Raw genomic sequence first — 57671 nt, forward strand, 5'->3', positions numbered from 1 at the left:
AGCCCGGCCCGTAGGGCAGCCCCCTGGCGATCAGGGTGCCGTCCCGATCCTTCGGCACCAGCCTGTCGAAGGCGCCAAGCGGCGAACAGGCGGTGGCAAGCGCGCCGAGCAAGGCACCGATTGCCGGACCCACGCTACGCCGTCCCATGCCATTCCCGCTTCGGATCATATGGTGCGTCCTCCCGTTTTGACCGCAGCATAGCCGACGTCACCGGGTGCGGCACGCCCCGCGTACCTTCCAAATGCTGCCTCTGCGCCGCATAGGGGGTAATGGCCGACCCCATTCTCTACAGCTTTCGTCGTTGCCCCTACGCAATGCGCACGCGACTGGCACTGGCCGTTAGTGACGTGCGCTACGAACTTCGCGAGGTTCGCCTCTCGGCCAAGCCCAATGCGATGCTCGCAATCTCACCCAAGGGTACCGTGCCGGTCCTGCGAACCGCCGACGGCGCGGTGATCGACCAAAGTCTCGCGATCATGCGATGGGCATTGTCGCTCCGCGACCCGGATGGCTGGCTGGCACGCGACGATCCGGCGCTGATCGCCCGCAATGACGGCGACTTCAAACATCATCTCGACCGCTATAAATATCCCGACCGGCACGGTTCGAACGCGGCTAAGCATCGCGATCACGGCCTTCTGTTCCTTCAAGACCTCGATGCGCGACTGGCCGCGACGGGCCAGCTTGTCGGGATACGCATGGGTATCACTGACGCGGCGATCATGCCGTTCGTCCGGCAGTTCGCCGCAGTCGATCGCGAATGGTTCGACACCCAACCGCTGCCCCATCTGCAGGCATGGCTCGCGGCGCACCTCGCCTCCGATCTGTTCCGGCGGATCATGTACCGGGTCGCGCCATGGTGTCCGGGCGAGCGTATCGTCATTGTGGAGGGCGGAATGCCAGTCAATCCGCCTGCGGACGACGGGCTGCGACCCGGCTCGCTGCATTCCTCTAACCCCTAATAAGGCTAGCCAGGCAGCGCGCGTAGCGGTTGGGAAAGCGCAGGACGCCGAGATGAATGAGCGACCGCAGTTTAGAAGCGGGCAGGGCGCTCGGAACGATCGCTACTGGGTCATTGAGAAATTCGCCGGGTTGTGAAGCAAAGCAAGGTTGCGCCGAAATCTGGCACGAAGTCGAAGTTGACACACTTCTCCTACAGATCGCAGGTGGTCTTTCGCGCGTTATTTTTAAACGCTAGCGTCGGGCCAAAAAGGGGAGTCGTGATGCAGCAATGGTGGATGGTGGGCGTGGCCTTGTTACCGGTCGAAGCTTTAGCGCAAAACGCACAGGGCGATGTCCAGGTCACCATCTATAACAGCGGCGTCTCGCTGGTGCAGGACGCCCGCACGCTTACGCTGCCGCACGGCCGCAGCCGGCAGGAGTTCTCCGACGTGTCGGCACAGATTCGGCCCGAAACGGTGACGCTGGGCGGCCCCGGCGTCAGCATCGTCGAGCAGAACTTCGACTACGACCTGCTGTCGCCCGACAAGCTGATGGAGAAGGCGGTCGGCCAACTCATCACCATCGTCCGCACCAACCCCGCGACCGGTGCCGAGACACGTGAGCAAGCCCGCGTGCTGGCGGCGAACGGCGGCATCGTGCTGCAGATCGGTAACCGGATCGAGGTACTGCGCGACGATGGGCTGCCCGTGCGCGTCGTGTTCGACAAGGTGCCCGACAACCTGCGCGCACGTCCCACCTTGTCCGTGACGGTGGAGGCGGCGCAGGCGGGTGCGGTGCCGACCCGGCTGTCGTACCTGACGCCGGGGCTGGGCTGGACGAGCGACTATGTCGCGCTGTTCGACGAGAAGGTTGGGTCAATCGACGTCCAAGGCTGGGTAACGCTGACCAACAACACCGGCACGACGTTCACCAACGCCGACACGTTGTTGGTGGCCGGGAACGTCGGTGGCGCAACCAATCGCTTCGCTACAATGGGCGACGATGCGGCAATCGAGCAGACGGGCAGCGAGACCGGCACGCGGCAGCGGCTTGGCGACTTCTACCTCTATCCGCTAGCCGAGCGGACGACGATCGCCAACGCGCAGCAGAAGCAGGTGAGCTTCTTCGACGTGAAGGCCGCGGCGGCGCGCAAGGCTTATGAGTTCAGCAACGGCTGGCTCGGCGGCAACGACGTGCCACGCAGCGCTGCGACCGCCATCAAGTTCTCGACTTCGCGCGCCGGCGGGTTGGGTGACCAGCTGCCCGCCGGAACCGTCCGGGTCTATATGCGTGATGCTCGCGGCGACCCGCAGTTCATCGGTGAGAACCGCATCCCGCACACGCCCATGGGCTCGTCGATGTCGATCCGCACCGGAGAGGCGTTCGACGTCAAGGTCAAGGTGGTCGTAGCCGAGCGAACCAGGCTGTCGAACCGCCGCTGGCGCACCCGGATGTCGTACATCGTCACCAACGCGCGCGACGTGCCGGTCACGCTAGACCTGGCGCAGGACGGTCTGTGGGGCGACGTGAAGATCACCAACCAAAGCCTGACAGGCGAACGCGTCTCTGCCGACCGGGTCGAGTGGAAGGTGCCCGTGGCCGTGAACGGGACGAGCGAACTGACGGCGACCTTCGACACGCGGTACTGAGCGCGGTGCGCTGGCTCTCCCTCCTCGTAGCGCTGCTGTTGCCGTCGCTCGCCTCGGCGCAGCGGCAGGTCGTCATCTCGCGCGAGGTTTCCGATGTCACAGTGTCGGTCTACCGCGACCCGTACCGGTCGGGCGCAATGCTTGCGGAGTGGCCGGGCGGCTACGCGCTGATTACCGAAACGCGGACGATCAGCGTGCCGGCCGGCGACAGCCAAATCCGTTTCGAGGAGGTCGCCGAGGGGATGCTTCCTGAAACGGCGATCGTAGCCGGGTTGCCAAGCGGGGTGCGTGAGAAGAACCGTGATGCGCGGCTGATCTCGCCGTCGGGGCTGGTCGATGTGTATCTGAAGCGCCGCGTCCTAGTGCGGCGGACCGATCCGGCCACCGGGAAGGTGCGCGAGCAGACCGCGATCGTTCGCGCGGGTCCGGACGGCGGCGTGCTCCTCCAGACTGGCGACGGGGTCGAGGCGCTGCGCTGTTCCGGTCTGCCGGAGCGCATCCTTTACGATGGCGTGCCGGATACGCTGACTGCGCGTCCAACTCTGTCGATACTTACCCGCGCCAGCCGGCCGACCACGGCGACCATCCAGCTGACTTACATGGCGCAGGGATTCGACTGGTCGGCGAATTATGTGGGGCGGATGGCGCCCGGGAGCGACCGGGTGGCGCTGTTCGCCTGGCTGACGATCGCCAACGGCGGGCAACAAAGCTTCCGCGATGCGCGGCTGCAGGTGATCGCGGGCAAACCCAACAAGCGCGAGAATAAGCCGCCACCGCCACCGCCGAGCGCGACGCTCGACCTTCAATGCTGGCCTGCCGATGTCACCAGCACGCATCCAGCGCAGGAGTTTACACCCCTGCCGCTCCCCAGCGGTCGCGACTTGGCGGCGTTCAACGCGGTCGGCAGCAATGCGCCGGGCAGCTTCGAGACGCGCAAACAGCGGCGCGCGCGCGAGAAAGCCGAGCGCGAAGCGGCGTCTTACGCCGATGGCGCCGACATTGTAGTGACCGGCAGCTCGACCCGCAGTTTCTCACGCCGCCGCGAACGGGTGCAGATCTGGGCGGCAGCTCCACCGCCGCCTCCACCACCGCCGCCGCCCGCGCCCGTCATGGAGGCCGCGATGCCGGTGACGATCGCCGGCGGTGCTAAAGCGAAGGTGGAAGCGCTGGGCGATCTCAAACTGTATCGAGTGCCGACGCGGGTAACGGTCGCGGCACGGGCCCAGAAGCAGGTGGCGATGCTGGTGCAGCCCGCGGCCACTTTCGAGCGCGTCTATGTGCTCGACCTTGCCGGCGGTGGGTCGCCCACGAACGATGTGCAGCCGACGCCGTTCGAGTTGCGCGCTCGCAACGTCGCCGCAGATGGCCTCGGCATACCGCTGCCCGCCGGAACGGTCGCGCTGTTCGGGCGCGGCGCGCAGCGTGACCTGTTCGCGGGCGAGGCGCCGCTCGACGATCGTGCAGTGGGTGATGAGGTTGCGCTGCGCTTCGGCGACAGCCCCGACGTCACTTGGACCAGAACGCGGGTGCTCGAAGTAAAAGGAAAGCAGCAGTGGCGCGTCGACATCAGCAACGCGCGGAAAACGTTGGTATCGACCGAGGCAGTGCTTCCGTTTGAAATCGAGGACAAACCTGCGGGTCTCAGCCGAGCAGAGCGGGGATGGCTCCTCCCGCTGCAAATCCCAGCGAACGAAACACGCACCTTTACCTACTCCACCAAGCGATGATCGACTATCGCTTCGAGGGGCGCTGCTGCCTCCTTTCGTTAGCCGAACAAACGTCCACTTCCGGTAAGCCGCCAAGCCGCACCAACGGCCGCAAATGGTCGTTATCGCCTCGAACCGGTAAAACCGGTGATGCAACGGAATACCAGCCTAACCCATGCCGTCTATATAAGAGGGTTACCGAAACCGTGTTGGCGCGGGCTTGGAGCCAAGGTGCCTTGTTCAATGCGATCAGTTTGCAGAAGGGATGCTCGCGGTGCTCGCGGTGCTCGCGAAGCGCTGTCCTGAACATCGTCAAACGAGTAATGCACGTCGATGGACTTCGTGGGGTCAACAACGACCGCCGGGACGAACGGCAAGGTTGCGCCGCAGGCGCGGGCGGAACGGACGAAGCGGTCGCGGACCGACTCGCCGATCTGCTTGGCCGTCGGCGCCGCGCTGGCTCCTGCGCTGACGAGAAGAGCTATGAGACCAGCAAGTATACGTCCACCAACCGCGTAATTGCTTTGCATGAGTTTCCTCCCCTCACGGTCGACCGCGAAATCGTGCACGCTCGTCGGCAGAAGGGAAAGGCGGACGTTCCGCTACCTAGCAGCCAAGTCATAGGCGGCAGCGCGAGTGATGAATGATTGACCGCTTCAGGGAGCTTCGCAGTCGCCGTTGAGCGGCCGTAACTGGGTCTTTGAACAATTTTACCCCCGAAAGCATGAAGCTGAAAACGCTGAGACGAGATGCGGTTGAAGCACGTTTGCTGGCACGACGTCGCCCTCTAAACCGCCCAGCACTTTGCTGATGCGGGCAACGTCCCTCCATATCTTTTATCGCTTCTTGTGGGGGGGGTGACGCTGGAGCCTGTGGACGAGGAGCTGCTAAACTTAGTCTCTCGGCATGCGGAAGAGCAGGTCGCTTGATCGCCTTGAAGTGTGCGTGGAGCGAGGATGAGCTCATGCCTGCCTCGGCAGCGACATCGTCGATGCGGATCGGCGCATCGAAACGCCGACGGATCGCGGCGATCGCATGGCTTATCTGATTGAGATGGCTGTCAGCGGTTGCCATGTGACGAAGCATCGAACCGTGCGGTCCGGTGAGTAGACGATAGAGGATCTCGCGCTCGATCAGCGGTGCCAGCGCGCGGATCGTGTCGGGTCGGTCGAGCAGTCCGACCAGCCGGCATGCCGCGTCGATCAGGTCGGGATCGCCCGGGTAGACTCCGCGCACCGGCAAATCTGTACGGGCCACCCCGCCGCCCTCGTTCGTCATGAGATCGGCCAGCATCGCGGCATCGAGATCGATCTTGCAGCAGAGATAGGGTGGTTCGGGGCTCGCCTCGAGCACATGACCGACCAGCGGCAAGTCGACCGAGACCAAAAGGTAATGGGCTGCGTCATAGACGACGCTGTGCTCGCCGATCGATACCCGTTTCGATCCCTGGGCTATCATGCAAAGGGACGCCTCGTAGACGGCGGGCGTGGTGGTGCTCGGAGCGTCGGCTCGGATCAGCGACACATGCGGCAACGCCGTGCTGCAAATGCCTGTCCGCACGACGTGTCGATTGATGAGGACGGAGAGTGCGGCGATTGCCATCGGCACCGGATGCACGGCGATACATCGCCGTTGCGGCGTCGACCGTCGCTGCCGACAGGCAGGGGCCGGTGTGGTTCGGTCGACAGAGCAACGTTGCCCGCGAAGGACGGCAACCGATCGGATCGTTGAGCCAAGGATCATCTGCAAGGCCACCTGCCTCGCGGCCATCTGCCGAACGGCAGGCCTCGTAGCTGTTGCGTGCCAGCGGCTGGAAGTCATCGGGTTCGGGGACCGGGGCATTGCCGCGACCGGACCGGTAATTGGCGAGATACTGCCACACAAAGACAGTGTTGAGGCGGGTCCGGTTGGCGCCGGGAGCGCCCGCCACGATGCCGTCGAAACCTTGCGGAAAACGCTGCGCTTCCATCATGGCCTGATGACCACCGGTCGGGCAACCGGAGAAAAAGCGATGGGGAGGCGGGCGGCCATGATACAGGGCGACCAATGCCTGCCTGGCTTGTGCGGTCAGGTGTACCGCACGCCAGCCTCAGTCGACGATCGCTTCCCGGCGACCGCGCGCAAAGTCGGGATCGTCCCCTGTATGGCCGGTATCGGTTGAGATGGCGGCGCTTCCCAGTGCGAGCGCCGAATCCATAACCCTTTGCGGCATTACCGAGAAATAGCCCCTATTGCCCAACATTTGGAACCGCCCGGTCCACCGTTCCGGTGCGGGAAGCAGCAGTTCGAAACCGATCTGTGATCCGGGAACCGGGCGCAGCGTGCCGGTAACCCGGCAATAGGCAGATGCCCTGACCTGGCGGCCACCGGCCTCGCCTGAATGCGTCCATCTACCGACGAAAGCGTGGAGCAGTGGTCTTTCGCCGCGCGGGCGGGATGGGCCAGCAGCAGGGCTGCGAGGAAAGTTCTAGCGCAGGACATCGCTCGCTTGCGCCTGTGCCACCAGCTTGTCGGCGTCGTCCGCCAGCAACCAGCCTGCCTTCACCTGCTCCGTAGCGACCGTACGCACCCGTGCGACGAAGCCGGCATGGTCGCGGTAGCGTTCCTGCAACGACGGGCGGGGATCCCCGGCGGCGCGTCGTTCGGCTTCGGTCCGGGCAAAGGGGATGAAACCGCCGATAAAGCCGCAGCCACCGCCCTTGCCGAAGCCCGCAGCCGACTCGTTCCAGCCTGTATAGGTACCGATCGGGACGAGCAACTGGACAGAGGGGACTCCCGCCGTTTCGTTGCCGTCGGCATTCACGCGCGGGACCAGGGACGGGATGGTCCGCCGGATCACGGGGGGCTGGCGGGTGAGGACGCCCGACAGGTCGCGATAGTTGAAGTCCGGTCCGAAATCCTGGTCGAGGAACGGGTTGAGCTTACCCTCGGGACTGGGTGCCCCAGGGATGCGCGGCCAACCGATCGCGGCTGCGGTAGGCGCCACGAGGTCGCCGTCGGCGAGGGTCGGGTAACGGCTTGGCGGCGGCGTCCGGCCGGTCGAGACCCAATCGGCCAACGCCTTCAGCACTGCCCGTCGTGTCTCTGTCGACGGGTTGGGGTTGAACGCCATCGTACAGGCCGGTGCACCGGGGAAGGCCGTATCGCCCTTCAGCGAAAATCCTCCGGAATAGGATCCGCCATGGGTGACGCCGGGGAAATAGTAGCGTCGCACTTCGGCCGGCAGCGGCAGGTCGGTACGTGCGTCGGTGCCGACAAGGTTCGGCGACATGCGCAGTCCCCAGAATTCCGCCGAGCCAAACGTTTCGACGATTTTCGGGCAGGTATCGCTCGCACGGCAGCGATCGAGCAGGCTCGCAGTGCCGCGGCCGCGCACCCGATCGTCGTAGCGGCTCCACCATAGCGGCCCTTCGCTTCCCGGTTCGTACAGGCCGGCAGCGCCGCCGGGTACGCCGAAGCGGATGTTGAGCGGAACCTGGCGGGCGGCGATGTTCGGATTGGCGCCGTCGAACACCCGCCGGCCGTCTTCCCCCTGATTGAAACCGAGCGAAATGAAGCTTCGGACGAAATTGCCGGATTGCGACGTGCCGGTGATGATTGGCCAGCGGATTTTGCCCGCGACCGGGTTGGCCGTGCCCGCATCGTCGACCGCGGAATGACGAAAAAAGCTGTTCAGGTCGCGCACCGCAGCGAACCCGATGCCGAGTACCTTGGGGTCCTTGCCTTCGTAGGTCAGCGTATAGGCCTGAGCGGGATCGAAACCGCCGCGGATACAGAGTTGGCCCGGATCGGGCGTGCCCGGGAAGGGGATCGAGCGACAGTCGGCAAAGGCCCAGTCGGTCGGCGCGATATCCACCGGGGTCGCGGTATCGCTCGTCTGACGGAACAGCCGCGCCCGATGGGTATCGAGCGAGACGGGAGCGGGGCGGGGGGTCGGGCGGCCGATGCCGCCGGTGATGGCGATGCTGGCCGCACCCGCCGGCATGTTGGTGAAGCGTTGGAGCACCGGCGCGGTTAGCGGTTGCCCGTTTGCGCCGCGCGCGGTCGGTGCTGTCAGGCGTTGCGCGTCGGTTGCGGTGATGTCGCCTTGCCACCCGCTGATGACGCGAACATGGCCGTCCGCATCTGCTGCGACCGATCCGTTGCCGCGATTGGGTACGTCATACATCAGAAAGCCGCTTGCGCGCGCTGCATCTGCCGGTAGCGCGATGGAGAAGGTGGCGGCATAGGCGACGCGACCCCGAGCGTTACGAGGTGCTGCGGCAATATCCGTGATGATGCGATTGCGCGGATCACGCGGGTCCAATTCCCCCTCATACCGCCCTTGCAGAATCCGGTAGGCAGGCGCCCCCGGCCGGGCCGGCGCTACGTCCTCGGTCCGCTCGACGATCAGTCGGACGACGCGAGCGTCGGCGGTGCCGGCGGCAAGGGCGAGCATAGTGGCCGCAAGAAGAGCCGCTTTCGTCATGATCGGTCTCCGTTAACGTCTTCGAGCGGCAGATCGAGCAACTGCGCACCGAGCGCCTTTCCGTGCGCATCGAGCGCGAGCGAGCGCGTGACGCCGCCGTTCAGCGCGCCCTCCAGCACGAAGTTGAGAGCGCCGAGCCCCGGCAGTTCGTAGCGCGTCGCCCGCCTGACGGTCAGTTGCGCGAGATGTGCCAACACCCGCTCGACCGTCACTGCGCGCGCCAGCAGCGGATAGTCGGCCGGATCGAACGCGATGACCGACACCTGCGAGATGTCCCCTTTGTCGCCGGTGCGCAGATGCGCGATGTCGCCGAGCCGCATTTAGCCCTCCACCATCACGAGATGCGGGCGGACCCGCTCGCGGGGGATCAGCGTGGAGGCGACGGCAACGACCGGGCGCACCGACCGCGTCGCACCGCCCCCGCCAAAGGGACCGTTGGTGTAGAGCGCCTCGACCTCCGCACCGATACAGGCTGCGTCCTTTTCGCACGCTGCTCGACCGCATACCCGCACGCGCACCTCGCGCGGGGGCGGGCCAAGACCGGTACGATCGACCGCATCGACCCCGATCAGGTCGCAGCGCAGTTCGTCGATATTGGCCCCGATCAGCGCCAGTCGTTCGCGCACTACCGCGATGGCCAGTCGCGCGCGATCGACCGCGCCGGGGCCGGCATAGGAAATCTGTCCCTCACCGATAAAACCGTCGTCATAGCCGATCGAGACTTTCAATGCGTCGGGGCGTGCGGTGCCACCGCCGCCGCTCGCCGCGATCCGGTCCGTACCGACTTCTGCGAGCCGAACCGACCGGAAGTCCGCAACGACATCGGCCTGGTGATAGGCGCCGGGGTCAAGAATCTCGTACAATAGCTGTTCCTTGCACGACGCGAGCGACAGGCGGCCGCCCGAGCCTTGCACTTTGCTGAAGATCGCACTGGCATCCGCCGATACCTCGGCAAGTGGAAAGCCGAGGCGGGCGAGGTCGGGGACCTGTTTGTGACCGGCATCGGCGAAATAGCCGCCCGTCAACTGCCCGGCGCATTCCAGCAGATGGCCGATCATGGTCGCGCGCCCCATGAGTTCCGGGTCGTCCAGCGACCAGCCAAAGGCGTTTATCAGCGGGCCGACGAACAGCGCGGGGTCGCCGACCCGACCTGTGATGACGATGTCGGCGCCGCCTGCAAGCCCTTCGGCAATCGATCCCGCCCCTAGATAGGCGTTTGCCGAAATAATGGGTGGCAGGTCGGCGCTGGTGCCTTCGCGGTCGATCAGCGGAAACGCTTCGCTGCGGATCGTATCGAGCACGTCGTCGCCAAGGACGGCGGCGATCCGCATGGGTCCGAGGCCGATCGATCTGGCGAGGGCGGCCACCGCGTGGGCGGCGCCCAGCGGGTTGGCTGCGCCGGCATTGGTGACGATCCGGACGCCGCGCGCGCGGGCGGCGGGCAGCACCCGGCGCATCCGTTCGAGGAGCATCGGGTCGAAGCCCCCATCCGGATCGCTGCGACGGGCGTTCTGCGCCAGCGCAATGGTACGCTCGGCAAGGCATTCGAAGACGAGGAAGTCGAGATTCCCCTGTTCCACGAGTTCGATCGCAGGTTCGATGCGGTCGCCTGCAAAGCCGGCGCCCGCACCGATCCTCACGACGTTCGGGCAATTCATAGCGGCAATACCCCGAAGAGGAGTGCGGCGGCGAGCATGACAAGGCTCGCACCGAACAACCATGGAATGGAGAAGCGCTGATGCGCGCCGAGTTCGATCCCGCTGAGGCCGGCGACGAGGAACGTCGCCGGCGTCAGCGGACTGATCGGAAAGCCGGTGGTCATCTGCCCCAGCAACGCTGCGCGACCGATCGCCACCCCCGGCGTACCGAAGCTCTCGGCTACGCCGGCAATCACCGGCAACACGCCAAAATAGAAGGAGTCGGGATCGAACAACAGGCTGAGCGGCATGGCGAGCACGCCGACCACGACGGGCAGGCGACCGCCCAGCTCGCGGGGGACATGGGTTGCGGCGGTCTCGGCCATCGCGCCGATCATCCCGGACCCGTTCATGATTCCCGTGAAGGCGCCGGCCGCAAACAGGATGCCCGCCATCAGCAGTGCCGCACGGGCGTGGGCGTCGATGCGCGCGCGCTGTTCGGCGGCGTCAGGATAGTTGATGACGAGCGCGGCGGCGGTACCGATCATGAACACCACGACCGGTTCGGTCAGCCCAGCGATCATCACTCCGACGACGATCAGCGTCAGCACGACGTTGACGGGGAACAGGCGGGGCCGGCGCAGCCGCGCGACGTCGGCATCGGTTTCGTGTCCTGCTTCGGGCACCGAACGAAGCGCGCCCGATGCCGCCGCGGCTGCGGGCAGCGGGGTACCCGCCGCCAACCGCCGTTCCTCGCGAAGGCCCAGCCACCATGAGGCCGCAAAGACAAAGGCGAGTCCGACCGCCTGGACGGCGATCATCGGTGTGAAAAGCGTTGCCACCGGCACCTTCAGCGCGGCAGCGGCGCGCAGCGTCGGCCCGGTCCATGGCAGGAAATTGACCCCCGCCGCCATCGACGCGGTACAGGCCAGCACCCGCCGGTCCATGCCCAGGCGGTCGTACAGCGGCCGTAGCGCGGGGATCGTCACCAGGAAACACACCGCCCCCGATCCATCGAGATGGATGAGCAGCGCCAGCAATGCGGTGCCAACGGTGATACGGGAGGGACGCTCGCCGACGAGGCGAAGCACGACCGAGACCAGCGGAGCGAGCAGTCCAGCGTCGGTCATGATCCCGAAGAACAGGATCGCGAAAACGAACATCCCCGCGACCGGTGCGATCTTGGCCAATCCGGCAACGACATACCCCGGCACCGCTCCGCCCAGGCCGGCCGCCAGCGCCGCGATCGCCGGCACCAGGATCAGCGCGGCGAGCGGTGAGGTGCGGTTCGAAAGAATGAGGGCGAGCAGCGATACGACCGCCAGCGCTCCGATGACTGCAAGCATGATCCTCCCCGTACCGATCGTCTGTCGGCCACGGTCATCATGCGATGCCGAATATCATTCATCAATGAGAATGAATGAATAGACCTATCCACGAATCTGATTGAACTTGGCGAAGTCGATCGATGCAAAATGCGGATAGGTCGATTGGAACTTTCTATTTCTTCTCTGGCCATCTTCGCGTCAAGACAGGCGCAAATCGGCAGGAGCCGTATCGGAGAGGAAGCGACGAACGAGAAACATGGCGCTCGGCCATGGGTTCCTCTGCGCCGTTCCCACGCTGCGGCCCTGAACTCAGGGAGGGGACGATATGATGACCTATTCGCAGAAGCGCGCTCGGTTGCTGGTCGTGGCACTGCTGTCCTGTGCACCATGCGCATTACTGTCGACAGGCGCCGCCGCACAGACGACGGTCCCGACCGCACCCGCCAGCCCGGCACCCGCAGGCAACCAGTCTTCGTCGTCGCTGCCGCAAACGCCGGTTACGACCGACGATGCGGTTGCGACGGGGGAGGCGACGCCGACCGATGGTTCCCCCGACATCGTCATAACGGGATCGTACCTGAACGTCCGGCAGGAGGATCGCGCTTCCCCGGTGCTCGCGATCAATGCGGAAGACTTCAATCGCACCGGCGTCCAGTCGCTGGCGGAGATCACCCGGTTCATTCCGCAGAACGTCGGCAGCGCCGGCGGCATCCAAGATCTTGCCAAGGGCGGGGGCGCCGACTCCCGCGACACCCGGTCCGCCAATCTGCGCGGGCTCGGCGCGGGGGCGACGCTGGTTCTGCTGAACGGACGCCGCGTGGTTCCGGCCGACGGGTTCGTGAACCTCAACAGCCTGACCCCAGAGATTGCGATCGAACGGATCGAAACCGTGCTCGACGGCGCCTCGTCGACCTATGGGGCGGACGCGGTGGCGGGCGTCTTCAACGTCATCACCAATACCCGCTTCAACGGACTGAAGCTTTCGGCCCAGGCGACGCACATCGCGGACTCGCCATCGGCGAACGTTCAGGCGATGATCGGTTTCGGCAACGACCGCTTCCACAGCGTCACCTCAGCGGCCTATCGCTACCAGGACCGGCTCCAGAACTCCGAACGCGCGATCACGAACTTCTTCAATCCGTCGTCGGGCGCGGGCGCCAATCCCGGCAGTTACATCCTGTACTCGCGGCCACGCACCGCGACCGGTGGCGACGTCATCATCAACGGCAACAATTATTCGGCGCTGTACGACCAGTACCGCAACGCCGCCGGAACGGTGAGCGTCGTCGACCCCAATTGCGGTTCGGCCGAAACGCAGAGCCGGTACGTCCCGGCCGCCAACAGCCCGGGTTTCGGACTTGGCGCCTGCCAGTTCAGCTTCCAGGCGCAGAACCCGATCCGTCCCGAAGCCAAAAGCTACCTCATTCACAACGACACCACCTATGAGATCGCGGACGGGCACACGCTATTCGCCGAATTCGGCTTCTATCATCAGGATTCGCGCCGCTTCAGCGTACCTTCCTATGCGCAGAACCGCATCGGTGCGCGCCCGCCGATCGTGCCGGCGTCGAACCCGTATAACCCGTTCGGCGTCGATGTCGCCTTTGTCGGTCGTGCGATCGGGTCGGCCGGCTTTCCCGATTACCAATACCGCCTGATCCAGGACAAGGTCGACCAGCGGCAGTTCGTGCTGGGCGGCCGTGGCCGGATCGGGGGCGGCTGGCGGTATACGGCGAACGCCACCTATTCGCGTGCCGATGTTCAATCGACGGACCGCGATACCGATCTGACGTTGTTTCAGGCGGCGCTCAACGGCTTCGGCGGACCCAACTGTAACTATCGCTACAGCGGTCCTGGCGCCGGTGCGGTCGCGGGGCAGGGCAACTGCCTCTATTACAGCCCGTTTGCCAAGGACACCGCCGGCCTCGACCCGTCGCTGATCTTCAATCTGCAGAGCAACGTCGTCTCCAGCGCGAAGATCGAATATGCCATTGGCGAAGCCGTGGTGAACGGTCCGTTATTCTCCATCAACGGCCGATCGCTCGACGTCGCGGTGGGTGCCCAGTATCGCAAGGAGAAGCTGTCCAACACCTACTCGGATCTGCTGACCAGCGGTTTTGCTGGCTTCCTCGGCCCCAATCGCAACACGGCGTTCGAGCGGGAGGTGAAGAGCATCTTCGCCGAAGCCAATTACGAGGTGATCGACGGCCTGAACGTCAACGCCGCCGGGCGTTACGAGGATTACGGCAACTTCGACACCATCGCGCCGAAGATCGCCGTGAATTGGCGCATCATCCCCCAGGTCGCGGTGCGTGTGTCGGCGAGCAAGGCATTCCAAGCGCCCTCGATCCAGAACTCGGCGGCCGTGCTCATCAACACCAACGTCGTGAACATCATCGATCCCAACGATCGCACTACCGTGTTCCGGTCGGTCCAGACCTTCGGCAATCCCGACCTGCAACCGCAAAAGGCGGATGTGCTCAACATCGGTACAACGTTGCTCCCGATCGAAGGCCTGCGGTTGTCGGTCGATTACTGGAAATACAAGTACAAGAACCAGATTCAGCTGCAGAACGGACAGGCGGTCATCAACGCCGATCCGAACGGTCCCAACGTCATCCGCGACGCGACCGGATCGGCGCAGACCATCATCGTTCAATCCTATAACGCGCCGAGTGGCACCGGCACTTCGGGCATTGACGTGGCGGGCAGCTACACCTTCGACCTGGGTTCGGTGCAGCTCTCGCTCCGCGACAATCTCAGCTACCTCGCGACGTACGACGTCGACACGGGTACCGTGGTCTATGACGGCGTCGGCTATCGCAACAATTTTCAGACATCGCCCCTGACCGCGGCCGCTGCTCCGCGTTGGCGGAATCTGGCAACGATCGACGGATCGGTCGACGCCTTCTTCGCATCGGGAACGTGGCGGTATGTGTCGGGGGTCAGGGACGACTATCTAGCAGTCGTCGGCACGAACGTGACCGACCGCATCGGTGCTTGGTCGGCATTCGATTTTCAGGCCGGTTTCCAGTTCGGACCGGACCGCCGCTTCGACGTTATCGTCGGCATGATCAATGCCTTTGACAAGACGCCGCCTGCGGCAAAGTACACCGGCTATCTGTCGACGCTGGGCGACCCGTTTGGGCGGCAAACCTATGTTCGATTGGGAGCGAAGTTCTAAACCGGCGAAGAAGCCTCGTCCCCGGCTCGACCGGCGCGTACCTCGGCCAGATAGTGGCGGCGAAAGGCGTCGGCGGCCGGGGAAAGTGTCCGGCCAAGCGGATGGGCAAGGCCGATCGTCCGCTCCACGGTCGGATGCGATAGCGGTCGCGCCGCAATCCGACCTTGGTGCAGGATGCCAAGCGTCGATCGCGGCAGCGCCGTGATCCCAAGCCCCGCCTCAATCAATGCGCCTACGGTCGCGAGTTGCGTACAGTCATATAGTCCACGCACCGTCAGTCCGGCCTTGCTGAACGCCGCGTCGGTCAGTTCCCGTACGCTGCTGCGCGGCGCCATCGCGATAAAGGGGTGCTCAGCCAGGATCGACCAGCGGGCTGTCGCCCCCGTGTCGAGTGCGCTGCCCGCCTTTACCACCAGCACCATCGCGTCCTGCATGAGCGGATCGAAATGGAACGTGCCCTCTTCGGGTGGAGTGGTGATGGCCAGATCGATTTGCCGCTCCTGCATCTGCTGATAGAGCGTACCCGACAGCTGATCGCGTAACACCACGTCGACCATCGGGTGACTGATCCGGAACGACGCGATCGCGGCCGGAAGATCGCCTGCCGCTACGGATGGCAGCGCTCCGACCACGACGCGTCCGCGCGCACCGCTCAGGCTGTGCGACAGCTCGGAGAATGCATGATCGAAATCGGCGGTCAGACGCTCTACGATCGGTAGCAGGGCTTCGCCTGCCACAGTGAGGCGGACGTTGCGCGAGTCACGGTCGAACAGCCGAGCGTTAAGCTGATCTTCCAGTATTCGGATCGTCCGGCTGAGTGCGGGTTGGGAGACGTTGGCAACGCGTCCCGCTTCGCTGAAGCTTCGATGGTGGGCAACCAGCGTGAACAATCGCAAGCTGATCATGCTGGGTAGACGCGACATTGATACTTGATGCTGCTTGCAACTACCGAGGTCAACACCATCCACTACGGGAATCGGGTATAATCGAACGTCTGATGCCTAGGAATATGTCCGCGTCCAAACCCTCGCGGAAACCTGCAAATGCTAGTTTCTTTCCGACTATGAAGGCATAGAATTCATCATAGGCGTAGAAATTAAACTATGACGGTACCAATTTTCAATTGATGCTCTAAAGCTAAGCCTTTAGACTTCATCATATTCGAAGCGCAGAGTGATGCGTGAACGAATATCCGCTCTCAGGGAAATCTCAAACCATAAATAGCGAATAGCATTGGGTCATTATTATATTGATACGACCGCCTTTGCGCCTTGCCACTTTCCTGCGAGGCCTGGTACCTCCTCAAGTTGCCGCAAATCATCGAAACGACCTCGCTCTTCGCGATATCGGACGATTTCGAAACCATGTCCTTTCAGTTGCGGCACCTCGTCCAGTTCCGCAGCTGTGGCGCTGTTCAGGGCGATCATGGAAATCTCCTCGTGAATTATATGAATGGATGTCTAATTACCGCTTCGCCGCGAGGTAACGATCCGCCGTGCGCAGCGACAATGCCATGATGGTCAGGGCCGGGTTTGCGGCAAGGGCGCTCGGGAAAACCGAATTGTCGCAGATCAGCAGGTTGGGAATGTCGAAGCTGCGCCCTTCGGCGTCGACCACGGCATCGTTTCCGTCGGTGCCCATGCGACAGGTGCCAATGGTATGCGCCGACCGGTCGACCGCAAAAATGTCCTGCGCTTCTGCCGCTTCCCAGATTGCGGTCATCGTCCGGCGCGCGTGCCGGTCGATCGCCCGTTCGTTCGACTGATAGCTGAAATCGATCCGCGCCTTGCGTTGACCGAACGCGTCGGTCTCGTCCGATAAGGTCAGGCGGTTGTCAGGGTGCGGCAGACAGTCGCCGTTGATTCCAATCCCCGCCATCCGGTTATAGTTGCGCAGTAAAGATTGTAGGCGCTCGCCCCACAGCCCCGCACCTCGCGCGAGGCCGCTCGCGAGATTGACCGGTAACACACCCAAGCTCTGAATCAGATAGCCGCCGACAAAATCGGCGTCGTCTGGCCGCAGCAGGTCTTCGGTAATGAGGGACGAAGGGTAACCGCGGTTCATCCGCATTTCGGCGTCGAAACTCCCCCAGACCTGCGTCGCGACGTGCGCCATGAAGTTGCGACCGACCTGACCGCTCGAATTGGCGATGCCGAGGTTCAGCAGCAGCCGCGGTGTTTCGACACCGCCGGCGCACAGAAATACCGCGCGGCAACGCTGACGATGGTCTGTTCCACGCTGGCGATAGACGACACCACCGATCCGCCCATCGCCGTCGAACTCGAATGACAGCACTCGCGCTTCGGCGCGTATTTCGGCACCGTGCGCGACCGCGTGGGGCAGGTAACTGGTGTCCATGCTGGTCTTGGCGGCGTTGCGGCACCCTTGGTGGCAGGTGCCGCAGTTGACGCACGCCTGCCGCTGGCCCCAGTGGGGCTGATCGCGATCGCGCGACACCAGCGCCGCGGGCGCGTCGGTGGCGGTGATGCCGAATGCGGCACAGCCGCGCGCCATCGCGTCCGCAGGAGCGTTGCGCGGTACCGGTGGATAGGTGTAGCGACGGGCATCGTCCCAGGGATAATGAGCCGGGCCAGACACGCCGGTAAAATTCTCGACCTGTTCGATATAGCTGGTCAGTTCGGCATGATCGATCGGCCAGTCCGCGCCTTCGCCCGTCAGTGACCGAAGCTGGAGGTCGCGCGGATCGGGGCGGGGACAGAAGGCACCCCAGTGCAGCGTCGATCCCCCGACGCCCATTCCCGAATTGTTCGATCCGAACGCGGTAGGGTCCGCGCCGCCGCTCAACCGTTCCTCCATCCAATAAATGTCGGCGGCCAGTTCATCGGCGACATGCTCGTGCGGTCGAAAGGCGCGGCCTGCCTCCAGCGCGACTACCGACAAACCGGCCTTCGCAAGTTGCGACAGCAGGGGAGCACCACCGGCACCGGTGCCGATGATCACGGCATCCACGATCTCGCTGGTGGCGAAGGGAGCGCGGCTCATGCGGTCGTCTCCGGGATGTGTTGCCATTGTTCGGTGTCGTCGGCAGCGGTGCGGGTATAGCCCTGCTTGCGCGGACCATCGCCGCCGACCGCAAATCCGTCATAGCCGATCGCGGCCATCGCCGCCGGGGTGGCAATCCACTGGCGCACGATCTCCGCCCTAACGTCAGCGAACCACAGCGCCATCTGCGTGGGCGATAGGTAATTGGGATCGTCTGCAGTGCCCGCCTCGCCTGCGTCTATCCGATGCAACCAGTGGCGCTGCGCGTCACTGGGCAAACCTGCGAAACCGTCGGCGATCCGATCAAGCGTCGCCAGGCCCCGTTCCCATGCCTCTGGATCGGGCGGCAGGTCGGCGAAACGCCAGCCATCGCCCGGCCCATGTACCGCCACGCCAACCCGCCGGGCCAGTTCGCGAGCGATGTCGCAGTCGGGCAACACCTGCGCGATCAGTATGGCGACCAACTCTAGTTCGGCATCCGACCAGCCCGATGCCTCCCGCCTGACCGGCCGGGTCCGCGCGAGCATCGCCGCGCGCGTCCGGTGGCTGACTCGATCCGACCCGAGCAGCCGCACGAACCCCGCCGGGAGTGATGCCGCCGAAACGGCTGCGCTATGACCCGCGATCGCCTTTGCCAGCGCTTCTGGCTGTTCATAAGGTATCAGATGCGCCGCGTCGTCGATCGTCATGACCGTGCCATTCGGGTAGTGCGGCAGGTTCAACGTACGCTGAGCCGCCTCGCCCAAGTCGCCGTCCTCGGCTCCGGCGAGGATCAGCGCGGGAACTCCGACCTCGCCGACGCGCGCCGCCCAATCCTCCCGACTGCCGCGCTCGAGCCAGCCCAGCCACGCCTCGCGGCAAGACCGCTCGACATCAGCGATCGCCTGCTCACGCAATCGATGGGGAAGGGGGGCAGCGCAATTGGTATCCACAAAGATTTCGGCGTCGTCGTGCGCGACCTGACCGTCCGCAACCCAGTCCATCATCTGTGCCCGGCGGTCATCCTCGATCGGTTCGGGGGCGGGCGGCGAGGCCGCGACCAGCACCACGCCGAGGATACCGGCAAGTCCTTCCTCGCCCGCTGTCGCACGGGCCGCTACCAGCGTGACGATTTTGCCACCCATGCTGTGCCCTACCAAGACACACGCCGTCAGCCGCTGCGCGCGGATCGTGTTGGCAAGGTTGTCGGCCATCGCCGCGACATCGGCATAGCCATCACAGGCCCGTTCGCCGAACCCGGGAAGGTCGAGTGCAAGGCTGGGGTGGTCCGGCAAATGCCGACGCACCAGATCCCATTCCCGGCCGCTTGCGCCAAGAGCGTGCAGGAATACCAAGGTCGGTCGTGTCATGCAGCCTCATTCAGCGGAGTTCCCTGCTGGACGACGCAGACGTGTTCGCGTTCCCGAGCGTCCGCAGTGGACAGAAATTAATTCTGATCAATAATTTTCGAGAATTTTGTTCCCGTGGGTTGGGTCGATCAATTGTGACCCTGCTAGGCTAGCGGCAGCATCCATAAACACGCGCCACCGGTCACGAACAAGCGGGTTTCGTCGCTGTCGAACGTACAGTTGCTGCACATCCCAGGCGTCGGCACGGTAGCGAGATGGGTACCAACGGCGTCGAAGAGTTCGATCCCCTTGCCCGAACTGCTCCACAGCCAACCCCGCCGGTCGACGGTGAAACCATCGGGTATCCCATCGTCCACGGTCGCAAACCGCCGCTGGTTTGACAGCGCGGTCCCATCCCAGTCGAACGCATGAATCGCGACTTCGCCTTCGCCATGCTCGGGGGTCTGCGAGGCGTAGAAGATGCGACCATCGGGCGAAAAGGCGAGGCCGTTTGGTTGCGTCATGTCGGTCATGCGCCGCACCACACCATCCTCGCCAATCCGGCAGATGGCGGTGCGCCGGCTCTCCGAACGGGTGGGCACGCCTTGCTTCGGATTTTCAAGGCCGAAGGTCGGATCGCTGAACCAGATCGCGCCATCGGGACCAACGATGACGTCGTTGGGTGCGTTCAGTCGGCTACCCTCCGCCATCCATGCGATGGGGGTCGCCACGCCCATACCCTCGGACCGGCTGATCGCACGGCGGCCGTGTTCGCAGTGGACCAGTCCGCCATCCGGCAGCACCGCATTGCCGTTGATGAATGGTGTCGCATCGAGAAGTACGTCGACTGCGCCGTCCTCGCGCCGACCCAGCACGCGGCGGCCGACAATGTCGCTCCATACCAGCGTCCGCTCGCGGGGCCACCATGCAGGCCCTTCGCTCCAGTTCGCCTGATCGTACAGCGTCACGAGACGTGCGCCGTCGAGCACCGCCCGCGCATCGGCGTGGTGGATCATGGGCGGCGGCACGTCGGTCGGCGCGGGCGGACCGGGCGGGCGGAGCCGTGCCGGCAGCAACAACGGGGCAATCGGCGTCGCCAACGCGATGCTCATTTCCCGAACGGGTCACGCGTCTGGGTAGCGGGCGACGCGGCGAACTGGATCATGACCTGGAAGCAGGGCTCGTCGCCGATCTGGCCGGATCGATGGCCCTTGCCGTCGGTCGTGTCCTGATCCTGCCCGAAATGAATGTCGCCCGGCCCCATTTCCACCCGGTTGCCGTCCATCGTCTCGATGAACCAGCGTCCGTGCAACGGGATCACCCATTGCGGTTTGGGGCTTTCGTGCCAATCCCCGACCCAACCGACCGGCAGCACCGCGAAATTGATCGCGCTCACCTCGCCCGGGAACGGCCGCATCCATTGCGGGGCCGCCCCGCCACCGACGCTCTTCTGTTCAAATCCGGTCATGTGCGACAGATCGATCCGGCTGCTGCCGTCGGCCTGGGTCCACATATGGAGGAAGGGCAGTATCGGCGGCCGATTGGAATCGGTTCCGTCGTTGGCGAGCGCCACTCCGGTCGGCAGGTCCATCATCCTCGTCTTCTCCAACAGCACGACGCGGTGCGATCGCCGGCAGGATTTTAACGGTGGGTGCGTTAGGAGGTTGCGTGATGCTGGGGAGCACGCCGTGCGCCAAACCTGCGGCGTGGTGCCTTTGCGCGCCAACACCTGTACGCTGTATCTTACCAGCGTCCATCTCCAAGATGGATGCGGATCAGGCGGACACCGTTCGCGACCATGCGAGCGCGTTGCTGAGCCACCAACCAGGCTTCATCACCTGGACGCCTTTCAAAGGTGTGGAAGATCCGAACGAGCGGGTCGATCTGGTTGCCTGGACCGACCATCATAGCGCCCGTCTCGCCGCAAAGGTGGTTGGGAACGCCGCTGAATTTGCTGACTTTCGCGGCTCGGTGGCGACGGTCACGAGCATGGGTCACTACATCGACCCATCGCTCGATCCGCAGCCGGTCGTGGCGGGGAGCGGCATCGGGCTTGGTCGCTTCAGACTGAAGTCGGGTGTCAAGGAAAGCTCGATGCGAGCCGCCTATGCGGCGATGATCGTCCGTCATCTGAAGCACCAGCCAGGGTGGCGGCGACAGCATCTCGTGAAGCTGCAGGATGGCACGTTCATTGATCTGGCCTTTGCCAGAGATCAGGATCATGCCGAAGCGATCTGCGCTGTTTGGATCGGCAACGTGGATTGTGAGCACTCCTTGTCTATGATCGAGCCAGTAAGCATGGAGTTCGGCACGATCATTTGAGTTGGTCGTTCGCGTCCGAGATTTCCCGAAATTCTATCCCTTTGGGAATGCCCGCATCGTCTGGCTCGCCGTTGACAATTGGGAATGGCGAACGGGGGTGTTACCGGAACGCCAGCGAAGGTATAGAAACGACGTGACCTATCGCCGCGCCATCGATCGTCGAATTAGCCGCCCAGCCTGATCTGTCAGGCTGGGTCAATCTCGGCGAATCGAATGTTCAGGTGATAGATGACACATGATCTTGTGCGCGAGCGGCGAGCTATGCTCGCAGGTATGAAACCGACGCTGAAAGACGGCAGATATTTCTTCTGCACGACCAACAACAAGACAGTTCTGACTGCACTCTCCGGTCGAAGCCTTGCTCTATTCCGCGAAGACGAGGGTGTCGCCTTGGTACTTGCCGAAGATGACGCGACGCTGCACGGCTTTGACCTGTCTGTACCGATGTCGCGGATCGTTTTGGAGGTTTTCTCGGCGCTCGACGGCGTAGGTCTGACTGCCGGCGTTGCCACCGCCCTCGCGGACGAAGGCATCCCGTGCAACATGATCGCTGCCTATCATCACGACAACGTGTTCGTTCCGGAACCGATGGCAGGACGGGCTGTCGAGGTTCTTAAAGATGTGCAGCGACGCGCCAGTTCGCCCCACCACTGATGCGACAGGTCCATCCGCACCTTGCGAGTGCGGATGGACTAACGCCGGCACGATTCCCGAAACTCGATCAATTCCTAGAACGCCCGCGCCGTCTCGCTAGGCGTTCTTAAACGGGAAAGGAGCGTCAGATTGCGTGAGCCGCACGACGTCGGAGCCAGTGAAGGACGCCTGTCGCGAGGAGAAGCGTGGGAACGAAGCCCAGCAACACCGCCAGAATGCGCGTCGCCAAGCCTCCAACGGTCCCGTCGTGCAGCGTGCGGACCCAGCTCACCACGGCCGTTCCGGTGCCGGCATGACGAACGTCATGCACCGCCAACACGCGGCCGGAGAACTGGTCGATGAAGACGTAGCTGCCCGGGAAGCGCCGATGGGGATCGCTGGGCACCTGAAGCCGGACGCGAACCGGCGCATCATCGGCACCGGGGATATCCACGAAGACGATTCTACCGTCCGGCAATGCCCGGTATGCGGCTGCGAACGCCCGAACAATACTGACCCGACCGCCCCCCTCGTCAGATGATTTCGGGGCCGGGATAGTCGCCGGCTGCAAGAACGCCTGCGTGACGGCAGGCAGCGCCAGCAGTACGCCGGTCGCGACCAGCACGAACAGCAGCACCATGCTCCAGAGGCCGGACAGCTTGTGTAGGTCGCGCAGCCGGCGGATCGGTACGGCGTCGCGTTTGAAGGCGATCGCCTTTCGCCAGCTTCCGCGCGGCCACCACGCCGCGATGCCGCTGACCAGCAACAGCAGCATAGCCACGCCCGACCAGCCTACCACCTGACCCCCAAGGTCGCCGGCGAGCAGCGCCATGTGGAGCTGGTAGAGCCAGCTCATCAGATAGCCGCCCCAAGGTTCGGCACGGACGATCCGGCTGCCGTCTGGTGAGAACCAGACCATCATTCGATCGGCGTGATGACCGTGCCCGGACGATGGGTAAAAGCGCGCTGGAATGGTGCCGCCCCGGCCCGTTACCTCGATAGTCCATTTGCCGGCGGAATCGTGCCAGCGGGCGCGTCCTGCCGCTAACGCCCGGTCCCAGACGGGGGACGCGAGGTCCGGCGAACGTTCGCTCCGCCCAGGCTCGACAACGGGATGAAGCGCGGCGTCGATGCCGGTATAGAACACCAGTGCCGACCCGGTGAGGCCCAGCACCGCGAACAGAAGCCCCAGGCTCAACCCCAGCCAGAGATGGACGCGACGCACGAGGATGCGCGCGCGCGATGCTGCCGATCGGTGGTGCCCGGACATCAGAGCCGCGTCGCCAGTGCCACCTCGAACGATCGTGGCGCGCCGACATAGACGTTGGTGGTCGGGTAGCCGGAATATTCGCCATAGAAGGCGTCCGTCAGATTCCGGCCGCGCAGCGTCAGTGTCGCTTGCGGCGCGACCGGGAACGACAGGCTGGCATCCAGCACGGTATGGCCGGCAACCTGGATCGTATTGGCCGTGTCGGTGTAGAAGGCGCTGGCGTGACGGAGGAAGCCGCCCAACGTCACCTTGTTGGCGATGGTGTAGAGCGCCGAGGCGTTGACCGTGGTCGAAGGGACATTGATCGGGCGGTTGCCGCTCCGGTTGATCCGCACGCCCCCCACCAGCTCGGACAGTTCGTCATATTGCGCGTCGGTGTAGGATACGCCGCCCGACAGGCGCAGCGCCTTCGCTGGCGAGACGACGGCTGACAACTCGACGCCCTGCGACGACTGCTGCCCGCCCTGCACCGTCAGCGTCGGGTTGTTAGGATCACGGGTCAGGATGTCGCGCTGCTCGATGCGATAGGCCGCGCCGGTGACGCTTGCCCGACCGCCCCATCCGCTCGCCTTGAACCCGGCCTCGTAGGCCCGCCCCTTGGTCAGCCGGAAGCGGCTGTTGGCGATCGAGGCCAGCAGGATCGAGGATACCGGCGATACCGCCGTCGTATATTGCGCATAGAGGGTCAGGCCATCGCCTACGTCCCAGGTCGTGCCCGCCCGCCATGACACGGGATCGAAGGTCGGGCTGTTGCGATCGACCGCGCCGCTGACATTCTGGATCGTCGCGCGGTCCAGCTCCATGTGGTCCCAGCGCACCCCGCCGACCAGCAGCCACTTCGGCGTCAGGTTCACCGCATCCTCCGCGAAGACGGAGGTCTGTTTCAGCTTGGAATCGAAGGTGACGTTGCCGGCGGTGAAGATTGCCGTTCCCGTAGGCAGCGGCACGATGGCCGGATTGCGCACGTCCACCGCCGGGAGGGCCGAAGTTGGGGCCGTCTGACGCAAGCTGACGAAATCGGTGTCGTTGTGTTCGACGCCGAGTCTGAAGCGGTTGCGGAGGTCCGCGATCCGGCTGTCATTGCCGATCACCCCACGCGCACTCCAGAACTGGTGATCGTGCCGGATATCCTGATAGGTCTGGCGAAAGCTGCCGTTCGGGAATGCCGCGGTGGGCGCGACGAAGGTCTGACTGTCCGCCAGCAGGAACGCGCGATCGGCGGTGTAGCCTGTCAGGTCGAGCGCGAAGGTCCACCCGCTGCCGATCGACCAGTCGAGCCGCGAGCGCACCGTCGTCTCGTCGGCACCGGAATAGGCCCCCTGGGGATTGTAGTTGCGCCGGCGCAGCGCGCGATCGGCGACCAGGCCATTCGCACTCGTCACAGCGTCGGTCGGGCGCAGCGCATATTGACCGGGGATCAGGGGCAGACCCTGATAGGTGGCATCGTAGCGATCCTCGAAATGATCGACCGCGACGAGCAGCGAGAGGCGATCACTCGGCTTCCATAGTGTACCGACTGTCAGCCCGGCCGAGAAGGTGTCGTTGTTATCGACGTCGTAAAGACTGTCCGATCGCTGGTAGCTGGCGTCCGCCCGTACCGCGATCGTGGACGATACCGGGAGGTTGACCCCGCCGGCCGCGAACACCGTGTCGAAGCTCCCGACCGACAGCAGCGTGTCGAGGTGGCGTTCGCCCAGCACCGGCTTGCGCGTCACCTTGTTGATGACACCGGCCAGTGCGCCCTCGCCGTAGAGAACCGATGCCGGTCCCTTCAACACCTCGACCCGATCATAGTGCCAGTTATTGCTATCGCGCTGGACGACGGTCGATGCCGATACCCGCACGCCGTCCTGAAGGATCGACACCGTGTTGCCGGCGAAGCCCCGCAGGCTGACGACGGCCGGATTGCCCGGCACGTTGCCTGCGATCGCGCCCACCACATCGTTGAACGTCTCACGCGCGGTGCGGAGGCCGCGAACCTGGAGATCGTCCTGCGTCAGTATCTCGACGCTCGCCGGCGTCTCGCGGATCGATAGGCCAAGCCGGCTGCCAGCCTGCGCCTGATTGTCCAGCTTCAGCGGATCGCGCTGGCCGGTGACGACGATCGTCGCATCGGTGCGGTCGTCTGTGGAATCCCGGGTTTGTGCCGTGGCCGGGATAGCGAGCAGCAGGCACGGCGCAGCGGCACCCGCCAGAAGGTGTGTTCGAAGCATGGAAATACCTTTGACCGGCTCGACGCTGTGAGGCGCGGGCCGCAGTTCATGGTCGCGCCGAACGAGACGGCGCGGAATGACAGGTCAGAGGTAGGCCGGTGGTCCTCGCAGCGGGGGGCGGAGATAGGCTGGACGTGAGGGCGCCGGCGGGATGGTCGCGATCAGACCAAGAGCCAGGATAAAGACGATCAGCGCAGCAAGCTGGACGGGACTGATCGACCCCAGCATCGCCGCCGACAGGCTCGAGAAGGCGCAGGGCATTTCTGCCTTGCCATGATCCTTCGACTTGCCGTGGTCGGGCATGTTGCCCTGCATCCGCGGCATTTCCATCGTCATCGTGCGCGGCGCGGTGCCGGAGCAGATGGTAATGGTGACGCGGCCATGATCGCTGCCGATCATGTAGCCGGTGGGGACCAGCAGCTTCAGCAGCAGCGTCGCTGCGCAGATCAGCACGGCGAGGTGGCGTTGCGCGAGAAGATGCCGAATGGCCTGCACAGGAGCCGACTACCGATCTTAGCAGGAAGTGTCACTTGGACATTCCGCCCCGCTTCGGCTTTCTCAAAACGCATTGATAACAGGGTTTTGTGAAGCCGCCGCTTTCTCCTTTCTCGATCCTTTTCGCGACAGCTAACGACCGTCCGGCCCACGCTGATGCTGGCTGCACGGCTCCCCACTCCGAACATCAATGAATGTCTGAAGTTCAGAAGCGACGAAGACGGCGCGAATGACCGGATTTGGGTCTTACCGGCGAAGGGCGGCTTGTCTACTCGTGCCCGATTGCGGACATCCCGACGACCCGGGGGTGACCGAGGCCTATGGGCAGGTTAGGTGAGAAGGCTAATGGCGACCGGAAGTCGATCAGCCTCAAGGAGAGTATGCATGCTTTTCCACACCATGCTCGGATCGAACGACATTGAGCGTTCCAAGCGCTTCTACGATACGGTGCTCGGCACCTTGGGTGCAGGGGAAGGGACGAGGAACGTAGCCGATAGCGGCCATGTACGTCTGATCTACAATACCGGCGGCGGAACTAACTTCATTGTCAGCCAGCCGATCAACGACGAACCAGCGAGCGTCGCGAACGGGAGCACCGTTGCCTTTTCGTGCAACTCGCCCGAACAAGTGAAGCAGCTTCATGATACCGCGGTCGCCAACGGTGGCACCTCGATCGAAGCCCCGCCCGGCCCGCGCAATACGGCATCGCTGGGGACAGTCGAACTTGCCTATTTTCGCGATCCTGACGGCAACAAACTATGCGGAATTCATTTTCCCGCCTGATCTGTCCGACATGGGTCCGCTTCTAACCCTAGCGGATCCAGATTATGCGATCGCGCGAATGTTCGCTTCTCTGCCGACAGCGGCCACTCAAGCCAGAAACCGGTGTCGATCAGCAGGCCTGATGGCGATGAATGAACGGCCGGTTTCGGATCGCGTGCAAAGGTGCTCGAACGACCGATATTGGGTTGCCGCTGCAGTACGGAAGGGCGGCGGTTCTCGACCAAAGCCGATCGTTCGGAAAGCAATATCCTAATGGCTGCTCAAGCCGAACGCGGTCAATCGCAGGTTCGCGACGAGTTGATCAGCATCGCCGGTTTACGGGCTGGTTGTCGTATGCTTCTCCGCCTCGACACACGCCGATCGCGCCAACAGTTCTCCGTGAAGCGGCTTGAAGATGTTTCTTTAATGTTCCCGACGGTGGCAAGGCTGCGATTGTGGTGCTAGCGTGCCGCGGAAGGGCAAATCGTGGAAATCAATGACTGATTCTGCAGCGCGTGAGCAGCGGCGTTTGGCGGCGCTCGCAAAATTTGAGGTGTTGGACAGTCCGCGAGAGTCGGCGTTCGACGAGCTGGCCGAGCTGGTCGCTGCGATTTGCGAGGCGCCGATCGGGGTCGTGAATCTGATCGGGGAGTGCCGCCAGTTCTTTAAGGCAGAGGTGGGTCTCGGGGTTCGCGAAACGCCGCTGAATACGTCGTTCTGCGCGCACGCGCTTTTGGAGCAGGATTTCCTCCTTGTTCCCGACGCGACGGCCGATCCGCGGTTTGCATGCAACCCCCTGGTCACTGGCGAGCCTCATATCCGCTTTTATGCCGGTGCACTGCTGAAGACGGACGAGGGCCTTCCAATCGGGACGCTGTGCGTGCTCGACTACCAGCCGAGGCAATTGTCGGACGTACAGATACGCTCGATCCGCGTCCTGGCTCGACAGGTCATGGCGCAGCTCGAACAACGTCTTGCGGCACGGCAGGTCGCCGCATCGGAGGCGCGACAGCGCGCCATCATGGACAGCGCTCAGGATTTTGCGATCGTCACGACCGATCTCGATGGCCATATCGTCGAGTGGACTTCCGGCGCGATGAACGTGCTTGGCTGGTCAAGGGATGAAGTGATTGGAAAGAGCGCTTCGATCCTATTCACCGACGTAGATATCAACGCCGACAGGCTGGGGTCGGATCTGGCGCAAGCTCACGAAGAAGGTCGAGCGTGTGTTGAGCATTGGATGGTTCGCAAAGACGGGCGACCCATATTGGCCGTCGATGTGACGTCCCCATTGATGGACCAGCACGGCCAACATGTCGGCTATGTGAAGGTGCTGCGTGATCGCACCGAAGCACATGCTGCCGGTGAAGCCCTGCGGGAGGTGGAAGCCCGCGCCACCGACAGGTTGCAGGCCAATGAGGAGAAATGGCGCACCCTGTTCAAGACGCTCGAAGAGGGTTTCATCCTCGCCAAAGTCGTGCGCGATGCCGACGGCAGGATCTCTGACTGGCGGTATGAGGAAGTAAACGACGCCTGGTATGACCTGGTGGGTATCGAGCGGGGCACGGCGATCGGAAAGACGATTCGCGACCTCTTCCCGGGAATTGGAGACGCATGGGTCAACGAGTTCGCCGAAGTTGTCGATACCGGCGAGGCCAAGCGCTTTACCCGTCAGGTCGGAGGGCTGGATCGTTGGTATGACGGGGTCTGCCAATCCGTCGGGGAGGATCGGTTCACTGTCATTTTCCTTGAAGTGACGGATCGCATCCGCGCCGAGAAAAAGCGTGAGGCGCTTACCGACATTGGGCATTTTCTGTCGGAGGCATCCGATATGGAACATGCGATCGATCAGGCGACGGAGATAGTGGCCAAGACGCTCGGCGTGGTTCGGGCTGGGTATGGTACGCTCGATGCTGACGGGGAAATGATCACCGTGCCGGAGCACTGGACGGTGGATGGCTGTCCCCGGCTTGTCGGGCAGTACCGCGTCGACGATTATGGCGACTACGCTATCGACCTCCGGGCTGGTCGCCCCGTCGTCATTCCCGATGTGCGGCATGATCCACGAACATCGCCTCGAGCGGAAATTTTCGAAAGCCTCGCCGTTCGAACGATGATCAATCTTCCGGTGGTGGAGAATGGTCGAACGGTCGCGATCTTCTTCGTGAACGATAACGTTCCGCGCCAATGGACGACGCAGCAGGTGGCATTCGTCGCAGAGGCGGCAAGTCGTATCCGGGTTGCGATCGAACGTCGCCGCGCAGAACAGGACCTGCGCGAGAGCGAAAGCTTTATGCGCAGCGTTCTTGCTGCCTCGACCGATTGTATCAAGGTGCTCGACCTCAACGGCGATCTCACCTTCATGAGCGATGGCGGCATGAAGGTGATGGAGATCAGCGACTTCAACGCCGTCAAAGGCTGCTTCTGGCCGAGTTTCCTGAAGGACGACGGCGTTGGTCTGGGCAAAGAGGCGCTTGCAGCGGCGAGAGCCGGTCGATCGGCCCATTTCGAGATCGCAGCCGACACATTCCTGGGCACCCCGAAATTCTGGTCGGTGTCGGTTTCGCCCATCTTCGGCGAGAACGGCGAGGTGGTGCGCATCCTGTCCGTATCGCGTGACCACACGACTTTGCAGGAGGCGCGTGAGCAGCAGCTACTTCTCAATGGCGAATTGAGCCATCGACTAAAAAACGTCTTGGCCATCGTCCAATCGATTGCCAACCAGACGCTGCGTGATGCAGTGACACTGGAGGATGCCTCTGCTGCCTTCTCATCACGTCTGGCATCCCTGGGCCGGGCGACGGATGTGCTGACCGCGACATCGTGGGAAGCGTCGGACCTCGATACGGTCCTGGAAGCCGGCTTGGCGGCCGTTGCCGATAAGCAGGACCGGATCGCGATCAATGGTCCGGCGGTGCGTCTCAATCCGCAGTCGGCACTCGCCCTCACGCTCGCGGTCCACGAGCTGGTCACCAACGCGCTGAAATACGGTGCCCTGAGCAACCATACCGGCACTGTGACGTTGACGTGGGAGGTGAGTGGATCTGACGCGAACCCAATGTTCACCTTGTTATGGCAGGAGCGCGACGGTCCGATCGTTTCGCTCCCCACACGCAGGGGCTTTGGAACACGGCTAATCGAACGTTCGCTGCGATCGTACTTCAGGGGCGAGACGGTGTTGAGCTACCCGCCTGAAGGAGTCGAGTTTCGGATCAAAGCGCCGCTAGTCGGTGCAGGCGAATTGGTAACCGCGTAATGGGTCAGGCAATTCCGCCACGGGCAATCCTCATCGTTGAAGATGAGGTGTTTATACGTCACGATCTGATGGATTTTTTCAGCGACCGTGGTTTTATCGCGTTTGAAGCTGAGGACGGCGACGAAGCGATCAAGATCCTAGCCGGTCATCCCGAGATTAGAATTGTCCTAACAGACATCCAGATGAAGGGGTCGATGGATGGTCTGCGACTTGCACGCTACGTTCGTGATAGGTACCCACCAGTGCTGATCGCGATTGTTTCCGGTAACGTCCGGCCTTCACAAGCTGACCTGCCGGAACGCTCTTTCTTCGTCGCCAAACCTTTTGACCCTCGATACGTGCTGTCTGAGATCGATCGGCTAACTTCCTGATTTATTGCAGGCGATGGGGTTTTCGGAACACGACCTCGTGTCCGACACCACTTGCTCCAGATAACCACGAATGGCGGCTCTGGGCTAAACCCGCCGATCGATGGAGCCGCTGCAGATGGCGGGTTTGTCCCAATCGCAACCCGTTTCATGTGCCTGCGCAGGCTGGCCGCGGGGTCAGCCTACCCGCATGAACGAGCGGCCGGTTTGGAGTTCAGTCTCTACGCGGCTGGACGTCCATTTGCAGGTCTGCTCAGTCACGGCGCAACCGACGCAGAAACCGGCCAGACCCAGCGCCGCACGTTCAAACGGTTCGGACCGTGCCGCCGTCGATGATAAACTCGGCGCCATGGATCGCCGCCGCGCGGTCCGATGCCAGATAGGCGATCAGGTCGGCGACCTCGTGGGGCTCAGCAGCCCGCCCGATCGGTATGCCGCCGAGGCCATCGAGCACCTGCTGCCGCGCGTCCTCGATCGTGCCGCCTGTCGCGCTGCGGATGCGCTCCAGAAAGTCACCTGCGGCCTCGGTCATGATCCAGCCGGGGGAGACGGCGTTGACCCGCACGCCTTTGGGCCCGAGCTCCTTCGACAGGGACTTGCTGTAGGTCCTGAGCGCCGCCTTGGCAGCGGCATAGGCGGTCGTCGATTCAGGCAGCGGCAGGATGGCTTGAATCGAGGTGACATGGACGATCGTGCCGCTTCCCCGGTCGATCATCTGCGGAATGAGGATCCGATCGAGCCGGACGGCGGCCAGCAGATTGAGGTTCAGCTCGGCCAGCCAGTGCGCGTCGGTAAGTGCTGCAAAGCCGCCGCCGGGCGATACCGATCCGCCAATGACATGCGCGACGATGTCGATGCCGCCCATCCGGTCGAGTGCCGCCTCGGCAAGCGCCGCAGCGCCCTCTGCGGTTGTAAGGTCCGCCTTGACGAAAATCGCATCGGCCAGCGCACTGCCATCCGATCGAGCAGCGGTGATGACCTGCGCTCCTCCCGCCTGGAAGCGCTCGACGGTCGCGCGGCCCAGACCCTTGGTGCCGCCGCTAATTAGGACGCGCTTCCCGGCGAACTCGGTCGCATCGATCGCGGCGGTCACGGCATGATCTCCAGCGCCGTGATCGCCTCATTTCGAAGCGTGAAGCGGTAGGTGAAGCGGAGGGGGCTGCCCGGAAAATCTCCATGTGCGGGCCCCTCGACGATCACCTTGCCGCCTTCGCAGCGGACTGCTTCCGGCGTGAAGATCGCCCGCACCGGAACGACCTCCTCCTCGAACAGCGTGCGCAGCTCGGCAGTCCCCTCGAACCGCTTGCCGATGCCAAGGTCGTGAACGACCACGTCGGCGGCGAAGGGCCGCAACATGCCGTCCACGTCCAGACGGGCGTTTGAGGCGACATAGTCGGCGATGGGGTTTGGAAGGTCGATTGTCACTGCTTGGCTCCTTGACGGGACACGACCAATCTGGCGATACGATTGCCAATGATAATCGAGGCAAATCGACATCTGACATTCCGGATATCAGGATAATGGCGGGAGATGGCCTGAGCGAATTCGACGCGGTCCTCGCCATCGCTCGCAATGGATCGTTCCGCGTGGCGGCGCTGGAACTTGGCCTTTCCACGACGGCGCTGAGCAACCTGATCGCCAAGCTCGAGCGTCGGGTCGGTGTCCGGCTGTTCAATCGCACGACGCGCAGCGTCTCGCTCACCGACGCGGGGCAAATCTTCGTTGATCAGATCAGGCCAGCGGTCAGGGCGCTGCACGATGCCATGAGCGTCGCGCGATCGCAGGTGGAAACGCCATCGGGGACACTGCGCATCAACGCGTTCGCAAGCGGCGCGCGAGAGATCCTGTGCCCGCTACTGATCCGGTTTCTGAAGCGCTATCCGCAGGTGCACATCGATCTGGTTACCGAGGGGCGGATCGTCGACATCGTCGAGGCGGGCTTCGATCTAGGTTTGAGGAGCGCCGACCTCGTGCCGAGCGATATGATTGCCATTCCGGTCGGACCTCCGCGCAGCTTCGCGGTCGTGGCGTCACCTGGTTATCTGGAGGCAAACGGCAAGCCGCGCGTGCCCCCCGATCTGCTGCGGCACGAATGCCTGCGCATCCGCCTGCCGAACGGCGCACTGCATCGTTGGCAATTCCAGAAAGACGGTGAGCCGCTTCAGATCGACGTCGACGGCCCGATGACCCTAGACGAGGCGAGCCTCGCACGGATCGCGGTGCTTGATGGCGTGGCGATCGGCTATTTCATGGAGGCCGACGTCCACGACGACATCAAGGCGGGACGGCTTGTCCGGGTGCTTGGAGAGTGGACACCGCCTCTGGCCCGGTTGAGCCTCTATTACCCAAGCCGACGCAACTCGTCCGCCGCCTTTAGGGCTCTGATCGAAATGGCTCGGGAGATCGGTTGAGCGATTACCGCGGAACGGTGATTGGCGCCGATGAATGATCCCTGCGGATTTTCTTCGGCCATGGGCGGTCGCTATCCGCGTCAAATGCCGACCGGTTGTTCTCGATTTCCGCAATGTGTCCGCCGGCCCAGTACTTAGTTCGCGGATCGGGCCGGCCAGCGACCTACCAAGCGCTGTGAGGTCGTACTCCACCTGTGGCGGCACGGGCGGGTGGACGGTGCGGGTCACCTTGCCATCACGCTCAAGCGCACGTAGCGTTCGGGCGAGCATCTGCTGGCTGATGCCGCCGATGGTTCGCCTGATGTCGTTGAACCGTCGCGGCTACTCCGTGAGCGTCATCACGATCATGACGGTCCATTTGTCGCCGATCAGGCCGAGGACCCCGCTGAACCGCTTGCATTCGGCATGAATCGGCTCGGGGGGGGGGCGCTCCATGTGACTATGTCTTCCAAAAATGCCTTCTTGGCGGGACGCCGGAGGTCACATGGCTGGTCCAGGTCACATTTCCAGACCGGAGCTGAGCCATGAACATCCTGCACATCGATGCCAGTGCGAGCGACAGCAATGCCTCGCATACACGCCGCCTCTCCAGCGAACTCGTTGCCTGGCTCGGAACGGCTAACCCGGATGCGACGATCGTGTACCGGGATCTTTTCGCAAACCCGCTTCCTCATGTCGACACGACGATCCGCGATGCCTGGACCGGCGAGGACTCCAGCGACACCAAGCTGGCCGAGACGATGCGCCGGTTCAAGGCTCTAGTTGACGAGCTAAAGGCAGCGGATGTCGTCGTGGTCGGTTCGCCCATGTTCACCGTGCCCTCGACATTGAAGGCGCGAGTCGATCATGTCTCGATTGCAGGGCAGATCTTCGGCTACACGGCGGAGGGACCACGTGATTTGCTGAGCGGTCGAGTCTATCTCATACTCTCATCGGGCGGGATCTACTCGCGAGGACCGTTCGCAGCGTACGATCATCTGTCGACCTACCTTACGGCGATCTTCAATTTCTTCGGCATTCAGGACGTCGAGGTGATCCAGGCGGAAGGCATCGCTTACGGACCCGAGCAGCATCATGCCGCAATGACGAGTGCCGCGAAAAAATTCAGACGGTCGCCGCTCGATTAGGTCGAAAGTGAAGTCACCCACGGAGACCGGCCCGTGGCTGGCCACCTAATTGAAACTTCCGAAGAGATTTGAACAGATGGCGGATATTAAAACAGAGCAATTGAAGCGGAATGACCGGACCTGGGTGGCATCAGACATTCTGTTGGGAACGATTCCAATTTGTCGATCCTACGATCTCGGCGAGATGCTGTCCCGACAGCCAGGCAGCTTCGATCCGCGGTCCGAGAAGCCAGTCGCCGCAGGCGCCTAGCCGGATATCAGCGCTCCAGATCGCGCAGTGGTTCAATGCGTCGACCTTCGCATACCGCCAGCGATGGACGCTGGTCGCGACGACAGCAGGCGACCGGGCGCCGATATGGTCCGCGAACGCCGCGAGAAGCGCGCGCTGCACCGTGCCCGGATCGTTTTCGAGATGCGTGCGCGACCAGTCGGCACTGGCCTGAAGGACCCAGGCCTCCGGTCCAGTCCGGGCTGGCTTGGCCGAGTTGCGGACGGCGGATCCGATGATGCCGAGATCAGTGAGCCGATCGCGATCGATCGGTACGGTGCCGGCATAGGCTGCCATGACGGTCCAGCACGGGTCGGACACCGCGGAACGGGCTGCATCGGCCAGCGCTACATCGTGGGCGGCGACCAAGGGCGCGACCTGTTCGGCGGGCACCGCGACGATCGCCGCGTCGAACCGCTCGTGACCGATCCGCCATTCGCCGTCATAGGTCAAAGTGTCGATGGCCGTGTTCCAGCGGACGTCGCTGCCGTTCGCCATCGCGCGGATCGGTGCGTTCATCGCCGGCGTCCCGACCCACGCATCCAAGCCGGCGGGCGACCAGCGCGCGACGTGGCCGTCTTGCGCCCAGCGTTCGACCTGCGCGACGAACGCGGGATGGCGTGCCGTCAGATATTGCGCGCCATGATCGAAAGCGGCTTCCCCCAGCGGGCTGTCGATGCGGCGGGTCGACATGCGGCCACCCGGCCCGCGCCCCTTGTCGAACACGATGACATCGTGACCCTGATGACGAAGCGCCTGCCCACAGGACAGGCCGGCCATTCCCGCCCCGATGATTCCGATCCGCATAACTATCCCCGTGCCGGCGTTCAGCAAACGAACTTGCTGTAGACCGGACAGCTTCAAACGCTGAGTTTCTCGATTGGAGCCGACCACACGTAGATTCCGTCTTGGGCGAGCGGCTCCAGAATGACGGTTCAGCTTCGAACGTCTCCGCCGCCGAAGACGACTTGGTTGCGCATGGCGGGGGCGAACAGGCTGTAGAGAAACGGCAGGTTGCTACCGCTCACTGCGTCGAGCGCAGTACGGTGATCGGTTGACAGGGTAAGGCTGAGGGTGGCGACATTGTCGGTTACCTGCTCCGCGCGGCTCACGCCCATCAACGTCGATGTGACGCCAGGCTGTCCGACCACCCACGATAGCGCGACCCGCGCCGGCGTCTCGTCAACCTCCGCGGCGACGCGTTTTAGTTCGTCGAGGATCTGCCAGTTGCGCTCGGTAAACAGCGTGTCGCCGAACGGATTGTCGCCATCGAGCCGCTTGTCGCTGGCGGACCGCGCCGTATCGTCCTCCCCGGCTTGGTTGGGGATGCCGCCCGCGCGCTTCGGACCTGCCTCAACGGTCGCGCGGTCGTATTTGCCGGTGAGCAGGCCATAGGCGAGGGGGCTCCAGGGCACGAGACCCATACCCGCCGATCGCGCGAGCGGCAGGTGCTCGGCCTCGACTCCGCGTTCGACCAGCGAATAGAAATATTGCAGGCCGATCGGCGCCGGATTGCCTTGGACCCGTGCCAGCGTCGCTAATTCGGCGACATACCAGGCCGGGGTGTTGGATATGCCCCAGTAGCGGATCTTGCCCGCTGCGACGAGCGCGGTCATCGTCCGCAACAGTTCCTCGGGCGGCGTGATGCCGTCCCAGACATGTACCCAGTACAGGTCGATGAAGTCCGTCCGGAGTCGGCGGAGCGATCCTTCGACGGACGCCAAAATGTGGCGCGCGCCATTACCGCCTGCATGATAGCCGCGACCAGTCGCAAACCCCGATTTCGTAGCGACCACCAGTCGATCGCGCGACGATTGCGCGGCGACAAAACTACCGACCATCTCTTCCGATCGCCCGCCTGCATAGACGTCGGCGGTGTCGATGAAATTGCCGCCAAGATCGGTGTAGCGATCGAACACCGCGCGGCTTCCGCGCTCGTCCAGCCCCCATCGCGGCGTGCCAAAGGTCATCGTACCGAGTGCCAGCGGACTGACGAGAAGGCCGGAGCGGCCGAGCGGGCGATAGGTGTCGAGTTTCATGATCGCATCCTGCAATGTGTTGTCTCCAGATGGACGCCGGACGGCGCGAGGATTAGATCATTTGCGGCGCATGGGTTGCTGAAGGATGTTCAGGAATGGATCGCGATCTCTGGTCCGGTCTGGCGGTGTTCGAGACAATCGCCGAGGCTGGCAGCTTCGCGCGAGCGGCGACGCGTCTTGGATTGTCCGCCTCGGCCTTGAGCCATGCGATGCGGTCGCTCGAAACGAAACTGGGCGTCCGGCTGCTCGACCGTACCACCCGGTCGCTGGCGCCGACGCTTGCAGGTGAGGAACTGCTGATGCGGTTGAGACCGGCGATCGCTTCGGTCGCGGGCGCGTTGGCCGACCTGGATAACGCCCGCGACCGACCGGCCGGGCGAATCCGGGTCAGCGCGCACCGGGTCGCGGCGCTTTACGCCATCCTGCCACGGCTGGTCGATTTTGCGCGCGCCTATCCCGACATCGCGGTTGAGCTGGTGGTCGACGACGGGTTCGTCGACATCGTCGCGGACCGTTTCGACTGCGGGGTCCGGCACGCGCAGACGCTGCAGGCCGACATGATATCGGTGCGGATCAGCGCGACGGTCCCACTCGTCTTCGTTGCCGCCCCGGCCTACCTGGCCAACCATCCCGCACCAACCGATCCCGACGATCTCGTCGCGCATCGGTGCCTATGTTACCGGTACACGTCGTCCGGCGTCGTACACCGATGGGAATTCGAGCGGGACGGCCGGACGGTGGAACGGTCGGTCCGAGGCGACTTCATCACCAACGATATCGACGTGATGCGTGGCGCCGCGGTGGCAGGGCTGGGCGTTACTTGCCTGCCGCTGCCGCACGCTGCACAGGCACTGGCAGACGGCACGCTGGTCGAAGTGCTCGCCGGCTGGGCGCCCATATTGGCGCCGAACCACCTCTATTATCCAAGCCGCCGCCAACCGACTGCTGCTTTTCAGGCGTTCGTGGCGGCGATGCGCGCCTGATCGCAAGCGGATTTCGACAAGATCAAGGGCATTTGACGATCAGGACCACGAGGCGCTTCGCTGGAGGACGTCGCTGTTAGCCTTCAAAGACCCGAGGTCATGAATGAGTGTCCGGAGTTGGGAAACGGGAAGGCTGGCTCGAACGGCTGGAAGTGGCTCTACTCGCCCAGCATGTGTCGATCGCCGCTCGGCAGTCATAATGGCGTGCAGCAGGCTGATGGACGACTGTCGATCTTCTCAGCTGCCGGTCCCAGAAAGTGGTTCTTTCCAGCGTCAAAAAAATCGGCTGAAGTCTGATTAAAATTTTGTGCCAATGCACTGGAGCAACGGTGTGTGCAGGCGGTACCTGCGCGCTAGTAGAATCAGGTATTTGCGAAAAGCTTCGCTGGGATGAAAATCCCGCCGCCCCAGCCGGTTTTCAATTATTATTAGAATACAACACCTTGCAACAAGAATCCTGCCGATTGTAGGGCAGGTATGTGGGACGGATTTGACGGGCTGTAGCCGCCGCCGATGTTGCATTGTCATGCTCTGCGTGACCTGGAGCGCGCCAAATGGCACAGGAAACACCCGACGATTTTGCTAAGGTAGCGCTGCTGGTCCATCTCCTTAGCGGTGGCGATCTGCGTTCATGTTCGATGACATCTGGACTAGGCATCGTGGACAAAGGGCAGCCAGCGCAGGACTGATGTAAGGCTGATGAGGCCGATGTAGGGCTTGGCGGTTTTGTGGTACCGGATGGCGATCCGTCGCTAACTCTTGCGTTTGTTGAACAGGCGCTTGGTTTGACTGCGCCAGCGGTACTTGCCCCGATCCTGCGCAGTCAGATTTCGGCGGTTGCGCCGAGCGGGGATCACGGCCTCGACGTTCATGTTGGTCAGGACGTCGCGGACTGCGTCGCTGTCCATGGCCTTTGTCTCCAAGTAGAGTGTCGATCCGGCCGGCGATCATGCGCATCGGCGGTCCGAAGCCTCGCGTGTCATGTGCCTGATCCGGCCTCAGCACGAAGGCGAACGCGCGACCTCTGACATCGCAACGGGCATGGAGTTTGGTGGTGAAGCCGTCGCGGATCGGCCGAGCCACTCGGCCGCGCCAGTGCCTTTTATGCCCACGGCACAATGGTGCGCCCGGACGACCGTGCTGTCGATCATGTCGGCGCGACCATCGCATTCTATCGCATTGGCCAGCGCCTCCAGCATGGCATCGAAGACACCGATCGTCGCCCAGCTATGGTAGCGGCGGAACACGCTGTTCCACTTGCCATATTCCTCCGGCAAATGCCGCCATTGCGCACTCGTCCGCGCAACCCGCAGCATGCCTTCGAAAAAGGGCCAGGTGTTGGCAGCGGGACTACAGCCGAGGCCGCGCTCTGCAGGCAAAAGCGGCCCGGTCAGCGACCATTCCTCATCTGACAAACCGATCCGCTCGCCCAAGCCGGCCTTCAAAAGGCAGCCTTGAGTCAGTGGTGAGTTACGGCGTCACGCTTTGGCCACGATGCCTTACCAGGCATCACAAACGAAATTGTTGACGTTCGTCCGAAAATTGATACGCCTTCGAACGAAAATAGGAGAGGCTACGGTGGCATCGCACATTCTAGTGATCGATCAGGGTACGACCTCTACGCGTAGTATTGTCTTCGATGGTGCGGCCCGGCGGGTGGCGATCGCTCAGGCCGAGTTTCCGCAACATTATCCTTCGCTCGGCTGGGTCGAGCATGACCCCGAGGATATCTGGCGCGACGCGCTGGCAACCGCGCGACAGGCGATTGCGGAAAGCGGCGTCGACGCATCGGCGATCGCGGCGATCGGCATCACCAACCAGCGCGAGACCGTCGTCGTCTGGGACCGCGCGACCGGCGAGCCGATCCATCGCGCGATCGTATGGCAGGACCGGCGCGGTATTTCATTGTGCCAACAGCTCAAAGCGGACGGTGCGGAGGATCTGGTGCGTCAGCGGACCGGTCTGCTGATCGATCCCTATTTCTCCGCGACCAAGCTTGCGTGGTTGCTCGATCATGTCGAAGGCGCACGTGCGCGGGCCGAGCGCGGCGAACTGGCGTTCGGGACGATCGACAGCTTTCTGTTGTGGCGGCTGACCGAGGGTAGCGTCCACGCCACCGATGTGACGAATGCGAGCCGGACGATGATGTTCAACATCCATCGGGGCGAATGGGACGCGGAATTGTGTCGCCTGCTGCGCGTGCCGATGGCGATGCTGCCCGACGTGCAGGATAACGCACATGTCTTCGGTACGACCGACCTGTTCGGGGCGGCGATCCCGATCGCCGGCATGGCGGGCGACCAGCAGGCCGCGCTGTTCGGTCAGGCCTGTTTCCGGCGCGGCATGGCGAAGTCGACCTATGGCACGGGCTGCTTCATGCTGCTCAATACGGGCGCAGAGGCAGTGGCATCGCAGCACCGGTTGCTGACGACGCCCGCCTATCGACTGGACGGCAAGACGACCTATGCCCTGGAGGGATCGATCTTCGTCGCGGGCGCGGCGATCAAGTGGCTGCGCGACGGCCTGGGCGTCATCACCCATGCCCGCGAGACCAACGACATGGCGACACGCGTGCCCGACAGCCATGGCGTCTATATGGTGCCCGCCTTTGTCGGGCTGGGCGCGCCCTATTGGGAGCCGGATGCACGCGGGGCGATCTATGGCCTGACGCTGGACGCGACGGCGGCGCATCTGGCGCGGGCGGCGCTGGAATCGGTCGCCTATCAGACGATGGACCTCGCCGAGGCGATGCGGGCCGATGCCGGCACGGGGCCTGCCATCCTGCGGATCGATGGCGGGATGGCGGCCAATGACTGGCTGTGCCGCTTCCTTGCCAGCATGATCGACACGCCCGTCGAACGCCCGGTCGACCTGGAGACGACGGCGCGCGGCGCGGCGTTCCATGCGGGGCTGGCGACCGGGGTGTGGTCGGGGCTCGATGCGCTGGAGCGGCTATGGTCGCGCGAGGCGTGTTTCGAACCGGCCATGGATGCGCCGACCCGCGCGCCGCTGGTCGCGGGCTGGCGGGATGCGGTGCAGCGGACGCTTCGGACGGTGCGATGAAGCGGCGCATCCTGATCGGCAACTGGAAGATGCATGGCGATGGCGGCTCGCTGTTGGCGATGGCGACGATCGCCGAACAGGCCGCTGCGGCGTCAGGGGTGGCGGTGGCGCTGTGTATTCCCGCGACGCTGATCCACCGGGCGGCGTCGGCGTTCCCGACGCTATCGATCGGCGGGCAGGATTGTCACCCGGCGGCGGCCGGGGCGCATACCGGCGAAGTTTCGGCGACGATGCTGCGGGAGGCCGGTGCGCGGCTCGTCCTGGCCGGCCATAGCGAGCGACGCGCGGCAGGCGAGGACGATGCACTGGTCGCCGCGAAAATCCGCGCGGCGCAGGCGGCAGGCCTTTGTGCGGTGCTGTGCGTCGGTGAAACGATCGAGATGCGGCGGCAGGGACAGGCGCACGCCATGGTCGAGGCGCAGCTTCGCCAGTCGCTTGCCGGCGTCGATCCGGCCAATCTGGTCATCGCGTACGAACCGGTCTGGGCGATCGGCAGCGGGACGACGCCGACGCCCGCCGACGTGGCCATGATGACACGGCGGATCGCGGCGCAGGTCGGGGACGTGCCAATCCTCTATGGTGGTTCGGCGACGCCGGACACGTGCGAACCGTTGTTGGCCGATGGCGGCATCGACGGTTTCCTCGTCGGCGGGGCCAGCCTGTCGCCGGTGTCGTTCGGCGCGATGATCGCCCTGCTTGAACGGGCGGGGCGGCTGGTGTCCGATCAGTGTCCGATACGCATGCAATATAATCGCCGCCGAGAATCGAATCCGGCGGTCCGGTCGATGAAGGAACCCGATGATGACGTTTGACAATCCATCGGCGCAGGCGGCGATCACGTTGTCGCGGTTCCTGATCGAACAGCAGCGCCGGGATGCGGAGAGCTGCCCCGCCGAACTGCGTCTGTTGATCGAGACGGTGGCGCGCGCGTGCAAGACGATCGGCCATGCGATCTCCAAGGGCGCGCTGGGCGACGTGCTCGGCGCGCTGGGCAGCGAGAATGTACAGGGCGAGGTCCAGAAGAAGCTGGACGTGATCGCAAACGAACTGCTGCTCGATGCCAATGAATGGGGCGGCCATCTGGCGGCGATGGCGTCGGAGGAGATGGAGACGATCCATCGTATTCCCAACCGTTATCCCAAGGGCGAATATCTGCTGCTGTTCGATCCGATCGACGGGTCGAGCAATGTCGATGTCGACCTGTCGGTCGGCACGATCTTTTCGGTGCTGCGCGCGCCGGAGGATTGCGCTGGCCGCGACGTGACCGAAGCCGACTTCCTGCAACCCGGTAGCGCGCAGGTCGCGGCGGGCTACGCGATCTATGGACCGCAGGCGCTGCTGGTGCTGACGGTGGGCGACGGGGTGTATGAATTCACTCTCGATCGCGAGGTCGGGTCGTGGCGGCTGACCGACGGGCCGATGCGCATTCCCGCCGGCACGCGCGAATTCGCGATCAACACCGCGCGGCGGCGGCAATGGTCGCCGGGGGTAAGCCGCTATATCGAGGAACGGATTCAAGGGTCCGAAGGGCCGCTCGGCATCGATTACAACATGCGCTGGACCGCATCGATGGTGGCGGACATCCATCGTATCCTGAAGCGGGGCGGCGTGTTCCTCTATCCGGCGGATCATCGCAGCGCCGGCAAGGCACGGCTGCGGCTGCTCTATGAAGCCAATCCGATGGCGATGCTGATCGAACAGGCCGGCGGGCTGGCCAGCAATGGCTATCAGCCGATCATGACCATCGCGCCGGTCGGCCTGCACCAGCGGGTAGGCGTCCTGATCGGTGATGCCGAGGAAGTACGGACGTTGACCGAGACGTACGACGGATAAGCGCGGGATCGCGGTTCCTGACGGTCGGCGGGTCGTCGGGGGCCGAGATGGGCCGAGCGATGTTCGAACGAGCGCGCGTTTCGAACATGGCGTACGCAACGAACGTCCTGCGGGGCAGCGGTGACGTGGCGTCGGGGCCGGCGGCGGCCTGTGTGTCGAACCGAACGTCTACGGTTGCGCGATCACCCTGCGGTCGCCGCCGTTCCATGCCCTAAGCCGCCAATCCGGCAAATCCATCCGTTCGGACCCGATCATCGTCTCTGCGCAGGCTGCGATTTTCCGCGCAGGCCGCGTTTTCGAACTATCCGAGAAAATTGACGAAAAAGTTCGTTTTTTCGATTGATTGCTTTCGTTCGCGCGTAGATATGTTCGTTATGCGAGTCGAAGCGAAACCTCCCGAGTTCGATCTGCTGGTCGTCGGCGGCGGCATCAACGGTGCCGGGATCGCGCGCGATGCCGCCGGCCGGGGGCTGTCGGTGATGCTGGTCGAGCAGGACGATCTGGCCAGCCACACCTCGTCGGCATCGACCAAGCTGATCCATGGCGGCCTGCGCTATCTGGAATATGGCGAGTTCCGTCTGGTGCGCGAGGCGCTGATCGAGCGCGAGCGGCTCTGGGCGATGGCGCCGCACATCATCTGGCCGCTGCGCTTCGTCCTGCCGCAGACCCAGTCGCCGCGACCGGCGTGGATGGTGCGGTTGGGACTGTTCCTCTACGACCATCTGGGCGGGCGCAAGAAACTGCCGGCGACCGAGACGGTGCGACTGAACACCTCGGCGCTGGGCGCCGGGCTGAAGGATCGCGCCGGACGCGGCTTCGTCTATTCGGATTGCTGGGTCGAGGACAGCCGGTTGGTCGTGCTGAACGCCCGCGATGCGGCCGATCGCGGAGCGCAAGTGCTGACCCGGACCCGGCTGGTGCGCGCGACGCGCGACGGCAACGGCTGGACCGCGACGATCGCGGACGGTGCGGGTGAGCGGACGGTTCGCGCGCGCATCCTCGTCAACGCTGCCGGCCCATGGGTCGCCGACGTGCTGGAGCGCAGCGGCGACCACCGCGCCGAACGGCCGGTGCGGCTCATCAAGGGCAGCCACCTGATCGTGCCGAAACTGTATGACGGCGATCATGCGCTGATGCTGCAGAATCCCGACCGCCGCATCGTCTTCGCCATTCCCTATGAACGCGATTTCACGCTGGTCGGCACTACCGACGAGCCGTGGGAAGGTGCGCCCGGCAAGGCGGCGATCGGCGCGGAGGAGACGCGCTATCTGCTCGACACCATCGCGCGTTATTTCACCCGCAGCGTCGGCGCCGACGATATCGTGTGGAGCTATGCCGGCATCCGCCCGCTCTACGACGACAATGCTGGCAGCGCGTCGGCGGTGACGCGCGACTATGTGCTCGACCTCGATGCCGATGACGGCAAGGCGCCGAAGCTCAGCATCTTCGGCGGCAAAATCACGACCTATCGCAAGCTGGCCGAACATGCGCTCGAAAAGCTGGCGCCCTTCTGTCCGGGGGCACGCGGGGCGTGGACGGCGGGCGCTACGTTGCCGGGTGGCGATTTCGCCGATTTCGACGTATATCTGGCGAAGCTGGTCGCCGAACGACCGGGGCTGCCGCGCGACCTGCTGCGTCGGCTGGTCCGCGCCTATGGCAGCTGCACACTCGATCTGCTCGGCTCGGCAACGACGCTGGCGGGGCTGGGCGACGATCTGGGCGGCGGGCTGACGACGCGGGAAGTCGATTATCTGCGAACGCGCGAATGGGCGGTCGATGCCGAGGATATCCTGTTCCGCCGCAGCAAGCTGGGACTGCATGTCCCGGCCGGCACCGCCGAGCGGCTGGCGGCGTATCTGGCCGACGCGGCGCCGGCGCTGAGCGCAGCATGATCGCGACCGACCTGCCCGATGCGGTGGCGCAGCGCCATGCCGCGATCCTCGCCGTCGCGCGGCGGACCGGCAGCGTCGCGGTCGACGCGCTGGCCGCCGAACTGGGCGTCACGCCGCAGACGATCCGCCGCGACCTGAACCTGCTGGCCGAACGATCGATGCTGTCGCGGGTCCATGGCGGCGCGGTCGTCACCTCTGGCGTCGACAATCTGGACCGCGAGGCGCGCGGCCATATCGCGGCCGAGGCGAAGGCGGCGATCGGCCGGGCCGCGGCGGCGCTGGTGCCGAACGGGGCCAGCCTGTTCATCAATATCGGTACCACCACCGAAGCGATCGCCCGTGCGCTGGTCGATCATCGCCATCTGCTGGTCGTCACCAACAATCTGAATGTCGTGTCGATCCTGGCGTCGCGACCGACGATCGAGGTCGTCGTGGCGGGCGGACGGGTGCGGCCCAGCGACGGCGCGGTCGTCGGCGCGCTGGCGATGGATTTTATCGGCGGGTTCAAGGTCGATTACGCGCTGATCGGCGCATCGGCGATCGACCGCGACGGCAGCCTGCTCGATTTCGACATCGATGAGGTGCGGGTGTCGCAGCGGATCATCGATCACGCGCGCACCACGATCCTGGCGGTCGATCGCAGCAAGTTCGGCCGACCTGCGCCGGTCCGTATCGCCGGTCTGGACCGGATCGACCATCTGGTGACCGACGCGCTCGACGATCCGCAGATCGCCGCAGCGTGCGAAGCGGCGCGGGTGAAGGTGACGCAAACCGCCTGACCGGAAACACCGGCAGGCAAGGAGAGGGAGGGGAGCATGCGGCGGATTTCCAATCTGCGCTGGTGGATCGTCGGGCTCATCTGCCTCGGCACCATCGCCAATTATCTCGCGCGCAATTCGCTGGGCGTGCTCGCGCCCGAGCTGAAATCGACGCTGTCGATGTCGACGCAGCAATACAGCTATGTCGTCGGCGCGTTCCAGCTCGCCTATACCATCGGCCAGCCGATCGCGGGGGCGATCGTCGACCGCATCGGGCTGCGCGCCGGTTTCGCGATGTTCGGCATCGCGTGGTCGCTGGCCAATATGCTCCATGCGCTGGCGGCCGGGTGGCTGGGCCTCGCGCTGTTCCGCGGGCTGCTGGGATTGGCGGAATCGGCGGCGGTGCCGTCGGGGATCAAGGCGATCGCCGAGTGGTTCCCGGCGCGCCAGCGTTCGGTCGCGGTCGGATGGTTCAATGCCGGCACCTCGCTCGGCGCGCTGATCGCGCCGCCGGTGGTGGTGGCCGTGTCGCTCTGGGCCGACTGGCGGATGGCGTTCGTCGTCACCGGCGCGGTCGGGCTGTTGTGGGCGGCGGCATGGTATGCCTTTTACCGCAGTCCGGCGATGCACCCCGCCATCACCCCCGACGAAGCGGCGCTGATCGCCGCCGATCGTCCGGCCGCCGTCGCCCCGTCGAGCGCGCGGCAGATCGTGAAGAGCGGGCGCTTCTGGGCGCTGGCCGTGCCGCGCTTTCTCGCCGAACCGGCGTGGCAGACGTTCAGCTTCTGGATCCCGCTCTATCTAGCGACCGAACGCGGCATGGATTTGAAACAGATCGCGCTGTTCGCGTGGCTGCCCTTCCTCGCCGCCGATCTGGGCGGCGTGTTCGGCGGCTATCTTTCACCGCTCTTGATGAACCGGTTCAACCTGTCGCTGATCCCGTCGCGGGTGACCGGCGTCGCGATCGGTGCCGCGCTGATGATCGCGCCGGGCTTTATTGGCCTCGCCGGCAGCCCGTATCTCGCGATTGCGCTGTTCAGCATCGGGGGCTTTGCGCATCAGATGATCTCGGTGCTGATCAACACCCTGTCTGCCGACGTCTTCACGCCGCAGGAGATCGGCACCGCCAACGGCTTTATCGGGCAGGCGGGGTGGACCGGCGGGCTGCTCTTCTCGCTGCTGATCGGGCAGCTCGCCGACGTCACCGGCTATGCGCCCCTGTTCGCCGCGCTGTCGCTGTTCGATGTGATCGGCGCGGTCGTGCTGATCGCCTGCCTGCCCATCCTCTCCCGGCCCAAGGAATCCCGATGAGACGCGCCACGCTTTCGAACCCGCCGCGCTTTGCGCTGACCGAACGGGCGCGGGGTCGGCTGACGCTGACCGCCGATACCGGCGCGGTCGCGCATCTCTTCGTGCTGGAGGAGGATGTTGCGCGGTTGCTGCTGCTGGGCGACGGGACCGTCACCAGCCCGCCGAGCTGGGCGATCGCGCCGGGCGCCACCGATATCGCCGAGCCCGGTCGCGACCGGATGGCCGTGGCGGGTTTCACCTGTCCCGACCCCATGGTTTCCGAAGCCGACGACACGATCACCGTTACGACGCAGCGGCTGCGCGTCACCATCCGCCGCCACGGCCTGCATTGCACCTGGGAGCAGCGCGACGGCGACGACTGGCATCTGATGGCGACCGACCGACCAACGCAAGCCTATGACTTTGGCTGGTGGGACGGACGCGCGCACCATTATGTCGCGCGGCGGCCGGGCGAGCGCTTCTATGGCCTGGGCGACCGGACCGGCGATTGCGACCGGGCGGGGCGGTCGTTCCGACTGACCAATGTCGACCCGATGGGCTTCGATGCGGAGACGAGCGACCCGCTTTACAAGTCGATCCCCTATCTGCTCGTCGCCGACGCCGAGGGCCGGTGTCATGGCAGCTTTTACGACAGCAGCGCCGATATCACCGTCGATCTGGGGCGCGAGCTCGACAATTATCACGGTCTCTACCGCCATGTCGTCGCCAGCCATGGCGATGTCGACCTGTGGATGATCGCCGGGCCCGATCCGCTGACGGTGACGCAGCGCTTTACCTGGCTGACCGGTCGCCCGGCGCTGATGCCGCGCTGGTCGCTCGGCTATTCGGGGTCGACCATGACCTATACCGATGCGCCTGATGCAGCGGCGCAGATGGGCGGATTCCTCGACAAGCTGGCCGAACATGATCTCGGCTGCACGTCCTTCCATCTGTCATCGGGCTATACGTCGATCGGCGACAAACGGTACGTGTTCCACTGGAACCGCGACAAGTTCCCCGACCCCGCCGGCTTCGTCGCCAGCTATGCCGATGCCGGCGTCCGGCTGGTCCCCAATATCAAGCCCGCTCTGCTGCGCAGCCATCCGCGCTATGACGAGGTCGCCGCCGCCGGCCTGTTCGTCAACGACGCCGACGGACACCCGGTCGAGGCGCAGTTCTGGGACGAGGTCGGCAGCTATATCGACTTCACCAACCCCGCCGCCGCCGACTGGTGGCGCGCGCAGGTGCGCGATGCGCTGCTCGACCAGGGAATGGTCGCGACGTGGAACGACAATAACGAATATGAGCTATGGGACGCCCGCGCCCGGTTCGCCGGGTTCGGCAAGGCCGTTCCGGCGGCGGCAATGCGCCCGGTGCTGCCGCTGCTGATGACCCGCGCGTCGCGCCGCGCGCAGGTCGAGGCGCGGCCCGACGAACGGCCCTATGTCGTCACCCGCTCGGGCATGGCCGGGCTGCAACGCTATGCCCAGACATGGAGCGGCGACAACCGCACCGAATGGAAGACGATCCGCTACAATGCGCGGCAGGCGATCGGCCTTGCCCTGTCGGGGGTGTCGAACAGCGGTGACGATGTCGGCGGCTTTTCGGGACCTGCACCGTCGCCCGAACTGCTGGTGCGCTGGGTCCAGGCGGGTGTGCTGATGCCGCGCTTCTCGATCCATAGCTGGAACGACGACCGCACCGTCAACGAACCGTGGATGCACCCGGAAGCGACGCCGGCGATCCGCCGGCTGCTGGCGTTGCGGCAGACGCTGGTACCGTTCCTGTACGACCTGCTGCTGCGCTATCATCGCGACTATGCGCCGATGGTGCGTCCGCTCTGGCTGGATTTCCCGAGCGATCCGGCGGCGTGGGGCGAGGGCGACGACCATCTGCTTGGGACCAATCTGCTGGTGCCGCTGCTCGTCGAGCCGGGCGTGGTCGAGCGCGACGTCCGGCTGCCGGTCGGTGCCGACTGGATCAATGTCTGGACGGGCCGGCGCTTCGCAGGCGGCAGTACCGCACGACTGGCGGCATCGCTCGACGGACCGCCGCCGCTGCTGGCGCGGGCGGGATCTGCGATGCTGGTCGATCTGGCGACGGGCGGTTGGCGTCCGGGCGCGATGCAGCTCGGCATGTGGCTGTTCCCACCGGAAACGGGCGCATTCGACTGCGATGCGTGGGAGGATGCCGGCGACGGGCATGGCGCGCCGTGGCGCTGGTCGGTGACCGGCTCCGCCGATGCCGCGTCGGTGCGGTTGCAGGTCGCGTGCGATGGCGTCCCGGCAGGACGCGCCATTACCATGTTGCTGGCGCCGGGCGACCACCGCGAAATGCTGGTCGAGGGTGGCGAACCGGTCGAGATTGCAGGGCGACGAGGCATGCGGCTTATGCGATAACGACAGTAGCCCCGCAAATTCAATTCAGTGTTCGGCATAAATTGGCCGGTCGCATTTGTGCGTCTCAAATACTTGCATAGTGACAATGCTTATTTGTCAGTCCATTCTAGATAAATATACTTGATATGGCCTGACCAATATGGAAGATGAGCGGATCGGGTGACCGCGGAGAGTCGCCGAAATCAAAATTGCATTGGGGAGGGTTCGATGAAGCTCATGCATTCGGTATGCCACGCCGCGCTGATCGTCGCGGCAACGGTCGCGGCGCAGCCGACACTGGCGCAGGACGCGGATCAGGTCGCAGCGCAGACGCCGCCCGGTGCGCTGACCGCCGATCAGCAGAGCGCGCCCAACGGCCCGACCAGCGAAGTCGCTCCCAGTCCCGACGATGCCGGCGAAATCATCGTCACCGCCAACAAGCGCGCCGAGAATGTGCAGAAGGTGCCGCTCGCCGTATCGGTGATCGCACCGGCGCAACTGGCGAGCGCGGGCGTGCGCAACTTTGCCGATATCGGCAAGATCGCCCCGTCGCTGGTCGTCCGCCCGGCCGAACAGCCGCAGAACTCGAATATTTCGCTGCGCGGCGTCGGCACCTTCGCCTTCGGCATCGGCGTGGAATCGAGCGTGGCGGTGATGGTCGACGAAGTGCCGCTGGCGTTCCAGGCGCGCGCTTTCACCGATCTTCCCGATGTCGAGCGGATCGAGGTGCTGCGCGGGCCGCAAAGCACGCTGTACGGCAAGTCGGCCTCGGCGGGCCTGATCAACCTGATCACTCGCAACCCGACCGATACGCTGCGGGTGCGCGGCAATGCGCTACTGACGACCGATGAAGAGCGCGGGCTGAATTTCAGCGTGTCCGGCCCGGCGGGCGACAATCTGGGCTATGTCGTGTCGGCAGCCTATAACTATTGGGACGGCAATGTTCGCAACGTGGTCAATGACAAGGAGGTCAATGGCCGCGAAACGCTGAACCTGCGCGGCAAGCTGCGCTGGGAACCGACCAGCGACGCCTCGCTGACCGTCGCCGCCAATTACATCAACGGCAACAGCGACGTGGGGCGCCCGTTCCTGCGCTTCGGCCAGAATGCCCGGTTGCGCGGGATCGCCGGCCAAACGCCGGACGTGGTGCTGCCCGGGGTGATGATCGGCCCGGACAATCAGGACATCGCCAACAACTACGATTCCCGCACCAAATATCAGGGCGGCGGCGGCTATATTCGCGGCGAGTTCGCGCTGGGCGACATGAACCTCGTCACGATCAGCTCCTACGACAGGTTCCACCTGTACGACTATCTCGACCATGACGATACGGCCGCGACCGTGGCGCAGGGCAGCAATATCCAGGTCGGCCAGTTCAAGTCCGAACAGGTGACCGAGGAAGTCCGCCTTCAGTCTCTGAGCGAGCAGCCGTTCCGCTACACCATCGGTGCCTATGTCGCGGGCGTGAAGTTCGAACGGCCCTTCTTCCGCGGGCCGTCCTTCTCGCTGGCCAACTGGTATGCCACGGCGCGCTCGCGGCAGGTCGCGGGCTTCGTCCAGGCTGACTGGTCGGTGATCGACGCGCTGACGCTGACCGGCGGTGCGCGCGTGCAGAACGAACGCGTATCCTATACCTTTGCCGACGATCTGGCGCGCACCCGCTATGCCGGCAATGCCAGCGACACGGCGGCGACCTACCGCCTCAGCGCGCGCTATGATTTTACGCCCGACATCAACGGCTTCCTGACCTATGCGACAGGGTATAAGGGGCAGACCTACGACCTGACGACCGGGTTCAACCTGAACCGGGCATCGGCAGGACCGGTCCGTCCGGAACGGTCGCGCGACAAGGAACTCGGCATCCGCAGCCAGTGGTTCAACCGCCGCCTGACGCTGAACGCGACGCTGTTCGACACCAATTATCGCAACCTGCAGGCGCAGACCATCGAGACGCTGGCCGATGGCACCTCCAACTACCGCCTAACCAATGTCGGACGGCTGAACACCAAGGGCGTCGAGGTCGAGAGTTCGTTGCGACTGGGCGAGGATCTCAGCCTGAACGGCGCGGTCACCTATCTCGACGCGCGCTATACCAGTTTCGACGTCGCGCAATGCTATCCGCTGCAGACCGCGGCGCAGGGGTGCACCGGCACGCCAACCCGCCAGAACCTGACCGACACCCGCGTGATCCAGGCGCCGGAATGGAAGTTCAACCTCGGCGGCGATTATTCGCCCGCGCTGACCGAGAACCTGCGCGGTATCGCCCAGTTCAACTGGCAATATCAGAGCAGCCTGTATTTCCAGCCGCGCGACCCCGAGACGTTCCAGCCCGCCTTCCACATCGTCAATATCGGGCTGGGCGTGCGTGACGAAGATCGCCGTTGGGAAGTCGTGGCGTTCGTCAACAACCTGTTCGACCAGCAATATTACGGGTCGCTGGTCAACACCGCCGGCAATTTCGGCGGCAATATCGCCACGCAGGCGGTCCTGCCGCGCGATTTCCGTCGCTATGCCGGTATCCGTGCCGGCGTGAACTTCTGATCGCGGCGGCCGGGAGCGGCACCATGGCGCGGTGGAGCAGGGCGATCGCCGGTCTCGGCATGGCGCTGGCGCTGGTGGCGGCGGCCGAGCCCGACGCGCCGGCGCGGCCCGGCGTCGATGCGCCCGAACTGGCTGCACTCGGGCGCTATCCGATCGGCGTCGCCGATACGGTGTTCGTGCAGCGCGACCAGCTCTATCCGCTTCCCGACGGTTCCGATCCGAAGCCGGCCGACCGGCGGCTCGCGGTAAAGATCTGGTATCCGGCCGCGGCCGGTGCCGGGGGCGGCACGACCTATCGCACCGCGCTGCCCGGGGAGGACGGCCGGCCGGTCGCCTTCACCGTGCCGGGTCTTGCCACGCCCGCGGCGGTGACGGCCCGCGGGCGCTTCCCGCTGGTGATCCTGGCGCACGGCTATAGCAACACGCCCGAGCTACTGTCGTGGCTCGGCGAGAATCTGGCCAGCAAGGGCTATGTCGTGGTCGCGCCCGCCTTTGCCGATCCGTCGATCACCATTCGCACGCCCGAGGCTCAGGCGGGGCCGCTGGCGCGTCGCCCGCTTGATATCGTGTTCGTCGCGGCCGAGGCGCAGCGGCGCGCCCGTGCCGGCGAAGGGCCGCTGGCGGTTGCCGATCCGGGCGCGACCGCAGTGATCGGCTATTCGATGGGGGGGTATGGCGCACTCGCGGCGGCAGGCGGGCGGCTTGGCACGTCGCTCGGGCCTGCGACGCGCGGCGTGCTCACCCCCTATGTCGCGGATGGCGCGCAGCGGAGGGTTCTACGGGTCAACGGGTTGAAGGCGGTGGTAGCGATCGCCCCGCCCAGCAACTTGCGCGACCGGGTGCTGTGGGCCGAGGACGGCATGGCATCGATCACGGCGCCGACCCTGTTCATCGTCGGCAGCCAGGACCGCGTCGTCGGCTATGATCCCGGCGTACGCACCCTGTTCGAACGGGCGAGCGCGACACGCCGCTACCTGCTGACCTTCCGCGATGCCGGGCACAGCATCGCGTTGGTCGGCGCACCGGCGGAGATGCGATGCAACTTCTGGAATCTGGACTGGTTCGAGGACGCCGTCTGGCGCAAGGATCGGTTGCTGGCGGTGCAGGCGCACTTCATCACGGCGTTTCTGGACCGCTATGTGAAAGGCGACGCCACACGGGCCGACTATCTCGACGGACTGGTGCCGGATTCCAGCGCCGGAAGCTGGGCGAACAGTCCCGCTGGTCGCTATGCGGGGTATAGTCCGGGGCCACCGGCCTCGACTATCTGGAAGGGGTTCCAACCGAGCCGACGCGCCGGCCTGCTGTTCGAAGCACTCGGCCAGTTCCCGTAATAGGTTCTCGTTCACGCCATGCGCCGACATGGTCCGGTAGCGGCGCGCTCAACCGCACGTTGTCTACGTGGCGGTCGCCGGCTGTGACCTGTTCATCCTCAAGCGTCCGGGGCGGATAGGAGCTATTCCGATGCCAATCGCCCAGCAGATCGCACCGAGGACGCCACAATCCCGGCGGCGCGGATAGCGGGAAGGTTCAAGTCGCGCTCCTATATCGTTGCGGCGGCAGGGGCGGCCCAGACGCTGTCGCGCGGCCCCGCCACGGCCCGCCGCCGGGCGGCGCGCGCCATGACGGCGAAACCCGCCGCACCGAGGAGCGCGACCAAATCGACAAGTCGGCTCGCGCCGGCATGGCTCCAGCCTTGGGCCAGCACAGGCGACAGCAGGGTGGTGAGCGGAATGGCGGCGGTCGCTGCAGCGGCGAGCCACAGCAATTCCGATCCGCTGCGCGCCGCGCCGCGTACCAGTGCCCAGAGGACGGCCGCGACGAACACCAGATAGTAGATGCGGCTATGCCATATGGCGAGATCGCCCTTGTCGGCGGGAAGCCATTTGGCGGCAGCGATCGTCAGCGAGATGCCGGCGATACAGCCCAGCGGCACGCCTGTCGTCAGGCTCCCGAGGATGCGGGTGGCGCGGGTCTGTGTCACCGCACCCGCCTTGCGCTCCTTGCGGCGGCGGCTCTCGATCCAAAGGAGATTGCCCGAGTAGAACAGGAACGCACCGGCAAGACCCAGGAGGAAATACGACCAGCGCACGGGCGCACCACCGAAGCTGCCGAAATGCAGCGTGAAGAAGGATGTCACCGCCGCGAACCAAGGCCCCTGCCGCCCCGGCAGATAGTCGGCGCCAGTAATCGCGCCGGTGCGCGTGTCGATCTCCGCCCGACCATAAGTCGGCGCGCGCATGCCATAGCGCGGATCGACGCCGGTGATGTCGCCGTGCGCACCGTCCTTTGCATCGTAGCGATAGGTGATAGAGCGGAGCGCGAAGCCGGGTGCCTGGGTCGCAATGCGCCGTTGCAGTTCGGCGGGCGACAGCGTGCCTTGCACTGCCTCGAACGCGGGCGGCTGCGCCGGCCCGGACCGCGATGACGCGTCCCGTTCGCCCCTGGCCGCACCGACCTGATACACCGCGCCCTGCATGTCGTAGATCTGGTCGTGGAAGGCGAAGATGACGGCGGTTATCGCCATCACGATGTGAAACGGCAGACTGAACAGCCCGAGTAGATTGTGCAGGTCGAGCCACATCCGCTTGACGTTCTTGCCGAAGCGCAGCGCGAACAGGTCCTTCACCAGACTGGGCAGCAAACAAATGACGCCGGAGATGATTGCCACGGCGTAGAGCAGCGAAATTATGCCCATGACCGGCATCGCCGCGCTGCGGCTGATCGGCAGGCCGACCTTCTGGTGGAGCACGTCGATGAACTCCGCGACCGCCGAGGCGTCCTGTCGGATCACCTGCAACGTGCCGTTGGGCGCAAGCGCGGCGAGGAAGGTCGGGCCGGGCGCGCGGCGGGTGCCGGTGGTCCAGCTCACCCGCGCGGGCCGATCGGGACCGGTCCCGAGATGCACGGTATAGGCCGCGCGCGCGTCCGGTCGGATGCGCAGCACCTTTTCGATCAACTCGGACGTACGATTGAGCGACGGCGGGGTCGCGATGACCGTCGGCGCGGACGCCCAGCGGTTCAGCGGCTCCGCGAACATCGTGATCGCGCCGGCGTAGAAGGCGATGAACAGCGCCAGTCCTGCGACGATGCCGACCCAGCTATGGACGTCCTTATAGGTCTTTACGATATCGGTTCGCATCGGCGATCATCCGAGAAGAAGGCGAGTGGCAACGAAGAGCGCCCACGCCAGCAGGTTGGCGAGCGCGAGCCAGCCCCATGCCCGCGCGCTGCTGCCGAACAGGAAACAGAGGCCGAGGATCGCGCACAAGATTGGCGACGCAAGCCACATGGCGAGCTGTCGCTGCGCGCTGAAGACGTCGTCGTCGGTCGCGCACAGGGTCGCGAACGTACAGGTCAGCGCCAGCGTGAGGGGAAAGCCGAGGATGGCGGCGGCCGATACCTTGCCGAACCAGTTGCGACTGGTGAGCGGCGGGCGGCTCATCGCGCCGCCTCTTGCCGGAACCGCCACCAGCGGACGACGGCGGGCACGATGCTCCACACCAGCATGGCGCCCGTCGCCCAAGTGAAAACGGCGGTCGCCGGTCCCTCTATCGTCAGCAGCAGGATCAGCGCGATAACCAGAAGTAGCGCCCCCGCCATCCGATAAGGGCGGCTGCCGGCGCCATGACGTACCAGCGCCTGATGCGGTGTGCCGGCATAGACGCTCAATGCCCCGCCGATCGTCGCGAATGCCGCGCACCACGCCGCGATTATCGTTCCGCTCCCGAGAAGGCGAAGCGGATCGCGGGGGCCATCACTGCCAGCATGGTCGTTCCGTGGGACTGGCCGGGCAGTGGCAGGAAGCGTGCCCTACCAGCGTCCGCCACCCGGTCGATCGACCGAATCAGTTCGGTCGGAGCGACGGCGGCGTCATCGCCTTCGGCGATCAATATCGGAGGCACATGCTTGGCCGTCGCGACCTCACGCGCGATCAGGCCATCCCCGAACCACAGCGACGGACTGACCGCGACCACGCCACTGAACATCGCCGGACGCGTCAATGCCGCATGGAGCGCGAGCAGACCGCCGAAACTGTGCCCCAGCAACGTCTCCTGCGAACGATCGACCTGCCAGCGCTGGCGGACCAGCGGCTGCACCCGCCGCCCGACGAGATCGAGAAACGCTTCGGCCCCGCCCGTGGTCATGCCGCTGGCAGGCCGGTTCGCGGGGATCGTCCAGCCCGGGGTCGCGGGCGTATAGTCGCGGGTGCGACGTGGCAAAGGCCCGGCCGCGATCCCGACGACAATCCCGTTGGAGATGCCCGTTCGCGCAGCGGCGCGCGCCAGCCGACGGGCGGTGAGCGCCGCGATCGCGAAATTGTCCTCGCCGTCCAGGACATACAGGACCGGGTAGCCGGCGGGTGGTGGAGGTCCCTCCGGCCAAGCGATCATGATGCGATAAGCCTCGCCGTTTTCAGCATGGACGACCTGCTCGACGCTGTTCGACAGCGTGTAGGGCGTCGTCGCTGAAGGCTCCTTCGTGACCGGCGCACCGGGCGCCGCCGACATGAGCATCACCGCCGCAAACACGCTCACCACCGGTATTGCAGCCGCAGGTTCAGCGTCCGTCCCGATCCGTAGAAACAGGCCGCAGGCGACGAGCAGAGTGCGACAAAGCGATGGTTGGTCAGGTTGCGCGCATTGACCGACAAGATGATGCCGTTCTCAAAAGCCTTGCGCAGGAACAGGTCGTACAAGGTGTAGCTGGGTACGCGATACACATTGGCGGTATCGCCGTATGACACGCCGACATAGCGCGCCCCGCCGCCCAGTCCGACTCCGGCCAGCGCGCCGTCCTCGTCAAAGCGATAGTCGGCGAACAGCGACCCCATCCAATCGGGCACCTGCGCCAACCGGTTGCCCTGCTGCCCGGGCGCGCCGCGCGTGATCTCGCTGTCCATATAGGTGCCGGTCGCGATCATACTGAGCCCGCCGACCAGCGTCGCCTTGCCTTCCAGTTCGATCCCCCGGATGCGGCCCTGTCCGGTCTGGACCTGGCAGGTCGTGCCCGCGCAGACATGGCTTTCGTCCGGGTCGGGACTGGCGAGGTTGTTCTGGGTAAGCTGGTACAGCGCGGCAGTGAGCAACGCGTTGCTGCCATGCGGCTGGTATTTGACGCCGGCCTCATATTGCTCGCCGGTCGTCGGCTTGAACGGCGTGCCGTCGAAATACTGGCCAGTGGTCGGCTGGAACGAGGTGGAGTAGCTCGCATAAGGCGCGATGCCGCTCAGCGAAACCCAAGTGACCCCCGCCCGCCACGTCGGTTTGTCCGCCTTGGTCAGTGTTACCGGATCGGTGGTGCCGGTCGCCAGTTCGTTGACCTGATGGTTCTTCGCCCAGTCATAGCGCGCGCCCAGCGTGACATGAAGCTGGCCAAGCATGATCTGATCCTGACCATAGGCGCCGACCTGTTCCAGCCGTGCATTCAGATGGACTTGCGGCGCAAGCGTCTGAAGGACCCTGCCGATGCCCTGCGACACGGGGTTGAAGATGTCCGGCATCGGCGGAACGGCCGTCGACAGGTCGCGCAGGTGCCGCCATTCGGTATCGAGCATGTCGACACCGAACAGCACGCGGTGTTGCAGCCGACCGGTGTCGATCCGGCCTTCGATCTGCGTATCCAGGCCATAGCCATCGGAATGACCGATGCCCTGCACCGCGCGACGATTGATCGTCTGCCCGTTGGCGAGCGTCCCTCCGCGCAGCACGGTTCCCTGGAACAGCGTTTCCACGCGGGTGTAACGGCCATTCTGCCGCAGCTCGAACCGGTCGGAAAAGGCGTGCCGCAACGCGTATCCGACCAGATACTGGTTGCGGTCATAGGTGTTGAACTGCGGCTCGCCCAGAAACGCGTCGAGGCGGATATGGCGGCCGCCTGCGCCCGGCTGCTGCGATCCGACATAGGGTAGGAACTGGAAGGTCGATCCGCCCTCGTCGCGCTGATACTGACCCATCACCGTGATGCTGGTGGCCGCATCGGGCACCCAGGAGAGGCTCGGCGCGATATAGTAGCGCCCGGTTTCGATCGCATCGATCTGGGCATCGCCATAGCGTGCGAGGCCGACGAGCCGCGCGCGGATCGTGCCGTCGGCGGTCAGTGGCCCCGACACGTCCGCCGCACCCTGATATTGCCATTTGCCGAGGTCGGTGAACCCGGCCCCCTGAAGCATGATCTCGCCGCGCGGTTGCGCGGTCGGGCGCTTCGTCACCAGATTGACGATGCCGCCGGGAGCCACCTGCCCGAACAGCACCGCCGAGGGGCCCTTCAACGCCTCGATCTGTTGGAGCGCAAAGGGATCGAAGGCGGTGCGCGTCCATTGCCCGCCCGCCGGCAGGCGAATGCCGTCGAGGAACAGATTGTCACTGAAGCTTCCCGCCGAAAAGCCGCGGACCGAAAAGCTGTCGGCGCGGCTGTCGATGCCGTCCTGCTCGGCCTGGACACCGGCGGTATAAGCGAGCGCCTCGGTCACGCTGTGGACCGCGCGGACGTCCAGTTCCTCGCGGGTGATGACCGAGATCGA

Annotated in this window: 47 protein-coding genes and 2 pseudogenes (1 of these 49 running past the window's edge); 22 read left to right on the forward strand and 27 right to left on the reverse strand. The window is 64.5% G+C overall.

All coding sequences use genetic code 11. The features are described 5' to 3' along the window. Positions 1-270: 270 nt before the first annotated feature. The 4 genes from AAIO73_RS03575 to AAIO73_RS03590 all read left to right on the forward strand — a co-directional run bounded on the left by AAIO73_RS03575 (position 271) and on the right by AAIO73_RS03590 (position 4945). Positions 271-963, forward strand: coding sequence for a glutathione S-transferase (locus AAIO73_RS03575; protein ID WP_345876349.1), 693 nt, complete (start codon positions 271-273; stop codon positions 961-963). A gap of 261 nt (positions 964-1224) precedes the next feature. Continuing rightward, positions 1225-2592, forward strand: a complete 1368-nt coding sequence (locus AAIO73_RS03580; RefSeq protein WP_345876889.1) for a DUF4139 domain-containing protein — start codon at positions 1225-1227, stop codon at positions 2590-2592. A gap of 5 nt (positions 2593-2597) precedes the next feature. Continuing rightward, positions 2598-4319 carry a DUF4139 domain-containing protein gene (locus AAIO73_RS03585; protein ID WP_526023768.1) on the forward strand — a complete coding sequence of 574 codons (1722 nt, stop codon included), beginning with the start codon at positions 2598-2600 and terminating at the stop codon, positions 4317-4319. Continuing rightward, positions 4316-4945: a hypothetical protein gene (locus tag AAIO73_RS03590; RefSeq protein WP_345876350.1), complete on the forward strand. Its 630-nt coding sequence runs from the start codon at positions 4316-4318 to the stop codon at positions 4943-4945. The genes AAIO73_RS03585 and AAIO73_RS03590 overlap by 4 nt, the downstream gene beginning before the upstream one ends. On the opposite strand, the gene AAIO73_RS03595 is transcribed toward AAIO73_RS03590, so the two are convergent. From AAIO73_RS03595 to AAIO73_RS03620, 6 genes and pseudogenes are all read right to left on the reverse strand, one after another. Then, a complete protein-coding gene (locus tag AAIO73_RS03595; RefSeq protein WP_345876351.1) occupies positions 4917-5900 on the reverse strand; it encodes an AraC family transcriptional regulator in 984 nt (327 codons plus the stop codon). The genes AAIO73_RS03590 and AAIO73_RS03595 overlap by 29 nt on opposite strands. A gap of 43 nt (positions 5901-5943) precedes the next feature. Further along, a pseudogene (locus AAIO73_RS03600) lies at positions 5944-6711 on the reverse strand (tannase/feruloyl esterase family alpha/beta hydrolase); the annotation flags it as partial. Between the two features lie 54 nt (positions 6712-6765). Beyond that, positions 6766-8766 (reverse strand): alpha/beta hydrolase domain-containing protein, encoded by a 2001-nt coding sequence (locus AAIO73_RS03605; RefSeq protein ID WP_345876353.1) that lies wholly within the window; start codon positions 8764-8766, stop codon positions 6766-6768. Continuing rightward, positions 8763-9086: an AtuA-related protein gene (locus tag AAIO73_RS03610; protein WP_345876355.1), complete on the reverse strand. Its 324-nt coding sequence runs from the start codon at positions 9084-9086 to the stop codon at positions 8763-8765. Before AAIO73_RS03610 ends, AAIO73_RS03605 begins: the two co-directional genes overlap by 4 nt. Then, positions 9087-10406, reverse strand: coding sequence for an acyclic terpene utilization AtuA family protein (locus AAIO73_RS03615; protein ID WP_345876357.1), 1320 nt, complete (start codon positions 10404-10406; stop codon positions 9087-9089). 14 nt (positions 10407-10420) lie between these two features. After that, complete coding sequence (locus AAIO73_RS03620; RefSeq protein WP_345876359.1) at positions 10421-11749, reverse strand: CitMHS family transporter; 1329 nt, start codon at positions 11747-11749, stop codon at positions 10421-10423. Between the two features lie 307 nt (positions 11750-12056). Here AAIO73_RS03620 and AAIO73_RS03625 point away from each other — a divergent pair, with 307 nt between their 5' ends. Continuing rightward, positions 12057-14915 carry a TonB-dependent receptor domain-containing protein gene (locus AAIO73_RS03625; protein ID WP_345876360.1) on the forward strand — a complete coding sequence of 953 codons (2859 nt, stop codon included), beginning with the start codon at positions 12057-12059 and terminating at the stop codon, positions 14913-14915. Here the strand turns inward: AAIO73_RS03625 and AAIO73_RS03630 are convergent. The 6 genes from AAIO73_RS03630 to AAIO73_RS03655 all read right to left on the reverse strand — a co-directional run bounded on the left by AAIO73_RS03630 (position 14912) and on the right by AAIO73_RS03655 (position 20840). After that, entirely contained in the window at positions 14912-15820 is a 909-nt protein-coding gene (locus tag AAIO73_RS03630) for a LysR family transcriptional regulator (RefSeq protein ID WP_345876362.1), read from the reverse strand. The genes AAIO73_RS03625 and AAIO73_RS03630 overlap by 4 nt on opposite strands. Before the next feature lie 339 nt (positions 15821-16159). Next, a complete protein-coding gene (locus AAIO73_RS03635; RefSeq protein ID WP_345876364.1) occupies positions 16160-16342 on the reverse strand; it encodes a helix-hairpin-helix domain-containing protein in 183 nt (60 codons plus the stop codon). A 37-nt stretch (positions 16343-16379) separates the two neighbouring features. After that, positions 16380-17918, reverse strand: a complete 1539-nt coding sequence (locus tag AAIO73_RS03640; RefSeq protein ID WP_345876365.1) for a GMC family oxidoreductase — start codon at positions 17916-17918, stop codon at positions 16380-16382. After that, entirely contained in the window at positions 17915-19267 is a 1353-nt protein-coding gene (locus AAIO73_RS03645; RefSeq protein WP_345876367.1) for an alpha/beta hydrolase, read from the reverse strand. The genes AAIO73_RS03640 and AAIO73_RS03645 overlap by 4 nt, the downstream gene beginning before the upstream one ends. Before the next feature lie 143 nt (positions 19268-19410). Beyond that, a complete protein-coding gene (locus tag AAIO73_RS03650; protein ID WP_345876369.1) occupies positions 19411-20358 on the reverse strand; it encodes an SMP-30/gluconolactonase/LRE family protein in 948 nt (315 codons plus the stop codon). Beyond that, complete coding sequence (locus tag AAIO73_RS03655) at positions 20355-20840, reverse strand: cupin domain-containing protein (protein ID WP_345876371.1); 486 nt, start codon at positions 20838-20840, stop codon at positions 20355-20357. The genes AAIO73_RS03650 and AAIO73_RS03655 overlap by 4 nt, the downstream gene beginning before the upstream one ends. 170 nt (positions 20841-21010) lie before the next feature. Here AAIO73_RS03655 and AAIO73_RS03660 point away from each other — a divergent pair, with 170 nt between their 5' ends. Both AAIO73_RS03660 and AAIO73_RS03665 read left to right on the forward strand, forming a co-directional pair. Further along, complete coding sequence (locus AAIO73_RS03660) at positions 21011-21568, forward strand: hypothetical protein (RefSeq protein ID WP_345876372.1); 558 nt, start codon at positions 21011-21013, stop codon at positions 21566-21568. A 261-nt stretch (positions 21569-21829) separates the two neighbouring features. Continuing rightward, positions 21830-22222, forward strand: coding sequence for an ACT domain-containing protein (locus AAIO73_RS03665; RefSeq protein ID WP_345876891.1), 393 nt, complete (start codon positions 21830-21832; stop codon positions 22220-22222). 124 nt (positions 22223-22346) lie between these two features. Here the strand turns inward: AAIO73_RS03665 and AAIO73_RS03670 are convergent, their stop codons facing one another. The 3 genes from AAIO73_RS03670 to AAIO73_RS03680 all read right to left on the reverse strand — a co-directional run bounded on the left by AAIO73_RS03670 (position 22347) and on the right by AAIO73_RS03680 (position 26179). Next, the gene (locus tag AAIO73_RS03670) at positions 22347-23471 is read right to left on the reverse strand and encodes a PepSY-associated TM helix domain-containing protein (RefSeq protein ID WP_345876374.1); all 1125 of its coding nucleotides are present in this window, start codon (positions 23469-23471) and stop codon (positions 22347-22349) included. Next, on the reverse strand, positions 23471-25684 hold the full coding sequence (locus AAIO73_RS03675) for a TonB-dependent receptor (RefSeq protein WP_345876376.1): 2214 nt from the start codon (positions 25682-25684) through the stop codon (positions 23471-23473). The genes AAIO73_RS03670 and AAIO73_RS03675 overlap by 1 nt, the downstream gene beginning before the upstream one ends. A gap of 84 nt (positions 25685-25768) precedes the next feature. Next, positions 25769-26179, reverse strand: a complete 411-nt coding sequence (locus AAIO73_RS03680) for a DUF2946 family protein (RefSeq protein WP_345876378.1) — start codon at positions 26177-26179, stop codon at positions 25769-25771. A 384-nt stretch (positions 26180-26563) separates the two neighbouring features. On the opposite strand from AAIO73_RS03680, the gene AAIO73_RS03685 reads away from it, so the two are divergent. From AAIO73_RS03685 to AAIO73_RS03695, 3 genes are all read left to right on the forward strand, one after another. Continuing rightward, a complete protein-coding gene (locus tag AAIO73_RS03685; protein ID WP_345876380.1) occupies positions 26564-26962 on the forward strand; it encodes a VOC family protein in 399 nt (132 codons plus the stop codon). Between the two features lie 475 nt (positions 26963-27437). Next, positions 27438-30197, forward strand: coding sequence for a GAF domain-containing protein (locus AAIO73_RS03690; protein WP_345876382.1), 2760 nt, complete (start codon positions 27438-27440; stop codon positions 30195-30197). Then, positions 30197-30568, forward strand: a complete 372-nt coding sequence (locus AAIO73_RS03695; RefSeq protein WP_345876384.1) for a response regulator — start codon at positions 30197-30199, stop codon at positions 30566-30568. Before AAIO73_RS03690 ends, AAIO73_RS03695 begins: the two co-directional genes overlap by 1 nt. A gap of 301 nt (positions 30569-30869) precedes the next feature. On the opposite strand, the gene AAIO73_RS03700 is transcribed toward AAIO73_RS03695, so the two are convergent. Then, positions 30870-31658 carry an SDR family oxidoreductase gene (locus AAIO73_RS03700; RefSeq protein ID WP_345876385.1) on the reverse strand — a complete coding sequence of 263 codons (789 nt, stop codon included), beginning with the start codon at positions 31656-31658 and terminating at the stop codon, positions 30870-30872. Further along, complete coding sequence (locus AAIO73_RS03705) at positions 31655-31990, reverse strand: nuclear transport factor 2 family protein (protein WP_345876386.1); 336 nt, start codon at positions 31988-31990, stop codon at positions 31655-31657. The genes AAIO73_RS03700 and AAIO73_RS03705 overlap by 4 nt, the downstream gene beginning before the upstream one ends. A gap of 95 nt (positions 31991-32085) precedes the next feature. Here AAIO73_RS03705 and AAIO73_RS03710 point away from each other — a divergent pair, with 95 nt between their 5' ends. After that, positions 32086-32976: a LysR family transcriptional regulator gene (locus AAIO73_RS03710; RefSeq protein WP_345876388.1), complete on the forward strand. Its 891-nt coding sequence runs from the start codon at positions 32086-32088 to the stop codon at positions 32974-32976. Between the two features lie 192 nt (positions 32977-33168). On the opposite strand, the pseudogene AAIO73_RS03715 reads toward AAIO73_RS03710, so the two are convergent. Further along, a pseudogene (locus tag AAIO73_RS03715) lies at positions 33169-33246 on the reverse strand (winged helix-turn-helix transcriptional regulator); the annotation flags it as partial. A 254-nt stretch (positions 33247-33500) separates the two neighbouring features. Here AAIO73_RS03715 and AAIO73_RS03720 point away from each other — a divergent pair. Then, on the forward strand, positions 33501-34103 hold the full coding sequence (locus tag AAIO73_RS03720) for an FMN-dependent NADH-azoreductase (protein WP_345876389.1): 603 nt from the start codon (positions 33501-33503) through the stop codon (positions 34101-34103). A 130-nt stretch (positions 34104-34233) separates the two neighbouring features. On the opposite strand, the gene AAIO73_RS03725 is transcribed toward AAIO73_RS03720, so the two are convergent. Both AAIO73_RS03725 and AAIO73_RS03730 read right to left on the reverse strand, forming a co-directional pair. Next, positions 34234-35178: an NAD(P)/FAD-dependent oxidoreductase gene (locus tag AAIO73_RS03725; RefSeq protein ID WP_345876390.1), complete on the reverse strand. Its 945-nt coding sequence runs from the start codon at positions 35176-35178 to the stop codon at positions 34234-34236. Between the two features lie 128 nt (positions 35179-35306). Next, positions 35307-36410, reverse strand: coding sequence for an aldo/keto reductase (locus tag AAIO73_RS03730; protein WP_345876391.1), 1104 nt, complete (start codon positions 36408-36410; stop codon positions 35307-35309). Between the two features lie 95 nt (positions 36411-36505). Between AAIO73_RS03730 and AAIO73_RS03735 the strand changes: the two genes are divergently transcribed. Next, entirely contained in the window at positions 36506-37393 is an 888-nt protein-coding gene (locus AAIO73_RS03735) for a LysR family transcriptional regulator (RefSeq protein WP_345876393.1), read from the forward strand. A 752-nt stretch (positions 37394-38145) separates the two neighbouring features. Here the strand turns inward: AAIO73_RS03735 and AAIO73_RS03740 are convergent. Both AAIO73_RS03740 and AAIO73_RS03745 read right to left on the reverse strand, forming a co-directional pair. After that, complete coding sequence (locus AAIO73_RS03740) at positions 38146-38301, reverse strand: hypothetical protein (RefSeq protein WP_345876395.1); 156 nt, start codon at positions 38299-38301, stop codon at positions 38146-38148. 90 nt (positions 38302-38391) lie between these two features. Beyond that, entirely contained in the window at positions 38392-38826 is a 435-nt protein-coding gene (locus tag AAIO73_RS03745) for a transposase (protein WP_345876397.1), read from the reverse strand. Positions 38827-38971: 145 nt separating this feature from the next. Between AAIO73_RS03745 and glpK the strand changes: the two genes are divergently transcribed. The 9 genes from glpK (at position 38972) to AAIO73_RS03790 (ending at position 52482) form a co-directional block, all read left to right on the forward strand. Beyond that, positions 38972-40456, forward strand: a complete 1485-nt coding sequence (glpK, locus tag AAIO73_RS03750; protein WP_345876398.1) for a glycerol kinase GlpK — start codon at positions 38972-38974, stop codon at positions 40454-40456. Continuing rightward, positions 40453-41268, forward strand: coding sequence for a triose-phosphate isomerase (tpiA, locus tag AAIO73_RS03755; RefSeq protein ID WP_345876399.1), 816 nt, complete (start codon positions 40453-40455; stop codon positions 41266-41268). The genes glpK and tpiA overlap by 4 nt, the downstream gene beginning before the upstream one ends. Further along, positions 41255-42289, forward strand: a complete 1035-nt coding sequence (locus AAIO73_RS03760) for a class 1 fructose-bisphosphatase (RefSeq protein WP_345876400.1) — start codon at positions 41255-41257, stop codon at positions 42287-42289. Before tpiA ends, AAIO73_RS03760 begins: the two co-directional genes overlap by 14 nt. A 365-nt stretch (positions 42290-42654) precedes the next feature. Beyond that, positions 42655-44181 carry a glycerol-3-phosphate dehydrogenase gene (locus AAIO73_RS03765; RefSeq protein ID WP_526023759.1) on the forward strand — a complete coding sequence of 509 codons (1527 nt, stop codon included), beginning with the start codon at positions 42655-42657 and terminating at the stop codon, positions 44179-44181. Next, positions 44178-44960, forward strand: a complete 783-nt coding sequence (locus tag AAIO73_RS03770) for a DeoR/GlpR family DNA-binding transcription regulator (RefSeq protein WP_345876403.1) — start codon at positions 44178-44180, stop codon at positions 44958-44960. The genes AAIO73_RS03765 and AAIO73_RS03770 overlap by 4 nt, the downstream gene beginning before the upstream one ends. 36 nt (positions 44961-44996) lie before the next feature. Beyond that, a complete protein-coding gene (locus AAIO73_RS03775) occupies positions 44997-46250 on the forward strand; it encodes an MFS transporter (protein WP_345876404.1) in 1254 nt (417 codons plus the stop codon). Next, positions 46247-48628 (forward strand): glycoside hydrolase family 31 protein, encoded by a 2382-nt coding sequence (locus AAIO73_RS03780; protein WP_345876406.1) that lies wholly within the window; start codon positions 46247-46249, stop codon positions 48626-48628. The genes AAIO73_RS03775 and AAIO73_RS03780 overlap by 4 nt, the downstream gene beginning before the upstream one ends. 207 nt (positions 48629-48835) lie before the next feature. Beyond that, on the forward strand, positions 48836-51148 hold the full coding sequence (locus AAIO73_RS03785; protein WP_345876407.1) for a TonB-dependent receptor domain-containing protein: 2313 nt from the start codon (positions 48836-48838) through the stop codon (positions 51146-51148). A 23-nt stretch (positions 51149-51171) separates the two neighbouring features. Then, positions 51172-52482 (forward strand): alpha/beta hydrolase family protein, encoded by a 1311-nt coding sequence (locus AAIO73_RS03790; RefSeq protein WP_345876408.1) that lies wholly within the window; start codon positions 51172-51174, stop codon positions 52480-52482. Positions 52483-52691: 209 nt separating this feature from the next. On the opposite strand, the gene AAIO73_RS03795 is transcribed toward AAIO73_RS03790, so the two are convergent. The 5 genes in view from AAIO73_RS03795 to AAIO73_RS03815 are tightly spaced (at most 41 nt apart) and all read right to left on the reverse strand, a layout consistent with a single transcriptional unit that may run on beyond the window. Continuing rightward, on the reverse strand, positions 52692-54290 hold the full coding sequence (locus AAIO73_RS03795; protein WP_345876410.1) for a PepSY-associated TM helix domain-containing protein: 1599 nt from the start codon (positions 54288-54290) through the stop codon (positions 52692-52694). A gap of 6 nt (positions 54291-54296) precedes the next feature. Next, a complete protein-coding gene (locus AAIO73_RS03800) occupies positions 54297-54593 on the reverse strand; it encodes a hypothetical protein (RefSeq protein WP_345876411.1) in 297 nt (98 codons plus the stop codon). Further along, on the reverse strand, positions 54590-54820 hold the full coding sequence (locus AAIO73_RS03805; protein ID WP_345876413.1) for a hypothetical protein: 231 nt from the start codon (positions 54818-54820) through the stop codon (positions 54590-54592). The genes AAIO73_RS03800 and AAIO73_RS03805 overlap by 4 nt, the downstream gene beginning before the upstream one ends. A 41-nt stretch (positions 54821-54861) precedes the next feature. After that, on the reverse strand, positions 54862-55686 hold the full coding sequence (locus AAIO73_RS03810) for an alpha/beta hydrolase (protein WP_345876416.1): 825 nt from the start codon (positions 55684-55686) through the stop codon (positions 54862-54864). Further along, positions 55683-57671 carry the 3' portion of a TonB-dependent siderophore receptor gene (locus AAIO73_RS03815; RefSeq protein WP_345876417.1) on the reverse strand. It continues 171 nt past the right edge of the window, so only the last 1989 of its 2160 coding nucleotides appear in the window; its start codon lies off the right edge, out of view; the stop codon is at positions 55683-55685. Before AAIO73_RS03815 ends, AAIO73_RS03810 begins: the two co-directional genes overlap by 4 nt.

The sequence above is a fragment of the Sphingomonas epibiotica genome (genome assembly GCF_039615155.1).
In the GTDB taxonomy this organism is placed as follows: Bacteria; Pseudomonadota; Alphaproteobacteria; order Sphingomonadales; family Sphingomonadaceae; genus Sphingomonas.

What these genes read in the sequence shown, in the direction of transcription:
- AAIO73_RS03685 (WP_345876380.1), top strand. Translation starts at nt 26,564, where the DNA reads ATGCTTTTCCACACCATGCTCGGATCGAACGACATTGAGCGTTCCAAG.
- AAIO73_RS03770 (WP_345876403.1), top strand. Translation starts at nt 44,178, where the DNA reads ATGATCGCGACCGACCTGCCCGATGCGGTGGCGCAGCGCCATGCCGCG.
- AAIO73_RS03740 (WP_345876395.1), bottom strand. Translation starts at nt 38,301, where the DNA reads ATGGACAGCGACGCAGTCCGCGACGTCCTGACCAACATGAACGTCGAG.
- AAIO73_RS03670 (WP_345876374.1), bottom strand. Translation starts at nt 23,471, where the DNA reads ATGTCCGGGCACCACCGATCGGCAGCATCGCGCGCGCGCATCCTCGTG.
- AAIO73_RS03655 (WP_345876371.1), bottom strand. Translation starts at nt 20,840, where the DNA reads ATGATGGACCTGCCGACCGGAGTGGCGCTCGCCAACGACGGAACCGAT.
- AAIO73_RS03620 (WP_345876359.1), bottom strand. Translation starts at nt 11,749, where the DNA reads ATGCTTGCAGTCATCGGAGCGCTGGCGGTCGTATCGCTGCTCGCCCTC.
- AAIO73_RS03690 (WP_345876382.1), top strand. Translation starts at nt 27,438, where the DNA reads ATGACTGATTCTGCAGCGCGTGAGCAGCGGCGTTTGGCGGCGCTCGCA.
- AAIO73_RS03790 (WP_345876408.1), top strand. Translation starts at nt 51,172, where the DNA reads ATGGCGCGGTGGAGCAGGGCGATCGCCGGTCTCGGCATGGCGCTGGCG.
- AAIO73_RS03765 (WP_526023759.1), top strand. Translation starts at nt 42,655, where the DNA reads ATGTTCGTTATGCGAGTCGAAGCGAAACCTCCCGAGTTCGATCTGCTG.
- AAIO73_RS03725 (WP_345876390.1), bottom strand. Translation starts at nt 35,178, where the DNA reads ATGCGGATCGGAATCATCGGGGCGGGAATGGCCGGCCTGTCCTGTGGG.
- AAIO73_RS03660 (WP_345876372.1), top strand. Translation starts at nt 21,011, where the DNA reads ATGGATGCGGATCAGGCGGACACCGTTCGCGACCATGCGAGCGCGTTG.
- tpiA (WP_345876399.1), top strand. Translation starts at nt 40,453, where the DNA reads ATGAAGCGGCGCATCCTGATCGGCAACTGGAAGATGCATGGCGATGGC.
- AAIO73_RS03800 (WP_345876411.1), bottom strand. Translation starts at nt 54,593, where the DNA reads ATGAGCCGCCCGCCGCTCACCAGTCGCAACTGGTTCGGCAAGGTATCG.
- AAIO73_RS03775 (WP_345876404.1), top strand. Translation starts at nt 44,997, where the DNA reads ATGCGGCGGATTTCCAATCTGCGCTGGTGGATCGTCGGGCTCATCTGC.
- AAIO73_RS03625 (WP_345876360.1), top strand. Translation starts at nt 12,057, where the DNA reads ATGATGACCTATTCGCAGAAGCGCGCTCGGTTGCTGGTCGTGGCACTG.
- AAIO73_RS03575 (WP_345876349.1), top strand. Translation starts at nt 271, where the DNA reads ATGGCCGACCCCATTCTCTACAGCTTTCGTCGTTGCCCCTACGCAATG.
- AAIO73_RS03710 (WP_345876388.1), top strand. Translation starts at nt 32,086, where the DNA reads ATGGCGGGAGATGGCCTGAGCGAATTCGACGCGGTCCTCGCCATCGCT.
- AAIO73_RS03675 (WP_345876376.1), bottom strand. Translation starts at nt 25,684, where the DNA reads ATGCTTCGAACACACCTTCTGGCGGGTGCCGCTGCGCCGTGCCTGCTG.
- AAIO73_RS03645 (WP_345876367.1), bottom strand. Translation starts at nt 19,267, where the DNA reads ATGACACGACCGACCTTGGTATTCCTGCACGCTCTTGGCGCAAGCGGC.
- AAIO73_RS03610 (WP_345876355.1), bottom strand. Translation starts at nt 9,086, where the DNA reads ATGCGGCTCGGCGACATCGCGCATCTGCGCACCGGCGACAAAGGGGAC.
- AAIO73_RS03665 (WP_345876891.1), top strand. Translation starts at nt 21,830, where the DNA reads ATGCTCGCAGGTATGAAACCGACGCTGAAAGACGGCAGATATTTCTTC.
- AAIO73_RS03695 (WP_345876384.1), top strand. Translation starts at nt 30,197, where the DNA reads ATGGGTCAGGCAATTCCGCCACGGGCAATCCTCATCGTTGAAGATGAG.
- AAIO73_RS03785 (WP_345876407.1), top strand. Translation starts at nt 48,836, where the DNA reads ATGAAGCTCATGCATTCGGTATGCCACGCCGCGCTGATCGTCGCGGCA.
- AAIO73_RS03580 (WP_345876889.1), top strand. Translation starts at nt 1,225, where the DNA reads ATGCAGCAATGGTGGATGGTGGGCGTGGCCTTGTTACCGGTCGAAGCT.
- AAIO73_RS03605 (WP_345876353.1), bottom strand. Translation starts at nt 8,766, where the DNA reads ATGACGAAAGCGGCTCTTCTTGCGGCCACTATGCTCGCCCTTGCCGCC.
- AAIO73_RS03630 (WP_345876362.1), bottom strand. Translation starts at nt 15,820, where the DNA reads ATGATCAGCTTGCGATTGTTCACGCTGGTTGCCCACCATCGAAGCTTC.
- AAIO73_RS03640 (WP_345876365.1), bottom strand. Translation starts at nt 17,918, where the DNA reads ATGAGCCGCGCTCCCTTCGCCACCAGCGAGATCGTGGATGCCGTGATC.
- AAIO73_RS03595 (WP_345876351.1), bottom strand. Translation starts at nt 5,900, where the DNA reads ATGGCAATCGCCGCACTCTCCGTCCTCATCAATCGACACGTCGTGCGG.
- AAIO73_RS03650 (WP_345876369.1), bottom strand. Translation starts at nt 20,358, where the DNA reads ATGAGCATCGCGTTGGCGACGCCGATTGCCCCGTTGTTGCTGCCGGCA.
- AAIO73_RS03720 (WP_345876389.1), top strand. Translation starts at nt 33,501, where the DNA reads ATGAACATCCTGCACATCGATGCCAGTGCGAGCGACAGCAATGCCTCG.
- AAIO73_RS03730 (WP_345876391.1), bottom strand. Translation starts at nt 36,410, where the DNA reads ATGAAACTCGACACCTATCGCCCGCTCGGCCGCTCCGGCCTTCTCGTC.
- AAIO73_RS03780 (WP_345876406.1), top strand. Translation starts at nt 46,247, where the DNA reads ATGAGACGCGCCACGCTTTCGAACCCGCCGCGCTTTGCGCTGACCGAA.
- AAIO73_RS03795 (WP_345876410.1), bottom strand. Translation starts at nt 54,290, where the DNA reads ATGCGAACCGATATCGTAAAGACCTATAAGGACGTCCATAGCTGGGTC.
- AAIO73_RS03635 (WP_345876364.1), bottom strand. Translation starts at nt 16,342, where the DNA reads ATGATCGCCCTGAACAGCGCCACAGCTGCGGAACTGGACGAGGTGCCG.
- AAIO73_RS03760 (WP_345876400.1), top strand. Translation starts at nt 41,255, where the DNA reads ATGATGACGTTTGACAATCCATCGGCGCAGGCGGCGATCACGTTGTCG.
- AAIO73_RS03735 (WP_345876393.1), top strand. Translation starts at nt 36,506, where the DNA reads ATGGATCGCGATCTCTGGTCCGGTCTGGCGGTGTTCGAGACAATCGCC.
- AAIO73_RS03590 (WP_345876350.1), top strand. Translation starts at nt 4,316, where the DNA reads ATGATCGACTATCGCTTCGAGGGGCGCTGCTGCCTCCTTTCGTTAGCC.